This is a genomic window from Xenorhabdus sp. SGI246, assembly GCF_040838225.1.
Lineage (GTDB): Bacteria > Pseudomonadota > Gammaproteobacteria > Enterobacterales > Enterobacteriaceae > Xenorhabdus > Xenorhabdus indica.
In genome coordinates, this window is the sequence record NZ_JBFPEZ010000007.1 from 115,343 (window position 1) to 157,557 (window position 42,215).

The 42,215-nt window shown below is 40.3% G+C and carries 38 protein-coding genes and 2 pseudogenes (1 of these 40 cut by a window edge); 31 read left to right on the plus strand and 9 right to left on the minus strand.

Going from position 1 to position 42,215, the window contains the following annotated elements; translation table 11 throughout:
- On the plus strand, positions 1-764 hold the end of the coding sequence (locus ABLA85_RS02880) for an FdhF/YdeP family oxidoreductase (RefSeq protein WP_367961167.1). Its footprint begins 1,555 nt before the window's first position; the window shows 764 of its 2,319 coding nt (coding positions 1,556-2,319); its start codon lies beyond the left edge, outside the window; it ends in the stop codon at positions 762-764.
- A gap of 31 nt (positions 765-795) precedes the next feature.
- Here the strand turns inward: ABLA85_RS02880 and ABLA85_RS02885 are convergent, their stop codons facing one another.
- Positions 796-939 carry a hypothetical protein gene (locus ABLA85_RS02885; protein WP_367961169.1) on the minus strand — a complete coding sequence of 48 codons (144 nt, stop codon included), beginning with the start codon at positions 937-939 and terminating at the stop codon, positions 796-798.
- Between the two features lie 342 nt (positions 940-1,281).
- On the opposite strand from ABLA85_RS02885, the gene ABLA85_RS02890 reads away from it, so the two are divergent.
- The 22 genes and pseudogenes from ABLA85_RS02890 (at position 1,282) to ABLA85_RS02995 (ending at position 28,253) form a co-directional block, all read left to right on the plus strand.
- Entirely contained in the window at positions 1,282-1,731 is a 450-nt protein-coding gene (locus ABLA85_RS02890) for a phage tail protein (RefSeq protein WP_367961170.1), read from the plus strand.
- 41 nt (positions 1,732-1,772) lie between these two features.
- Positions 1,773-2,843, plus strand: a complete 1,071-nt coding sequence (locus tag ABLA85_RS02895) for a phage tail sheath family protein (RefSeq protein WP_367961171.1) — start codon at positions 1,773-1,775, stop codon at positions 2,841-2,843.
- 25 nt (positions 2,844-2,868) lie between these two features.
- Positions 2,869-4,317 carry a phage tail sheath family protein gene (locus ABLA85_RS02900; RefSeq protein WP_367961173.1) on the plus strand — a complete coding sequence of 483 codons (1,449 nt, stop codon included), beginning with the start codon at positions 2,869-2,871 and terminating at the stop codon, positions 4,315-4,317.
- Positions 4,318-4,383: 66 nt separating this feature from the next.
- The gene (locus tag ABLA85_RS02905; RefSeq protein WP_367961175.1) at positions 4,384-5,592 is read left to right on the plus strand and encodes a phage tail sheath family protein; all 1,209 of its coding nucleotides are present in this window, start codon (positions 4,384-4,386) and stop codon (positions 5,590-5,592) included.
- A gap of 15 nt (positions 5,593-5,607) precedes the next feature.
- Positions 5,608-6,066 (plus strand): phage tail protein, encoded by a 459-nt coding sequence (locus tag ABLA85_RS02910; protein ID WP_047684491.1) that lies wholly within the window; start codon positions 5,608-5,610, stop codon positions 6,064-6,066.
- Positions 6,063-6,251: a DUF5908 family protein gene (locus ABLA85_RS02915; RefSeq protein WP_367961177.1), complete on the plus strand. Its 189-nt coding sequence runs from the start codon at positions 6,063-6,065 to the stop codon at positions 6,249-6,251. The genes ABLA85_RS02910 and ABLA85_RS02915 overlap by 4 nt, the downstream gene beginning before the upstream one ends.
- On the plus strand, positions 6,248-6,934 hold the full coding sequence (locus ABLA85_RS02920; protein WP_367961179.1) for a hypothetical protein: 687 nt from the start codon (positions 6,248-6,250) through the stop codon (positions 6,932-6,934). The genes ABLA85_RS02915 and ABLA85_RS02920 overlap by 4 nt, the downstream gene beginning before the upstream one ends.
- Entirely contained in the window at positions 6,934-8,550 is a 1,617-nt protein-coding gene (locus ABLA85_RS02925; RefSeq protein ID WP_367961181.1) for a phage baseplate assembly protein V, read from the plus strand. Before ABLA85_RS02920 ends, ABLA85_RS02925 begins: the two co-directional genes overlap by 1 nt.
- A 10-nt stretch (positions 8,551-8,560) precedes the next feature.
- Positions 8,561-8,983, plus strand: coding sequence for a GPW/gp25 family protein (locus tag ABLA85_RS02930; RefSeq protein WP_367961183.1), 423 nt, complete (start codon positions 8,561-8,563; stop codon positions 8,981-8,983).
- A complete protein-coding gene (locus ABLA85_RS02935; RefSeq protein WP_367961185.1) occupies positions 8,980-9,411 on the plus strand; it encodes a hypothetical protein in 432 nt (143 codons plus the stop codon). The genes ABLA85_RS02930 and ABLA85_RS02935 overlap by 4 nt, the downstream gene beginning before the upstream one ends.
- A gap of 84 nt (positions 9,412-9,495) precedes the next feature.
- A complete protein-coding gene (locus ABLA85_RS02940; RefSeq protein WP_367961187.1) occupies positions 9,496-11,673 on the plus strand; it encodes a hypothetical protein in 2,178 nt (725 codons plus the stop codon).
- Between the two features lie 2 nt (positions 11,674-11,675).
- The gene (locus ABLA85_RS02945; protein WP_367961189.1) at positions 11,676-14,552 is read left to right on the plus strand and encodes a hypothetical protein; all 2,877 of its coding nucleotides are present in this window, start codon (positions 11,676-11,678) and stop codon (positions 14,550-14,552) included.
- A gap of 56 nt (positions 14,553-14,608) precedes the next feature.
- Positions 14,609-15,589 carry a hypothetical protein gene (locus ABLA85_RS02950; protein ID WP_367961191.1) on the plus strand — a complete coding sequence of 327 codons (981 nt, stop codon included), beginning with the start codon at positions 14,609-14,611 and terminating at the stop codon, positions 15,587-15,589.
- An 81-nt stretch (positions 15,590-15,670) separates the two neighbouring features.
- Entirely contained in the window at positions 15,671-17,239 is a 1,569-nt protein-coding gene (locus ABLA85_RS02955; protein ID WP_367961193.1) for a contractile injection system tape measure protein, read from the plus strand.
- A gap of 15 nt (positions 17,240-17,254) precedes the next feature.
- The gene (locus ABLA85_RS02960) at positions 17,255-19,351 is read left to right on the plus strand and encodes an ATP-binding protein (RefSeq protein ID WP_367961195.1); all 2,097 of its coding nucleotides are present in this window, start codon (positions 17,255-17,257) and stop codon (positions 19,349-19,351) included.
- A 75-nt stretch (positions 19,352-19,426) separates the two neighbouring features.
- The gene (locus ABLA85_RS02965) at positions 19,427-20,014 is read left to right on the plus strand and encodes a DUF4255 domain-containing protein (RefSeq protein WP_367961197.1); all 588 of its coding nucleotides are present in this window, start codon (positions 19,427-19,429) and stop codon (positions 20,012-20,014) included.
- A 116-nt stretch (positions 20,015-20,130) separates the two neighbouring features.
- Positions 20,131-20,985, plus strand: a complete 855-nt coding sequence (locus tag ABLA85_RS02970) for a hypothetical protein (RefSeq protein WP_367961199.1) — start codon at positions 20,131-20,133, stop codon at positions 20,983-20,985.
- A gap of 361 nt (positions 20,986-21,346) precedes the next feature.
- A complete protein-coding gene (locus ABLA85_RS02975; protein WP_367961201.1) occupies positions 21,347-21,655 on the plus strand; it encodes a LysR family transcriptional regulator in 309 nt (102 codons plus the stop codon).
- A 137-nt stretch (positions 21,656-21,792) separates the two neighbouring features.
- Complete coding sequence (locus ABLA85_RS02980; RefSeq protein WP_367961203.1) at positions 21,793-22,689, plus strand: YwqJ-related putative deaminase; 897 nt, start codon at positions 21,793-21,795, stop codon at positions 22,687-22,689.
- 237 nt (positions 22,690-22,926) lie between these two features.
- The gene (locus ABLA85_RS02985; protein WP_367961205.1) at positions 22,927-27,741 is read left to right on the plus strand and encodes a cytotoxic necrotizing factor Rho-activating domain-containing protein; all 4,815 of its coding nucleotides are present in this window, start codon (positions 22,927-22,929) and stop codon (positions 27,739-27,741) included.
- Positions 27,742-27,779: 38 nt separating this feature from the next.
- A pseudogene (locus ABLA85_RS02990) lies at positions 27,780-28,022 on the plus strand (PhzF family phenazine biosynthesis protein); the annotation flags it as partial.
- A gap of 69 nt (positions 28,023-28,091) precedes the next feature.
- A complete protein-coding gene (locus ABLA85_RS02995; RefSeq protein ID WP_367961207.1) occupies positions 28,092-28,253 on the plus strand; it encodes a PhzF family phenazine biosynthesis protein in 162 nt (53 codons plus the stop codon).
- Between the two features lie 489 nt (positions 28,254-28,742).
- Here ABLA85_RS02995 and pyrB read toward each other — a convergent pair whose 3' ends face one another.
- A complete protein-coding gene (gene pyrB / locus ABLA85_RS03000; protein ID WP_367961209.1) occupies positions 28,743-29,681 on the minus strand; it encodes an aspartate carbamoyltransferase in 939 nt (312 codons plus the stop codon).
- A 500-nt stretch (positions 29,682-30,181) separates the two neighbouring features.
- Here pyrB and ABLA85_RS03005 point away from each other — a divergent pair, with 500 nt between their 5' ends.
- On the plus strand, positions 30,182-30,412 hold the full coding sequence (locus ABLA85_RS03005; RefSeq protein ID WP_367961211.1) for a hypothetical protein: 231 nt from the start codon (positions 30,182-30,184) through the stop codon (positions 30,410-30,412).
- 193 nt (positions 30,413-30,605) lie between these two features.
- Here the strand turns inward: ABLA85_RS03005 and ABLA85_RS03010 are convergent, their stop codons facing one another.
- A complete protein-coding gene (locus ABLA85_RS03010) occupies positions 30,606-30,806 on the minus strand; it encodes a hypothetical protein (RefSeq protein WP_367961213.1) in 201 nt (66 codons plus the stop codon).
- A gap of 465 nt (positions 30,807-31,271) precedes the next feature.
- Between ABLA85_RS03010 and ABLA85_RS03015 the strand changes: the two are divergent.
- From ABLA85_RS03015 to ABLA85_RS03025, 3 genes and pseudogenes are all read left to right on the plus strand, one after another.
- Positions 31,272-31,547 (plus strand): annotated as a pseudogene (locus tag ABLA85_RS03015) (RtcB family protein); the annotation flags it as partial.
- Between the two features lie 95 nt (positions 31,548-31,642).
- A complete protein-coding gene (locus ABLA85_RS03020; RefSeq protein ID WP_367961248.1) occupies positions 31,643-32,401 on the plus strand; it encodes a nucleotidyltransferase domain-containing protein in 759 nt (252 codons plus the stop codon).
- Between the two features lie 491 nt (positions 32,402-32,892).
- Positions 32,893-33,513 carry a LysE family translocator gene (locus ABLA85_RS03025; RefSeq protein WP_367961215.1) on the plus strand — a complete coding sequence of 207 codons (621 nt, stop codon included), beginning with the start codon at positions 32,893-32,895 and terminating at the stop codon, positions 33,511-33,513.
- A 90-nt stretch (positions 33,514-33,603) separates the two neighbouring features.
- Here the strand turns inward: ABLA85_RS03025 and ABLA85_RS03030 are convergent, their stop codons facing one another.
- Both ABLA85_RS03030 and argF read right to left on the minus strand, forming a co-directional pair.
- Positions 33,604-34,731 (minus strand): alpha/beta fold hydrolase, encoded by a 1,128-nt coding sequence (locus ABLA85_RS03030; RefSeq protein ID WP_367961216.1) that lies wholly within the window; start codon positions 34,729-34,731, stop codon positions 33,604-33,606.
- 347 nt (positions 34,732-35,078) lie between these two features.
- Positions 35,079-36,092, minus strand: coding sequence for an ornithine carbamoyltransferase (gene argF / locus ABLA85_RS03035; RefSeq protein WP_367961217.1), 1,014 nt, complete (start codon positions 36,090-36,092; stop codon positions 35,079-35,081).
- 231 nt (positions 36,093-36,323) lie between these two features.
- On the opposite strand from argF, the gene rraB reads away from it, so the two are divergent.
- Positions 36,324-36,746: a ribonuclease E inhibitor RraB gene (gene rraB, locus ABLA85_RS03040; protein ID WP_047684598.1), complete on the plus strand. Its 423-nt coding sequence runs from the start codon at positions 36,324-36,326 to the stop codon at positions 36,744-36,746.
- Positions 36,747-36,831: 85 nt separating this feature from the next.
- Here the strand turns inward: rraB and ABLA85_RS03045 are convergent, their stop codons facing one another.
- From ABLA85_RS03045 to ABLA85_RS03060, 4 genes are all read right to left on the minus strand, one after another.
- Positions 36,832-37,335, minus strand: coding sequence for a GNAT family N-acetyltransferase (locus ABLA85_RS03045; RefSeq protein ID WP_367961219.1), 504 nt, complete (start codon positions 37,333-37,335; stop codon positions 36,832-36,834).
- A 243-nt stretch (positions 37,336-37,578) separates the two neighbouring features.
- Entirely contained in the window at positions 37,579-38,352 is a 774-nt protein-coding gene (locus ABLA85_RS03050; RefSeq protein ID WP_367961220.1) for an amino acid ABC transporter substrate-binding protein, read from the minus strand.
- Between the two features lie 79 nt (positions 38,353-38,431).
- Positions 38,432-39,196, minus strand: coding sequence for an amino acid ABC transporter ATP-binding protein (locus tag ABLA85_RS03055; protein WP_367961222.1), 765 nt, complete (start codon positions 39,194-39,196; stop codon positions 38,432-38,434).
- Positions 39,180-39,887 carry an amino acid ABC transporter permease gene (locus ABLA85_RS03060; RefSeq protein WP_367961224.1) on the minus strand — a complete coding sequence of 236 codons (708 nt, stop codon included), beginning with the start codon at positions 39,885-39,887 and terminating at the stop codon, positions 39,180-39,182. Before ABLA85_RS03060 ends, ABLA85_RS03055 begins: the two co-directional genes overlap by 17 nt.
- Positions 39,888-40,282: 395 nt before the next feature.
- Between ABLA85_RS03060 and ABLA85_RS03065 the strand changes: the two genes are divergently transcribed.
- The 3 genes from ABLA85_RS03065 to ABLA85_RS03075 all read left to right on the plus strand — a co-directional run bounded on the left by ABLA85_RS03065 (position 40,283) and on the right by ABLA85_RS03075 (position 42,189).
- On the plus strand, positions 40,283-40,441 hold the full coding sequence (locus tag ABLA85_RS03065; protein ID WP_367961226.1) for a transposase family protein: 159 nt from the start codon (positions 40,283-40,285) through the stop codon (positions 40,439-40,441).
- 613 nt (positions 40,442-41,054) lie between these two features.
- The gene (locus ABLA85_RS03070) at positions 41,055-41,366 is read left to right on the plus strand and encodes a hypothetical protein (RefSeq protein WP_367961228.1); all 312 of its coding nucleotides are present in this window, start codon (positions 41,055-41,057) and stop codon (positions 41,364-41,366) included.
- Positions 41,367-41,427: 61 nt separating this feature from the next.
- Entirely contained in the window at positions 41,428-42,189 is a 762-nt protein-coding gene (locus ABLA85_RS03075; RefSeq protein WP_367961230.1) for an enterotoxin A family protein, read from the plus strand.
- Positions 42,190-42,215: the final 26 nt, after the last annotated feature.

A 42,215-nucleotide genomic window follows, 5' to 3' on the forward strand; every position in this document is an offset into this window, starting at 1 on the left:
TCCAGCTCAGTGGTGCCCAGTTTGTGACGGTAGAAGACTCTTTCAGCATGGTGCATGCTTCCGAGGGAGTGAATAAACCCCTATTTGATACCCAACGTTCTGAAACTGCCATTATTGCAGGTATTGCCGATGCGGTTTTGGGCAACACCCCAACAATTAACTGGCTGGAATTAGCCGGAGATTACAACAAAATCCGTGATCATATTGCGGCAACTATTCCCGGATTTGCTGACTTTAATAAAAAATGTGGACAGCCGGGCGGTTTCTATCTTGGCAATGCTGCGGCAGAACTGCGTTTTCTGACACCGAGTAAAAAAGCCCAGTTTAGCCACGCACCATTACCAAAAACACTGTTTCCACAAATCGACGGAGCTGAAATTCCCTTTGCTTTGCAGACATTACGTTCGCATGATCAATACAACACGACTATTTATGGTTTGGATGATCGTTATCGTGGTGTTTATGGTCAGCGGGAAGTTTTGTTTATAAACCCAGAAGATATTGCTCAATTGGGGTATCAGGCAGGGGATCGGGTTGATATCGAGACAATATGGCATGACGGTATTGAGCGTAAAGTGTATGGTTTTAAACTTGTTCCTTATACCATTCCTCGCGGAAACCTTGCGGCCTATTACCCGGAAGCTAATCCGTTAGTGCCAATGGATAGTATTGGTAATGGTACGGGTACACCAACATCTAAATCTGTTCCGGTGAAATTATCGTTGACTGAACTGAATGAATCAGAACCTCAGCGCCTTATATAGCTTGTTTGTCATTTTATTTATGCAGTTCTGCTTAAGGAACTATTATTGAGATAATAGTTCTTTGAGCAGATATCAATTCAGGCCCAGCTTTTGAAATCACATCTGTATTTTCCATTTCATATAACCTCTTTCCTAATAACCCTAATAGCAGCTTTTCACTTAACTCTATTTTCATTTTTAATATCTTATATTTTATTTATTGAATTATTTTTTAACATATATTAAACATTATAAAGTAACAATTAACAAAAATATTTTTATCACAGGAATTAAATTGCATAAAAAGCAAATTGCATTATTGGCAATGTACTCATTATAGATTTTTCGGCACGATGAGCATTGATATAAATATCGATTTAGGTATCGATTGTAAATATCAATGTAAGCATGATATGGCCACAAAAAATTTTTAGAATGATATTCACTGTCATTTTGTGGCGGTAGCTTTCTCCAAATATATAGTTTTACATCCTATTTCAAAGAAATTCACCATACCATTTTTTTAAAAGAGGCTATTATGTCTATAAGCGCATCTCAAATTGCAGTTGAATATCCAATTCCCTCTTATCGTTTCATTGTTTCTGTTGGCGATGAAAAAATCCCATTTAACAGTGTCTCAGGGCTGGATATTAATTATGAAACCATTGAATACCGTGATGGCGTGGGGAATTGGTTCAAAATGCCGGGGCAGCGTCAACCTATTCATATTACTCTGCGTAAGGGGGTTTTTCCGGGCAAAACAGAATTATTTGACTGGATTAATTCTATCCAACTTAATCAGGTTGAGAAAAAAGATATTACTATTAGCTTAACCAATGATGCAGGCACTGAGTTATTAATGACCTGGAATGTTGCTAATGCTTTTCCTACCTCGCTGACGTCTCCTTCCTTTGATGCCACCAGCAATGACATCGCTGTTCAGGAAATTACTCTGACAGCCGATCGCGTAACTATGCAGGCTGTTTGAGGCATTGATAGAGTTAATCATTTCGTATAAAGGTATTTCTTATGACAACCAATACCAGTTATCCTGGCGTTTATATTGAAGAATTAAATAGTCTGGCGCTATCTGTATCTAATAGTGCCACCGCTGTTCCTGTTTTTGCAGTGAATGAAAAAAATAATATTATTGCCGAAAGCACTGCATTCCGAATTAATTCCTGGATGGAATACCTTAATAAGGTATCAAACAATTTTAATGCAAAAGATACATTGTCAGTTTCTCTGCGGGCTTATTTTACCAATGGCGGAGGTTACTGCTATCTCGTTAAGACCAGTAGCTTAGAAAAAGTGATTCCAACCTTAGATGATGTCACTTTACTGGTTGCTGCGGGTGAAGATATTAAAACAGCCGCAGCAACTTTATGCCAACCGGGGAAAGGGTTATTTGCCATTTTTGATGGCCCTGAAGAAGCGTTGACTATCGCGGATGCGGAGACAGTTAAGAACAAATATGACGCCACAGCGTTCGCCGCAGTTTACTACCCGTGGCTGAAAGCTGATTGGGCCAAGACTAACATTCCACCAAGTGCTGTTATAGCCGGAGTTTACGCCTCCGTCGATCTCTCTCGCGGAGTCTGGAAAGCGCCCGCCAATATCGCATTGAAAGGGGGGCTGGAGCCTGCATTTCTGATCACGGATGAAGTTCAGGGGGCATATAACTCTGGCCGTGCCATCAATATGATTCGAAATTTCAGCAATACCGGCGCTACCGTCTGGGGAGCAAGAACATTGCAAGACGATGACAACTGGCGCTATGTCCCTGTACGCCGCCTGTTTAATACCGTTGAGCGAGATGTTAAGCGTGCCATGAGCTTCGCCATGTTTGAACCTAACAACCAGCCGACTTGGGAACGTGTCAGAGCGGCAATCAGCAACTATCTTCATGGCTTATGGCAACAAGGGGGATTGGCTGGCAGTAAGGAAGAAGAAGCTTACTTCGTGCAGATTGGTAAGGGGATCACGATGACACCAGAACAGATTCAGCAAGGACAAATGATAGTAAAAATCGGTCTGGCTGCTGTTCGGCCTGCGGAATTTATCATCCTCCAGTTTACGCAAGATGTAGAACAGCATTAATCATATTGATTGATAAGGAATTATTATGCCAGCTAATTTAAAAGGGCCCGGTGTTTATATTGAAGAGGATGCATCCCTTGCATTGTCTGTTAGCAACAGCCCAACTGCCGTGCCTGTTTTTATCGGCAAATTTACCCCTAAAACTGCGGTGCCAACCCAAACCTGTATTCGTATCAGCAATTGGCTTGAATTTACTTCCTCTTTTTCTTTGGCGTCAGTGACAGAAATTGTCATCCGTTCTAGTCTTGAAGCCTCTTCTGATGGTGCAACAAAAGGCACAACAGAAAAAGAACAGGCCAATAAAGAAAAAATCGAGAATAAAGAGACTGAGACTGAAACCCAGGAAACTCCCAAAGTTCAAACTCTCTCGGCAGATGAAGAAGAACCCAAAAAATGGATTCACAATATTGAGGAAGTCAATCTATCTCAAGCCGTAGAAGCCTTGAGGCTCTATTTTCAAAATGGGGGTGGGGCTTGTTATATCTACCCACTAAACAATGTCAGTGACGATTTGGCTCTGGACTCCATTCCTAATGTGATAGAACAAAAAGGGGATATCACGCTGTTGGTTTGTCCAGAACAGGATCAGGGTTATAAAAGCAAAGTCTATCGTGCAGTCAGCACGCTGCTGAATGATAACAAAGTCGGCTATTTTCTGATTGCTGACAGCCATGATGGCAATCCAGTAAATGATGTGGCAAATAACACTAAGGCCGCCATCTATTATCCTGCGTTAGAAACGAACCTGAAATTTTCCCCTCCCCTCAACGAGGAAGAGATTCTTATCAGTGGATACAAAGATGCATCAGACAAGAATAAACCGAAAAATCTAAAGGAACTTAAAGAGATAAATAAAGAACTCGCACAGGAAATTGATGACAGATTGAAGCGGGAAAAACTGCGTACAGTTATCATTCCACCCAGTGCCGCTATCGCTGGAATTTATTGCAAAACAGATAACCAGCGTGGTGTCTGGAAAGCGCCAGCCAACGTTGCACTTACCGGTATCAAAGGATTGACGGATAAAGTCGATGACGAACGACAAGGCAGCATGAATAACAAAGGCATTAATGTCATTCGTTCATTTACTGATCGAGGCATAATGGTTTGGGGAGCCCGTACTTGTACCGACACCAACGATACCCACTGGCGCTACATTCCTGTCCGTCGCCTGTTCAATTCCGTCGAACGAGATATCCGTCAGGCACTGCGAGCCGTATTATTTGAAACCAATAATCAACCGACCTGGATGCGTGCCAAAGCTGCCGTTGACCAATACCTTTATACCCTCTGGCAAAAAAATGCCTTGATGGGGGATAAACCGGAAGAGGCTTATTTTGTCCATATTGGTCAGGGTATCACCATGTCTGATACCGAAATTAAAAACGGCAAAATGATCATGAAAGTCGGTCTGGCCGCCGTGCGACCGGCTGAATTTATCGTTCTGCAATTTACGCAGGATGTTGCTCAGTAATCTCCGAGATTAAACACCAGGCACTGTATTAGCAGTGCCTATCTCACCCAATGAAAGGAGATGATGATGGAAAGAATTCAACCGGGCGTAACTTTAACAGAAAGTATCATCACCACAGGTCAGCAAGAGATACCTAGCGCAGTGCCGGTATTTATCGGCTATACAGCCCACAATTCACAACAAGCAAAAACCGCAGTTCGTATCGACAATCTGGCGGAATATAGTCGGCTATTTGGCGACCATCATTTGATGGCATGGGCGGTCAGACACTATTTCGATAATGGCGGGCAACAGGCTTTTGTTTTGCCTCTGCAAGGCAATATGCCCTCAGCAAACATGACCCAAGCAGAAGCCGAAGTACTGATAACAGCATTAAGGTCTGATGCGGTGTCAGAAGCTATCGGTGGGGAATCACAGATTACCCTGATTTTGGCGCCGGATATTGCCCGATTGAATGACAGTATGATTGATGACCAACACACTTTGGTCGATTTGTGGTCTGAAAGCTGGATGACACTGCTGCAACTAAGCCAGATCCGCGCCAATCTATTTGTGCTGCTGGATGCGCCGGATGAGGTTGAACAGGCCCGGCAATGTCTGGAAGGTCTTTCACCAGAGCATCGCCAATGGGGAGCCGCTTATTGGCCTCGTCTGGAAACCACTTATCAGGATGTATCCAGCCTGCAAAATATCGTGCTTTCTCCCACCGCAGCCATTGCGGCAGTTATCCAGCACACAGATAGTGCAGTCGGCGTGTGGAAAGCACCAGCCAATATAGCCCTCTCTCAGGTTATTCGGCCGGTTAAGTCTTATCTGCAAGGGAGTGTGCTGTTTAACGCCAATGGTGCTTCACTCAATGTGATCCGCACTTTCCCCGGCAAAGGCATACGTGTGTGGGGATGCCGCACACTGGAAAACAGAGATAGCTCGCCGTGGCGTTACCTGCAAACACGACGTCTGGTTTCTTATGTCACTGTTCATTTGGCGCAATTGGCCCGTATGTATCTCTTTGAGCCTAATAACGAACTGACGTGGATGAAATGTAAGGGGCAAAGTTACAACTGGTTACGGCAACTGTGGTTACAGGGCGGCTTGTATGGTTCACGGGAAGATGAGGCATTTACTGTGCTGTTAGGCGTAAATGAAACGATGACTGAAGAGGATATCCGTGCCGGGAAAATGATCATGAAAGTCGCTTTGGCTGCCTTGTCTCCCGCTGAATTTATCGAAATCAGTTTGGTATTTGATACCCAAACGGGAGCGCTTTTGTCTTAAGAAGGAAAGAGCACAATGAACGATTATTACACCCCTGTGGTATCCCACCGCTTTATGGCGAGTTTTATTTTTAATGGCATTCCTGATCCGCTGGATATCCGTTTTCAACGTATTTCCGGCCTGAGTCGTGAACTTCAAGTCACTCAACACAGTCAAGGCGGCGAAAACGCCCGCAATAACTATCTGGCCGAGAAGATCCAACACGGCACATTAACGCTGGAGCGTGGTGTGATGACGGTTTCTCCTTTGACCTGGATGTTTGATCGGGTATTGCGTGGTGAGAAAATCGCCTATGCAGATGTGGTGATTATGCTGTTAAACGAAAATTCACTGCCTTTGTCCAGTTGGACGTTGAGCAATGCCTTACCGGTACGCTGGCAAACCAGTGACTTTGATGCGAACAGTAACGCCATCTTGGTGAATACCCTTGAACTGCGCTATCAGGATATGTGCTGGTTGGGAGTCAAAGTATGACAGTAGAAATCAGAGAATTAATTATTCAGGCAAAAGTAGTTTCATCCGCACCAACACAAACGACTGAATCCGCTCAACAAGGCCATTCTTTGATTCAGGAAAGTCTGGATGAAGCCATTTGGGTTGAAAAAATTAAACGCGAAGTGTTAGCGGCATTACGCGATGAGGAAGGGTGGCGTCCATGAGTTTAATAGAACGTGGTTTAGCGAAGCTGACCATTAACGCTTATAAAGACAGAGAAGGAAAAATACGGGCAGGCACCCTTCAGTCCCTATATAACCCCGATTCCCTGCAACTGGATTATCAAACGGATTACCAACAATCTCAGGCGATTAATAGCGAAAAACAGAGCAGCATTTATGTACAGGCCAAGCCCGCGGGGTTATCCCTTGAACTGATCTTTGACGCCACGATGCCGGGCAACAAAACTCCCGTTGAAGCTCAGTTAATGCAGCTTAAGCAATTGTGCAGCGTAGATGCCACCAGTAATGAAACGCGATTCCTGCAAATTAAATGGGGAAAAATGCGTTGGGAAAACCGCGGCTATTTTGCCGGCAGAGCGAAAGGCTTATCGGTCAATTACACCTTGTTTGATCGTGATGCTACCCCTTTGCGGGCACGGGTCAGCCTGACATTGGTGGCGGATGAAAGTCTGGTCTTACAGGAGACAGAACAAAACCTGAAATCACCGGCGAAAATCGCCTTACGGGTACAGGATGGTGTTTCACTGTCTCTGATGGCGGCCAGCACAGCCTCAACGTTGTCTGGTGGTGTCGATTACCTGACGCTGGCCTGGCAAAACGGTCTGGATAATCTTAACGGATTTGTACCAGGTGAAATATTGCAGGCCACCAGAGGAGACGCCTGATGAGCCATCAACTGAAAATCATTGCAGATGGCAAGACACTGTCACTGTTGGCCGCCGTTGATGCAGATACCTGCTACCGCGTTAACAGCATCCCTTGTGCAACGCTGAAACTCAGCTTACCGGACAGACCGCTTTCCGCTTTCAGCCAGGCAGATGTACAAGCAGAACTGGCGCATTGTCAGGTAGGGAAAAGCCTGCGGCTGGAAATGATTGATGGTGGCAGGAAATCGGTACTGTTCAATGGCCTGATTACCCGTAACACGTTGAAGATAAAAAATAAGCAATTATTGCTTACTTTGGTCGTCAGACATCGGTTGCAACTGATGGTTGATACTCAGCACTCACAACTGTTTAAGGCCAGTAACGAAAAAACCATTCTGAACACCTTGTTGAATCAGGCGGGTATCAAAGCCCATTTTGGACGGATTGCTGCATTAGATCAAAAACATGAGCAAATGGTGCAATTTCGTTGTTCAGACTGGCGTTTTCTGTTGTGTCGTCTATCGGCAACCGGTGTGTGGTTGTTGCCAACGACAGAAGGCGTTCAGCTTATCGAGCCTGACTCCCTGAAATCTAACCCAATTCATACCCTGAAAAGCCGTGGGGATGAGAAAAAAGATATCATCGTCAAAGATGCCAGTTGGCAGTTTGATAACCATCTTAATCCTGCTTCGCTGGAAGTCAGTGGTTGGGATATCAGTAAACAACAGGAATTATCGGGTGGTCGCCACGGCAGTATTGCCATGGGCAAAGCAGCCCTCTCCCCTGACAGGCTGGCCTCTTTAAATAAAGCAAGTTGGGACATTCGCTACAGCAGCCCGTTAACGACTCAGGAAAGTGGCTATTTGGCACAGGGGCTATTGTTGAATCAGCGTATCTCTGGTGTTACAGGCGAATTCTTGCTTAAAGGTCATGGACGTTATCAGTTAGGGGACAACATTCAATTGACCGGATTCGGTGCACAATTGGATGGAACGGCAAGCATTACTGCGGTACGCCATCGTTTTAATCGACGAATTGATTGGGAAACGACGTTGAGCATTGGCTTACAACAGGAATATCTGCCGATGTTGCCCGATGCCACTGAATTACATATTGCGATAGTCGCAAAGTATCAGCAAGACAAAGCCGCCCTGAACCGCATTCCGATTATTCTGCCGGTATTGAATCGTCCGAATGACTTCTTATGGGCCCGATTGGGGAAACCTTACGCCAGCCACGAAAGCGGTTTTTGTTTCTACCCGGAACCAGGGGATGAAGTGATTGTCGGCTTTTTTGAAAATGATCCACGTTATCCGGTCATTTTAGGGGCAATGCACAACCCGAAAAATAAAGCACCTTTAGAGCCTACCCAAGATAATCAAGAAAAAATGCTGGTGGTGAAAAAAGGAGAAACTCAACAACAAATCATGATTAATAGCAAAAAGAAAATAATCCAAATAAATGCGGGAGAAAATCAAATAGCACTCCAGCAGGATAAAGATATTTCTCTGTCAACGAAAAAAGAATTAACACTGAAAGCACAAACCATGAATGCCCAAATGGATAAATCGCTCAATCTGTCTGGCAAAAACAGTGTTGAGATCAAGGGTGGCAAAATTAATCTTACCCAGTGAAAGGTGAACAATGGAAAACCAAATATTGACACAACTCTATGGTCGTGGTTGGGCTTTTCCTCCCGCTTTTTCCCTTGAAAAGGGAGTGGAAATGGCGGAAGGAGCAGCAGATGTGCGCCAAAGTTTGCATATTCTGTTCAAAACTGAGCCGGGGGAACGCTTGATGCGTGAAAATTATGGCTGCGGATTAAATGATTTTGTGTTTGAAAATATCCGTAACGAACTGTTTGCTGAAATTGAGTCCCATATTCATGACAGTGTATTACGTTATGAATCACGGGCAGATATTACCGATATTCAGGTTCGTCAGTCACCAAAGAATAAGAGTACCTTACAAATTCAAGTTATGTATCGCCTGCGGGGCAGCGATATCAATCAGCAAATTCAAGGAACACTGCCGCTGAGTGAAGGCCGGGGAATGGAGGGGGTATGAGTGAACCTATTGTAGTTGACGGTGACACGTTACAGTTTGAGCCCCAATTTGGGAATCGAAAGGTGAACATTCCTGGTTTGATTAAAATCAATGGAACAGGTCATGCACAGGTAAACAGCAAAAAAGTTTGCATTTTGGGGGATGAGAAACGGGTTACTGTTTCTGCAACTTATACCACAACAACCCATATGACACCGGGAGCTGGCACCATTACTATCACAGCGTTAGACAGTAGTCAGCAAGCTCTTCACTGTACCAGTGGAGCCGCCTTAATTATCAAAGGACAAAAATTTACGGCCATGTTTACGCCTCAATCACCCGCCATAAATAATAATGTAAATCCACCTCAACCTGATCCAAGTTACCTAAGCCCCACATCAGGCAAAGGCAGTTTTATCACGCAACAAAACTTTGCCACCGTCAATTAAGGCATTGGCTGAATTAAATAGAAATTAAATGGTGTGAATAAGCATTTATTCACAGAGGAATCGCTGTGCCATACAGGTGATATTATGGAATTAACTGAGTTAAATAAACAATTGTCAGACTTGGTGCCGATGAGCGATTTTAAATTAGATAATCGAACCAGCTTGCAATTACTCCAATATATTGAGGAGTACACTAAAACAATTCCCTTTAATCAAACTGATAAGCATTGGAATGATTTTTTCTTTATGGAGAATAATACGCCGGAGAAACTTGCCGAATTATATCAGGGAAAAATCGAAGCCAATGGGGAATTATTACCTCATCAAGCTTTTCTGTTAGCGGTATTACGATTACTGGAAACCCCAATATCCTTATTGAATACCTTACCGGCGGCGCATCGCAATCTCTATTACCGGGAACTTTTAGGGTTATCTCCTCGTCCGGCACAACCGGATCAAGTTGCCTTATCTGTAGAACTGAATACCACAGTCACAGAACAGCTACTCACTAAAGGCACCTTATTTGAAGCAGGACAGGATGAACAAGGCAATGCCCTGCAATATGCGTTGGATGCCAGTTTACTGGCAAACCGTGGCTATATCAGTGACCTGTACTGGCTACGCAATAAAGATAAACAGCATTGGATTACTGCGACACCCTGGGATTCACAAGCACAGTTATCATTGCCATCTGATGGGATTCGGTTATTCAGTGAAACGGATACGGATAAATCTGTATTAGGTGGCGTATTAGTGACTTCTGCACAACTGGTGATGGAAGAAGGAAAAAGAAAGATAACGGTTACCTTTGATAAAGATATTAATAGCCAAAATCTGGTGGCACAAATCAGTAGTGGAAACCAGTGGCTAATCTTGACTGCTGAGGGAAAGGGGAAAGAGGTTACACTAACGCTTTCAGATAAAGAGCCAGCAACCAGTGCGCCAGAGGGTCTGGATAATTTTATTTTCAGTGAGCCAGTACTCAAGCTACAGGGCAAAGACAGCCAACCACTGCCTGCGGTGACAGCTCTCAAGGTGCAAGATAAAGATGTCGGTAAAACCTCGTTCAAGACATACCATCTAACTCCCTTTGGTTATGGCCCTGAAATTGAACCATTGGAAGAGAACCCCGCGTTATATCTTGGTGTCACTGACATCAAACCGGGACAAACCTTATCGCTGTATTGGAAATTAAAATCGCCACAGCAACCCGAAAATGTTTTCTGGTATTACCTGAATAATAAGAATCAATGGGTTGCATTAGATGCGTGGGTTAAAGATGAAACCAAGTCCCTGTATCAAGATGGCATCTGGCAAGTTGTATTACCTGTGGATGCTTCCGTTCAAGCCTCCCGAATGCCAACCGGGCGCTATTGGTTAAAGGCCGTCATGGTTATCCCCACACATGAAGGTTCATGGGGGAAGACGCCCTGGTTATGTGGCCTGATCTATAACGCCATGACAGCGACATTGACGAATGCCGATAGCATCAGCAACAGCCATTTCTTAACGCCATTACCGGCAGACACCATTCAGCGTCCCGTTGAACCCATTATGGTGGTGGCGTCGATTAATCAGCCCTGGGCATCATGGAACGGACGTGTACCAGAATCCAACAGTGCCTTTTTTGCACGGGGAGCTCAACACTTGTCCCATCGTAACCGGGCTTTAACTTGGGGCAATATGGCGACACTGTTAAAAGAGCATTATGTCAGTATCTTTGATGTTAAGTATCCCGGCCATGATGAACTCACGCGAGTCCCCGCTCTGGAAAAACAGCAACTGACGATTATTCCGGCCAATCGATATAACGACAGTGATGACCCTTTGCGTCCGGTGCTAAACCCGGCACGTCTGCAAGGAATGGCCGAATGGTTACAGCAAAAAGGCTCTCCCTGGGCTGAGATTGAGATCAGCAATCCTCAATACATTGATGTAAAAATCAATTATCAGGTGATTTTTAAACCAGACGTTAACGAAGATTTTGGCTATCGCCAGCTACGACAGCAACTCCGTGAGATATATATGCCCTGGAGTGTCGATGAGCGACGTCCTGTTATGTTGAATAACAGCATTAATTATTACCAGTTACTGGCAACCATTCAGCAACAGCCACTGGTTGAGCGAGTCACTTGTCTGACGCTGCATCGGTCAGAGGCGGCCAAAGACAGTGATATCACCGCATCCGTGGAAGCCAAAGACAATGAAGTGCTGATTTTAGTCTGGGAAGCCGAAGACAAGCTGCAATGCCGAGGAAATTAACTATGAGTGATAAAGATGTACTGTTTCACAAAGTGAAAAATGCTATTCACTTTGATACCTTGCTGGAACAGGCTCATCAGGTGGTTGAGCAACAGGCCGGAAAACTGTGGAGTGATACGGCGGAACACGATCCCGGCGTTACTTTTTTGGAAGGGCTTAGCTACGGTGTGTCAGATTTGTCTTACCGCCATACTCTTCCCTTAACAGACTTATTGACCCCGCTCCTCAATGAGCAGAAACAGCAAGACGGGATTTTTCCCGCTGAATTTGGCCCGCACAATACACTGACTTGCGGGCCAATCACCACTGATGATTACCGCAAGGCGTTGCTGGATCTGCATAGCCGTGACTGGACAAAATCACAACAGGAAGGGGATTTTCTGTTCCGTAACGTGCAATTAGTCCGCGAACCGACAACGCAACGTTATACCTATTGGTATGATGCCAGCAAAAGGGAATATAGCTTTGTCGAGCGTAAGGAGGCGAAAAAATTTACGTTGCGGGGAAATTACTGGCTCTATCTGGAACCGACCCGCTATAGTCAGGAGAATTTGGCGACTGCCACCCAACAATTAACCGATTTTTTGACCAAGAACCGCAATATTGGTGAATGGGTTAGTCAGATTATCTGGACAAATCCGGTTGATTTTCCGCTATTACTGGATATTGAACTGGATGATGATGTAAAGGTACAAGATATCCCAGTTATTTTTGCTGCCGTCTATACTACCGCAGAACAGTATCTGATGCCTGAGGCACAGCGTTTCAGTACCGAAACATTACAAGATGCGGGAATGAGTAATGATGAAATCTTTGAAGGGCCACGATTAGAACACGGCTGGATACCTGAATTGCCGGCAGCCCGTGATTATACCAAGCGGCTCACGCTCAATCTTAGCCGGCTGGTTAATAAACTGCTTGAGATTAAGGGGATTCAGAATGTCAATCGCCTTAGACTGAATGAAAATTTTGATAAGACCCTGATTGAACCGATTAAAGGGGATAGCTGGTCATGGTCAATAAAAGAAGGCTACTATCCTCGTTTGTGGGGTAAAGATCCGATTCATCAATTGGCGCAACATGATGGCCCACTGAGGGTGATTGCCAAAGGCGGGATCAGCGTTACGGTGAGTAAACAACAAATTCAGAGCAGTTTACCCAATCCCCTCTTGATTCAGAATAAACCCGTGCTATTACCTTATGGCCGGCCTCGCGATGTGGGGCGCTATTATCCCGTCAGCGATACGTTGCCTGCCTGCTATGAGTTACAACAACCCTTATCCGAAAGTGAGCACGCCCAACGCCTGTTGTCACTTCATCAATTTATGCTGCCCTTTGAACAATTGCTGGCTTGCGGCTGTCAGCAAATTGCCATGTTGCCAAAATTATTGGCTTTTAAGCGTGAAGGATACCAAGTTTGGGGCGATCAATGGCCATTTAAGCCAGGCTCTGTCAATGATGATGCTCATCAAAATTACGCTCACGAATTAAAGAAAGTACTAAAAGGGATTGCACACGACAACGATCACGAATTGGATATTGTCAATTATCTGCTCGGATACTTTGGCACTCAGCGAGCACCACGTACCTTTACCACCAACATCAGTGATTTTCGTGCCGTGCAACAAGGCTATCTGGCTCAACAACCGACATTAACTTATCACCGAGCCAATATTCGGATTGATCAAGTTTCGTCACTACAAAAGCGCATTGCTGCCCGTATGGGGTTAGGGGGTGAATTATTTAAACCAAAGCCTGACCTGAGCAAACTGCCTTTTTATCTGGTAGAACATCGGGCATTGCTGCCAGTCAAACCCAACAGCCAGTTTGATGAAGAGCAGAAGCCGGATTCGGTGCCAGAAGAAAGGGACAATCAAACTGATCAACATTATCTGGTGATTAAGCAAGCCGGTGTTGATGGAAAACTGATACAGGGACAGGTAATTGATTTAATTCTCTATGAAGGCGCACAGAACGAAAACCGATTTACCGTGCGTGGTCAAATGATCACCAAAACCGAAGGGGGGCAGTTTTGGCTGGACGTGGGCAACAGTACTCAACTGGAATACAATCTGGAACGAGTAATGACCGCCGCCAAAGGGGGAAAACTCGTCTGGCAAAATAGCCCGGTATGGATGGAAGATATGAACTATCGGCTGGCCTATGATAGTGATCAATCCTCATTGCCTGAAAACCAGCGGCGCCTGACCCGCACAGCACAAACCCCTTTCCCGGCTTTGATTGCTGTAGGTAATGAAATTACCCTGACCAAACAGTTGGGGGGAGTGGGTTTGGAGCAAGAATCTTCTGACGAATCAGAAAAATTGTATGCAAAAGTTATCAGCTTTGATCGTATCAAGGGAACTTTGGTTATTGAGCGTCAGAAACATTCTACATTGGCATTCCCTGCCGCAGAAGAAGCCTGGCGGTACAGTTGGCATTTTTCGGGTAAAGAATATGAAAATACGGATCGTTTCTCATTTGTGATTAGCGTTGTGGTAAATAGTGATTTAATTAAATCACGTGAGCTCAAAGTTGATCCATATCAATTGGAAGAGTGGGTTAAGGAAACTATTCTCACCGAATTCCCTGCCCATATTTCCATGATTATTCACTGGATGGATCGGGAGCCATTTTTAAACTTCGGCAATACGTATCAACGTTGGCAAAATAATGGCGCACCATTAGGGGATGCCGCTTATTCGATTCTGGAAAGTTTGACACTGGGTAAATTACCTTCCGCTTTCAAAGGAATTGGGTCAATGCGTATTGCCACACCACATCAGAGAGAGGAAGTTGTTGGTAAGAATGGTGAACAATGGAATACCAACAGAATAAAACAAAACGAATTATTCTATATTCCGAAAGAGAAAGAATAAAAAATAATTAGCGACTAACCAACATTTTAAATTAAAAATATTTTATGGAGTTAACCATGAAAGAAATTCGTTATTCTGCAAAAATACAAGAACAACAAACATTGTCTGACGCAAAAGGTGTTGGACCTGATATTGATAAATTAAAAGATAAGTTTAAAGAAGGCAGTATTCCCTTACAAACCGATTTCAATCAATTAATTGATATTGCCGATATTGGGCGTAAAGCTTGTGGTCAGGCTCCAGACCAAAATGGACCGGGAACAGGATTAAAACTGGGCGATGACGGTACGCTTAATTTAAAAATGGGCACCTCCTACAATCACCTCAGCTCCGAGGAGCGAGGGTGGTATACCCCATTAACACTAAAAGAGGATATTTTATCTGTCAGAGTGGGCTATGGTTTGTATAATAAAAGTGAGGATAATAGCATACGTGTTGGTGAGGGTGATGGTATTACAGTTACGTATAACCTTGTTAAAGTAAAACTAGCTGATAATAAAGGTCTGGTTGTTGATAGCAATGGTATCGCCATAAAACCTGGTAATGGGATGAAGTTTAGTTCAGATGGTGCATTACAGTTAAAATTAAATAAGAATTATGCCGATAGATTTTATAGCCCTTTAATATTGCGTAATGATGTATTGGCTGTAGGTATAGGCAATGGTTTGATAACTTATAAAGAATCAAATGAAATAGGTGTTAATCCAGGAAATGGTCTTAGGATAGATGGTGATAGTGTTGCAGTGAAACTAGCTGATAATAAAGGCTTGGTTGTTGATAGCAATGGTATCTCCATAAAACCAGGCAATGGAATTAAGGTAGATGCTGATGGTGTGGCTATCGATCCTAATGCTGTATTGCCAAAAGGCATGATTGCGATGTTTCCTCAGGATGGGATACCAGATGGTTGGACTCTTTGTGATGGTAATAATGGCACACCAAATCTTCTAAAACAGGCTATTCGTGTTGGGGACCCCAATGATTTTGACTCAGGCTTCTCCATTGGGAATAAGTTTTTTTTCTTTATGAAATTATAATTAATATTAAACATAGCAATGAGCGTTTTAAAAAACGCTCATTGACTAATGTTTGGCAAGATAAAATTTGATAGTACTATTATGGTGAACTCTGAAAAACGCGGTATCAATTTAATTGATAGAATCATTATTTCCCTTGATATGTTATATTTTAATGATGATAACATAATGGAGAATTGTTCATCTCTATTTAATAGAAAATTGAAAAACATTATCAATGGAAATATCAAAAATTTGACATTGAATGCAAATGGTAAATTATCTTTTGAACGGGTGATTTTGGACTTAGGGATTATTGAAATAGATTTATTTGAAAGAGAAATGACAAGAAGATTGGAAATAGAATTTAAAAAGCACTTAAGAAACTATTATGGTTACTCTCAATATATTTTAAATAAAGAGAGAATATATCCACACCAATCAGAAAAAGAAAATAGATTCTCATTAATCAAAGCAGTGGATCATTACTTACATAATGGAAACTGGTTATCTGATAACAACAATCATCACGTCACAAATATTGTGAATATTGATAAAAAATTATGGCAGCAAATTAACCACCAGCCACAACAATGGCTACCTATGTTAGCCAAACACTGCTTACAGCCTGCGGGGCTAAGTCGCTTAATTCAACTCTGCCAGCCAGACATTCTGGCTATGCTTTGTCAGTTATTCACTGAAACAACAACCTCTGAATTTATTAATTCGCAAGCGCAGGTAATTACAGATAAAAAAGTGACACCAGAAAAATTGAGTTTAGCGGCGGAATATTATCTGCAACATCAGAAGAAATATCCCCATGCCACACAACAAGCAATTACATTACAAACTAAAATCAAGCAAACACCCACGGTAAATGTTACCCAGAATGAGAGCAATCTATTAAAACAAACTCACAATAAAGCCGATATACAGGTAGATGCAATACCCCCATTTGCACTCCAGCACAGGCAAACACACCATCAGCCAGCAGCCACACAACAGCATTATGGTCTGATAAAGGAGACGGTAAAACAAAGTCATCCAACTTTACAAAATAGAGGGCAACACAGGGAACCACTAAAATCGGTTTTATCAGCGCAAATACCTTCCACGCAACCGAGTAATAGAATTCAAACGTCATTGGCACAATCCGTTTTACCTATCAGCAACGCCGGTTGCATAATTTTATGGCCGTTATTGCCCGCATTTTTCCGTGCCTTTGGTTTACTGGAAAAGAATCAATTTATCAGTCTTGAAGCACAAAGAGAGGCCGTCTGTTTACTTGACTGGCTGATTTGGGCGGAAGAGGAAATACCCGCATGGCGGTTGACGCTCAATAAGGTGCTTTGTGGATTACCCATTCATGATAACGCGCTATGGCATACCCCAAAACCAGAACAACAAATTGCCATCAATCAATGGCTGGAAAAAACCATCGTGCAACTTCCGGCCTGGAAAAAAATGGGCGCAAGTGATGTGCGGCATTTATTTCTGCAACGTTGCGGGGAATTAAGTGAATTAAACGGTATGACGAATATCCATATTAAACCCGAAGTTTATGATGCACTGATAAGCGAATGGCCGTGGCCAATGAATATAGCGAGCTTTAGTTGGTTGCAACACCCTATCACCATAACGTGGTTATCACCATCAAATACCGCCAATTAGTCTGAGCAAAAATTTATGAATACAGCGCCTGTTTTCCCTGATTTATTTCAACAACATAATGACCCTCATTTAGCATTCTTATATAGCCAACTGGAACGTATCGATCTTATTCTTCAATACCATTTCCATTGCATATCAGGCCAGAAAGGTGACCTCCTTGATGAGTTTCTGTTAAGCGAAGAAGATGTGATAAACAGGCTGGATAACCCACTGGGTAAACCGCACTGGCTCACCAATGATTGCCTGACAATACCGCACACCATCACTCCTGTCGCCTCCCGATTAACTGACCTGATGACACATTTTGAACTGACTGATTTTGAAAGAGATGTTTTGTTGTTAGGTTTACTGCCCCATTTCGATAACCGCTATTATCACCTGTTTGCGCTGGTTCAGGGAGAATCACAATCCCGGCTGCCCACTTTTGCGTTGGCTTTGGAACTGTTTTGCCAATCAATGCTGGAAAAACAGGCACAGCAGGCCAGTTTTTTACACCAGGCTCCCCTGATTGGCTGCCAACTGTTATCTATTGATAGCCGTCAAAAAACATTATCCTGGCTCCAGACACCCTTTATCACAGACAGCGGCGTCTATCATTTTTTACTTGGGCATCACTATATTGCACCTGCTCTGGAACATTATGTTGCGTGGATAACCCCCACAGAAATCAGCAATTATCCAGCAGGCTTAAAACAAGCATTGGCTAATGTACTGTTATCTGATCATGATGATAGCCGGCCCGTTATTTTACTGCGGGGCATGGCTGATAGTGCCAGATCCCATGCCGTTGCTAATATGATGGCATCGGAACAGCGGCAAACGCTGCTTGTGGATATCGCCAGATTGACGGATAACGATGGCAACGCCCTGCTTTGCCATATAAAAGCCATTTTGCGGGAAATTCGTATGCGTGGTGCCTGCTTATTGCTACGAAACTTTTGCTTATTTGCAGAACAGAATAAACACTTGCTGGAGCCTCTGTCAGCCTTGTTAAGCCAGCCTAAATTAAGAGTGATCTGCTTGGTCGAACCGTATTCACCGCTAGTGTGGTTGAAAAAGATATCGACATTGCTGATTGAAATGCCCGTTTTCACTTCGGTGGAAAAAGCGAGATTATTGACGGCTCATTTACCCAATCACTGTGCAAATGATATTGACGCAATAACCTTAAGCCAACGTTACGCATTTAATCCCGTAACCCTGCCATTCATTTTACAAGAGGCGAAACTTTACCAACAACAGCGAGATCCTTCAGGTATCTTGCAGCAATGTGATATTCGCAAGGCACTCAATTTACGCGCTCAACAGAATTTCGGCCAATTAGCGCAGCGCATTATCCCTAAACGTTCATTAAAAGACTTGTTAGTCTCCGACGACATTGCTCAACAGATACAAGAAATACTGACGGCAATTAAGCATCGGGAAAAAGTTCTGGCGGGTGGTTTTAAAGATAAGGTTGGTTATGGCACCGGTATCAGTGCCCTGTTTTATGGTGATTCCGGTACAGGGAAAACGATGGCGGCAGAAGTGATTGCCAATGACATTGGTGTTGACTTAATCAAAGTGGATTTATCTACCGTCGTAAATAAATATATTGGTGAAACAGAGAAAAATCTATCTCGTATTTTCGATTTGGCAGAACACGATACCGGTATTTTATTTTTTGATGAGGCAGATGCTCTGTTTGGCAAGCGCAGCGAAACTAAAGATGCACAAGACCGACATGCGAATATTGAAGTCTCTTATTTACTGCAACGTATGGAACATTTTCCGGGCTTAGTAATTTTATCGACGAATAACCGCAATCATTTAGATAATGCTTTTAATCGACGTTTTACTTTTATTACCCGCTTTACTTACCCGGATGAAACTATCCGTAAGAAAATGTGGCAGACAATTTGGCCTGAAAATATAAAAGTCGCCCAAGATGTGGATTTCGATAAATTAGCGCAAAAAACAAGTGTAACAGGGGCGAATATTCGCAATATTGCTTTATTGTCTTCACTTTTTGCCGCAGAGAATAACCATAACGAAGTCAATAATAAAAATATTGAAATCGCATTATCACGCGAATTAGCCAAAGTGGGGCGATTGAATTTCCAAAAATCATAGAAATAAAAATAGCTAAAAATGAAATACATTGATGGCTGAATAGTTATCACAATAATAAATTGAGGAAAAATTTTTATGTTAAAAACGCAAACCATTATCGATGTCAATAAGGCAATGAAGGCAATTCTGAAAAAATATCTGGATAAAGAAGTTGCGATCCGTTTTGATCTGCCTGAACTGGATACCTTGCAGTCTGATGCGATGGTGAGTGTTTTTCTTTATGATATCCATGAAGATCTACAACTTCGCTCAGCAGAATCCAGGGTGTTTAATGCCGAGTCAGGGAGGTTATTGCCGGGTTGGGTCAATATTAAATGTAATTACCTGATTACCTATTGGGAATCGACCCAACCTGCAACGGACCCTAACCATTCTGAGAGCCAACCTGACAATCAGGCAACACAAGTTATGTCACAAGTTTTAAATGCATTAATTAATAACCGCCAATTGGCGGGTATTCCTGGCGCTTACACTCAGGTTGTACCGCCGAAAGAAAGTTTAAACAGCTTAGGCAATTTTTGGCAGTCACTGGGGAATCGTCCGCGGCTTTCCCTGAATTATTCAGTGACAATACCGATTAGCCTCACCGATGAGCGAGATAATGTGACTCCAGTGAGCGATATTTCTTCTACGGTAGAACAAGTGACAAAAACTCAAATATGACCCGACATAACTATATTACCCAATAGAATTATCTGACAGATATTAATGAAATTTCGAAATTTATTTTTATTTTGATAAATCTTTAAAGAACCGTTTATTTAAATCGGAGTATTATTATGTATAGTTTAAAACAGAAAGAAGAAAAGAAAAATCAATCTCCCCGTCCTGGCCAAGACACTGTCAATGGTGAGAATGTCATAACATCAAAAATAGCGGAGCTGAGGAAAAACTTTCAGCAGACTGACACGCAAACTGTGCGTCCACGTATTGCCTCACGTCCTTTGAGAACAGTACCCTTTCAACAGGCGACAAAAACACCTGTAGCCTCTGAGGTGAACATCCCCGCCAGCACGACGACCAAAACATCTGTCAGTAATACACAAACACCAAAAGCGATACCAACATCAACCCCAGTGCCCGCAAACGGTGTAAAAAAACCATTTACACTATATCGTGCAGATAACCGGAGTTTTGCAGAGTTACAAAAAAGTAGCCCAGAAGGATTTAAGGCTTGGGTACATCTTGATAGTGAAAAAGCGAGAAAATTTGCTAGCGTATTCTTGGGTAGTGACAATGTAGAAAGTTTGCCTAAACATATTATCGATGAAATTAATAAATGGAAGAAAGCGGGAACACCTAAGTTGAGTGATCTTTCCACCTTTATAAAATATACCAAAGATCGCTCGACGGTTTGGGTTTCTACCGCAGTCAATACTGAAGCCGGTGGACAAAGTTCAGGAGCGCCACTTTATGAAATATCAATGGAACTCTATGAGTTCGGGGTTGATAAAGGAAAATTGGTTCCATTGCCAAATGGAAGAACGGGCAATATGAAACCCTCTATTCTTCTTGATACGCAAAATTTGGAAGATGCAACAGTCATTGCTCTGAATCATGGGCCAGTAAATGATGCTGAAATGTCATTTTTAACGACTATTCCAATGAGCAGTTTAAAACCTTATAAAAAATAATTTGTTAATCAATTAATAATTCACCTAATTTTAACATAATAATATTGTCTATAAGTCACACTTTTTGATGAGTGTGTTTAAATAAAACTTATGAATAATAAGGTTGTTCTATCATAGATAATGAACATTTCATTGATATTAAATAAGAATTTTTTATTTAAAATTTATATTGATAAATACAATAAATTGTATCGACAATTATTGACAAATATTAATGTATATATATGATTATTACATAATTAATGATTTTTATTGTGATAAGTGACTACATCAGCTTATTTAATTAAAATAACAATGTAACAATTTACTAATATTTTATAATGCCAGGAATAAACCCTATTGCATTTAAAAAGGAGTTCAGGTGTTTCTTTCAAAAGAATTAGCAAACTTTATTGTTGTAGCCAAAAATAAATCAATAAATAAGGCAACAAAGGAGCTTTTTATCACCCAGTCGCCAATTAGCCGAAGCTTAAAAAAACTGGAGTTCTCATTAGGTGTAAAACTTTTTGTCAGAAAAGGCCAGGGATTAGTTTTAACGGAAGAAGGAGAGTGTTTATACAATAAAGTGTTATCAATTTATGAACAACTTAAAAATATCGAAAATGATTATAAGGAACATAAATCATTTTATTATAATGTTTATAGGAACAAACATAATGATTTAATGTGATCATTATATATAAGCAATCTATTCTAATTAACTTTAGATAAACTGGTGAAAAAATAAAATAAAAATGAATAATTAATTCATGGTGGTTTTTTTTGTTTTAAATATCAACAAATTTTAATTAAGCATTGGAGGGAACAATGACATACAGTTATAACAATAAAATGATTTATAAAAAAAAGTCAGAATTAAATAGAACTTTGGAAGCTTTGCATCTTGATATACCCGATACAGAGGAAGTCTCTGCTGCCTATCAACGTGGTTTGTCTTCTGTCATGATAAGATTCCAGAACAAAACAGACTCAATTCTTGAAGAATCCAAACAACCCTCGCCGCCCAAGCAAAAACCATCAGAGAAAAAGAAATATACCAAAAAGGCATTACAAAACTTTGCTGCCCATGCCGGCTACTCACATAACAACAGCTATCGAGATGAGTTTGTTAACTTTAAAGATAACAATCAAAATCTAGCCCCCGGAAAATTGTTCCCTGGGGTGAAATTAATGCCTCAAAAAACGATCGCAATAAACAGACCGATAGGACCACGGAGAAATAAACTTGCCTATGATATTGAAGATATATTTAGAAATAATATGGCAAATGAATATCAGGTAACAAAGACTTCTGACTTTATTACAGGATTGAAGGATATGTATGAAAAAAATGGGCAAACGCTACACCCGATGACTCAACGTCTGGTTGAAGATCATATTGCACATAACGGGGGCATCTTGCCAACAATGGCGGGTATTGCCGGCCTGCATGCTGAAGTACAAGCATTGAACCAGATATTTATTGCAGCAGATCAGAATGAACCTCTCAATCCAGCCCGTTATGACAAGGCAATGCTTCAATCATCAATTTTCACCAAACGGTTAACTACAGCAAATGCTGGACAAGACTTCCCGGCTTGTCATAACTGTTCGGGTATTATCCAATCACCGGCTAATGTGATTACGGGAGTGGTTAGCAGTGCAGGCAGCAATTTTTCTAATCAGGTCGCAAAACGCCATCGTTCCCAGTCATTAAGTCATTAAATGATTTCTTTTGTGAATCTGGAAAATGTTTATTACCGAAAAGTGACCATTTTTCATCAAATGTTTTTTCTTCTACCGCCTTTCCTGAAAGTATGGTTTTGTGATTTCGCCATACCATTTTCGTCATAAGCCAGCAACTGAGTTGATGAAATCACCAGAGAATAAACTACTCATCATAAAATATAAAAATTAGTTAGTATCTACACTTTCATAATGAATTAAAAAGAGGAAGTTATTATGCCATTTCATGAATCTATTATTTTAAAACCGGGGAAAAAATCTCAATCAGCTAATCAGAATAATATCTCTGATAAAGGTGGAAATAATGTCTCGCGTTCGATCATATGGTGGACGAAAAATAAATGGAAGGGCTGTGAAATGATACAGCCTGGTGAAGGAAAGTTGCCTCCTATAACCCCTCCTGGTTTAAGTTTTACCTTTGAAAAAACGGATTATGGCAGGAAAATACATTATTTTATTTTAGTGAATGGACTTTACTGGCGTTTTAAGCCAATTAATGAAAATCTGACCAGTGGTTATATTTTAAATTCCAGAGGTGATAAACTACGTATTTCATACTTAAACAGTAAATATAAAAGGGGAGAGAAGTCTTGGAAGTTAAAAAATAAAATCGATATTAATAATTATATTGTAGAGTCGATATTCAAATATACTCAATACCCAGATAATATAGGAAAATTATTGAAGAAAGAATTACATAATATTCTTTCTGTAAGAACAAAGTTAAAATTTATTGATCTTGTGAGTAGACTTGATCATGCACTTACAATAAAATTTTTCCAGGCACATGAAGGTAATGATCTGGAAAAAGCACTGTATATATTACTGGCAAAGCAAGAAATATACAATAAGCGTAAACATAAACGTACAGATGAGCAAAAAATTTTAGATATTGTTCAACAACCGCTTAGTGAATCTCTTTTAGATACGTATCTTGTGGCATTTTCTTCTGGGGAAATAAAACAAGATCTGTATAAAAGCCTTCTCCAAACTGAGATCTCAGGAGATGACAATAATATAAAAGCGGAAAGAACCAGGTTAAATAGAAGTTTTGAAAATGCTAAAGAAGTTTTATCGAAAACTAAAAAGTCAAAAGAAAAATATTGTGAAAAAATTAAACATCTTAATTTTTTACTTGATGAGTATGATTTTTCTGTTATAGGGAAGAGTAAATCTGAGATTGAAAATATCCGTAATAATTTGGCTAACGATATTGAAAAGCTGAATATTAAACTTGATGGATTAAGAGAAAAAGAAAGAGTAGAGGAAAATGATTTAAAAACTAATGAGGAAAAACTGAAGGAATTTGAAAAAATATTAGATATATATAAAGCAGGCATTGATAAAACAAAAAAGATATTATCTTCCGTTGGTGCAAAAGATGAAAGAAATCATAAAAAATTTCCTGACCAGAGTAAACCAGAATTTGAATATCAAAAAGCTTTCCTGACTCTGGCACAGGAAGAAATAAAAATAAAAGACAGAGTACGTGAAAGATATAGTGATGAAGAACTCCGTAACTTGCAGATATTAAACATTGCTAAATACCATCTTTCTACATTGCGATATTTAAAAGGTGAATATGGCTATGAATCAAACTGGTATTATAAATCTGTTTCTCGTAATCAAGAATTAAATGACTTTATACTCATTGATTATTTTGAAGGATGGCGCCATAAAAATAATCTTATTTCAAAAATTGACATAGAAACTCCACTGGCAGTAGAAGGTAGTAGTATTCAAGTTCCAATTATGGAGTTATTAAAAGGAAATATACCAGAAAGTATTAAACAAAAGATCGTTTTTCCTGATGGAATTACAGATGAAATGAAACAGGACTTACTCGTTGATGATCTAAATAATAAAATAAGTGAGTTTAATTATACAGTTATTGAAAAAATTAAAAGGTTGTTTACCGCTGAGGAAACGGTTAGAAAGATTTTAGCACCTTATGAGTATATTCAATCTAGAGTTAACGCATTATCTGGTGGTCGGGTTAATTTAGAACAACAAGTTGAGCTGGAAATTGAAACCATTATACCTGATAAGTGTAAACTAAAAATAAATAGACACTTTGGAGCATGCCAAAATATTCCTGACACTATAATTAAAAAATTCTCGGTTTATGAATTAATTCTTAAAATAGATCAAAAAGAATTTAATAAGACAGAATATAGAAATAAAGATATAAAATATCTAATGAATAGTGATGTTGAGTATGTTGTAAAGGAATTAGATGATATTTCAGTGGATTATGAAAGATATATTAGCGGATTTAGAAATAATGAAGATGTAAAATATTACATCAATGAGGGTATTAATAAACTACCCGGTTCATCTGGAACAACATTAGACGAGTTTCTTAACAAATATACCAAGCACATGGATGAAATAAGTTATTCAAATAGTGAAATTATTTCTGATTATTTTCTTGTTGCCTTGAGGGATATTTTTGATGCGGGTTCCATGGTACTTCCTCTTAGTCCGATGGCAGGCTATGTAACCTCTATAACGGCTAATACGGTCATTCCTCTTATACAGTCTGCAATAGCGAATACCAGTGAGGAGAGTCAGGCATTGCAAAAAGAAGCTTTAATTAATTTTGCTGTTTCAACAGTCATGGATTCTGTTTTCAATAACAAGGAGATTTGTCGGAAGATAGTTCAAGGCGGAAAAATAATCAGAGATAACAGAGGGTATATCACTAATAGGTTTAAATTTAAGAGTATTAATTTAAACTATAGGGGGCATCCTCAAATAATCAAAACGAATATAAAAAATATTCCTGTTTCAGGGGCTAAACCGTGGTTATTAGAAAATATCATAAGAAGAGATAGATGGTTCTTAGATAGGAAGTACAGGTCAAAATATAATGAAAAGAAAAAAATAAATATTGTTCAATCCTATTTTCTGGATGATAAACTTACAAAAAGCACGCTTGGTCTTAAGAGGGAATGGCGGCAAATAGATGTATCATTGGATAACCTATCACCTGAAAATGGCATATATAAAATAAGGCCAGATAATGCACAAACAATGCAGGAGTTTAATTATTATATTAAACAGAACGACGATGTTTATCGGGTAAAATGGGATAATTGGGATAATACATGGCGAGTGATTGATCCTAAACATCCCGGTCAATTTAGTTATGCAACGCCAGTCAGATTGAATAGTAATAATTTATGGGAAACCCATGCAGATGTGGGGTTAAAAGGGGGTGGTCTCAGGTATCCATCTAAAAAAATAAATCATTTTTCCCATCTCACTGAGGAACAGGCACGAAAAATACGTTCACTTGTTTGGACAGCAAAAGATAAAGCAATTAATACATTAAGAAAAGCGAGACATCGAGTGAAAAGTACTAAGCCCGATGATGTACAAAAGGTGAATAAGGCTTTTGAGATTTTTATTGGCTCCTCTTCTGATGCTTTTAAAGCCAGGTACTTGGCTAATATCAAAAAGCAAAGTGAAGTTCTGGATAAGTTTAAAGCTTCCGCAGATATGGTCTATCAGGGAGGCTATAAAATGGAAAACCCTTTTGTCCTTTTTGAGACCCAATATGTTAATCATGTTGCTAATAACAGCCATACACAGACACCTATTACTGCGTTTATTGATGGTATTGTAGATGCTAATAATCGACTGAAATATCCAAAAGAAAAGTTTGAGGATTTTGTTTCTACGGCATTGATTCATGAAAGCTACCATATCATTAATAAGGACTCTCCTGATTTTAATTACCCAAGAATGCAGGGTGATTCTCTGGATATTTCCACTTTGGTTTCTCTAACTGATCCATTACTTAGAAATTCCAAAATTAGTGATATGGATATGATGCATAAAGTATTTGCACATGGTTGGGGGGCGGATGTTTTTAACAAATTACTAAATGCACCTGAGCTGAATAAAACCGCCATAAAACAGTTGGCTAAAGACAGGTTGGCGATTTCTAATGAGCGGGTATGGAAAAATCCTGATAATTCTTCTTATATGACAGTGTTAATCAGTTTAATTGATACTAATCCTGCCCTTTATCATGCATTTGTTAAGAAATACGATACCTGGAAACTTGAACCCAATAAACCATTATTATGGGACTTTAACGGCGGAAATGCTGGTAAAGCGATAGAACTTGAAAATACCGATATTGGGAAGTTAAGACATGGTGATATTAGCCCTTTAGAAGGAAGAGGGCTCGCAACCGGAAGCCGCACTGATAATATCAATCTTAAGTTTGACTATATCAGGAATGATAAAATCATTTCTATGCCAGCCAGTAAACTTTTCAGTATGGATGACATGATGAATGACAATGGCCAGTTACGTGGTGTGATGAATACATGGAAAGGCAGTGCCATAACGTCGAAAGCTACCGATGGTACAAGGTCTGGAATATGGGGAGATAAATTTACATTGAGTGATAACGTTAATTTTATCAATGTGATTAATGGCCACTCTGGTACGGTGGCCATTAAAATGCCACTAAGTGAAATAAAAGAAGGTAAGCCGTTGATTATTACAGCGGGTAGATTGTGTGGGTGTACAATGGCTTATGCCGTTGAGGGTGGCTACTTCTATGCTTATCATGCAGGGCAGCGTGTCGGGGATAAAGGCTGGTTAACGAGTCGTGATGGCGTATCAAATATATATGAAAATCATCTTAAATTAACTAATAAACCGTTACCTGACAATATGGAAAGAGGAGATATGTCTAATGATGATCTTGTTGATATATTTTCTCAATATGAAAAAAGTGTTATTACCTATTTTGGTAAAAGTATTTCAGCAGGTAAGACAACAAGGATCATGAAACAAAATCCCCATGTCAGTATGTTTGATTATAATCAGGCATTAGCTGATGCTGACAACCCAAGGATTGGTCTTTCCTATGCTTTATTAACTAAGGATGGCGGTAAAGTAAAAATTAAGGTATACAGTGAGGACTTATTAATCAATATAGGTGGAGGTACGAGTAAAAATGTGAAGTTTAAAAAACTATCCGGTGAGGAATTTATTCTGAAAGAATAGTTTTTTGATAAACTCATTTGCTTTTTTGTTCGTTTGCAACACAAATGCAGGCAATCGCCAATTGGACAAACCTTTCTGAAACGACGTTTGTCCTGCCGCCTGAAAGCAGTGAAGCCGATTACCGGGTACGAATATTCACACCAGAAAGTGAGCTTCCGTTTGCTGGTCATCCCACTATAGGCACGGCATATGCTTTGCTTGAAGCGGGTGTTATCCGGCACCGTGAAGGCCGCATTGTTCAAGAGTGCGGCACAGGTCTTGTTAATCTTTCAGTAACAGAAAAGGTGTCTAGTCATTTTTGATAGCAAGCTCGCCCTGATTATGCACGACTTCGGGAACATGATCGCGAAATGAATGTCACTGGGATCTGTCTCTATGGCGAACAGGATAGAAATAATAGCTTGCATATCGAAGTCCGGTCTTTCGCGCCAGTATGTGGTGTAAACGAAGATCCGGTATGTGGTGGTGGTAACGGCAGTGTAGCGGCATTTATACGCCATCACCTTGCCTGAAGATGGTTTGATTTGCTCCTCTCAAGGACAGGTACTCGGTCGTGATGGAAAACTTCAACTGACTGTCACTGACGAGAAAATTCTGGTCGGTGGTCATGCCGTCACATGAATCAGTGGCACTATCCGTTTTTGACGGACAGCAATTTTTGATGAACAGCCGTTTTTCATAAAAAGCTTGAACAACTTGTAGCCGGAAATTGGCGTGCGATTTTTTCCATTTTATCATTCAGGAATGATATGAGTAGGTTCATTGTTTAAGTCTCACTGTTGTTTTTACCTTTAATCGTTAATGCTGCGAAATTCGGAAACCATGAATAATATTCTTTCTGAAAAAGATATTATTATTACAGTGAGCGATAGTAATTTAGTTACATCAACAACAGAGAATGGAGTAAAGCATTTTTCAAAAAATCATATTATGACCAAAACATAATTCCCTTGGTCATAATATTAACGGCTGCTTATTTTTGTGAATAAGCTGTTGCATTATTACGCGATAACGGCATTCTCATTTAATACCAGTGACAGCAATGCCTGACGGGCATAAATACCATTACCTGCCTGTTGGAAATAGTAGGCATAAGGTGTTTTATCCACATCAACAGTAATTTCATCAATACGTGGCAATGGATGCAATACTTTCAGGTTATCTTTGACATTGACCAAATCCGCTGCACGCAGTACAAACTGAGCTTTAATATTGGCGTATTCAGAAGGATCAAGACGCTCTTTCTGTACACGGGTCATATAGAGAATATCCAGTTCTGGCAACACATCTTCAAAGTTATTGTGAATGCTGTAACTCACCTGTTTTTCAGCCAGCATATGCAGAATGTAATTCGGCATGGAAAGGGCATCCGGTGCGATAAAGCAGAAATGGTTACCTTCAAATTTTGCCAGCGCCTGTGTCAATGAATGTACGGTACGCCCGTATTTCAAATCGCCCACCATAGCGATTTTCAGGTTATCCAGCTTGTTTTGGGTTTCCTGAATGGTAAACAGGTCGAGCAAAGTTTGGGTTGGGTGCTGATTCGCACCATCACCAGCATTAATGACCGGTATATGACCGGAAAATTCAGAAGCAAGGCGAGCGGCCCCTTCCTGTGGGTGACGCATCACAATCGCATCAACATACTGGCTGATAATAGAAATAGTATCGGCCAGTGTTTCTCCTTTTTTGCCTAGAGATGTATTACTGCTGTCTGCGAAGCCGACTACAGACGCGCCAAGTCGTTGAATCGCTGTTTCAAAAGAGAGACGGGTGCGTGTAGAGGCTTCAAAAAAGCAGCTAGCGATAACCTTATGTTTCAGTAAATCAGTCTGTGGATTGGCTTTCAGTGCTGCTGCTGTCTGCAATACCAATTCAAGATCTGTGCGGCTCAAATCATTAATTGAAATGATATGCTTGCGATATAACGGGTTAGCCATGTTTACATTCCTCTATTTATGACTTTTAGCCTTTGACTGGGCAGACAAAAAAAAGCCCCTCAATTGAGGGGCTTTTTAAATGATCGGTTTAGCAATGGGAAAAACAATACGCTCAGGCTGCCAGTTGGCAGTGCTTTGTTGAATTGATATTTTGCAACGTTATCTGTGGCGCAGTATTTCATGTTTTCTCCCCGCAAATCGTCGCGCATTATACTCACGATTGTATTCATCGCAAGGTTTGTGGAAGAAATTTTTATTTCAGTCAGTAGCTCATGGACGGAACCAGGGAGGATATTATACCTTGCGTCTTTCAAGTTGACTCTTGTTGGCTATACTCACTCAGCCCGGTCACATAGTTATCCATGCTCCAGTTTGTCATTCCCTTGCCGCCGCGATGTAACTTGAAATCTATTGGGTATATATAAAACATGACATTTATTTTAATAATAGGGATTATAATGTGTTACTTTTTATTTTTTTCATCAAATAAGAGGGGGTATATGCCATTTTCTCCTCCTTTTAGAAATGAGTTTTTTGAGGGTGATCTGATATATGGTTTAACTGATGAAAGAGAGCGTTATATCAGTCATTTTGATAAATTTAAAATTGTTAAACATAATATTACTGAGTCTACTTCTGGACAAGAATTCTCTAAACCGGCAATGATTAATTATTATTTAATCCCGGTTGAAGAGAGAGAAATGTTGCTAGCAAAATACAATTTTGGTTGAATCAAGAACCTATTTATCCGCCTTGGGTTTCAGATGAAACATTATGGGAGAATTATTATCGGCGCAGTATACTTAACCACGATCTATCCGGGGAGTTTGCTAAGTTATTTAATACGATGTAATTAGCCGTTATACCCAATGGATTTACGGCCACGGGAAACACCATCCTGATTCAGTTTTGGGCCATATAATGTTAAAAGAGCTGTCGAGCCTCCCATTGATCGGCTGCACCGTAAGCGCGGCAAACCAAAGAGATGATCACCGTGTAAATGGGTGATAAAAACCTTTCTAGTTTGGGGATCGTCCACAATGCACTGTGGATCGTTTGTAAATCCAGAATAAAGCAGGTGGCATTGCGCTCTTTAGCGGGAATGCCTGTTCTGGACCCATGCATCTCAATTCTATGTCATTTTCTCCTATATGCTTTACTTGGCTTTATCTTGCGAGTGGTTCCTGTTGGCCCTATTGACAAAAACGGTGCGGAAGAGTGCAGGGCGACATGCTTAATCTGGTCTGCGTTTGTCTAATGTTGTAGCCAAAACGCCAATAGCAGCTCTGCATTTCATCCCTTTCCTTATCATTAGATTATCTTAATTTACAAATAACGATACAAAAAGATAAGAAAGTCAAATAGCAAAAACTATTGTCGAAAATAGATAAAAATAAAAACGATTATTTTTCAAAATAATAAAAAATGTTTTTATGTTTTTCCAAAGTTAGCACAGGATTGGTAATAACAAGATTGGCAATAACGATAAGTGTTAACGCACTGATGAAGTCGCATGGAGTTCTAAGCAATTAAAGGAGAGCAAAAATGAAAACATTTGAAATGAAAACAACTGAAATGAAAACAACTGAAATGAAAACCAACGGTTATAACTCATTGACGAAAGAGAATGGGGCCCTGGTAAACATGTGGACGAATGACGTCCCTGTTGATCCACAAGCTATTACTCAGTTGCGGAATACCGCCAAGATGCCTTCTGTATTTAAACACCTGGCGAGAATGTCGGATGTTCATGTCGGTAAAGGTTCTACCATCGGTAACGTGCTCCCGACTTGGGGTGCCATTATCCCGGCGGCGGTTAGGGTGGATATCGGCTATGGAATGATAGCAGTCCGTATTTCGCTGGTGGAAGTTGTACATACTTTGCGTCAGGTCGTTTGTGTAAAAGGATAGTAAATAGAAATAGGTAAGAAAAAATGGAAAGGGAAATAGTCAGTCTAGTAATGAAAAAGCGTATCAAGAGGGAACTGGATAAGATAGAGAAAAACTATGACGTGCACATATTGTACGCGTGTGAATCGGGTAGCCGTGGGTGGGGTTTTGCTTCACCCGATAGTGATTACGATGTGCGGTTTATTTATGTTCATCCTATGGATTGGTATTTGAGAGTAGAAGCAGGACGGGATGTTATTGAACAATCAATTAACGATAAGTTGGATATCAGCGGTTGGGAGCTACGCAAAACCTTAAAATTACTGAAACAGGCAAATCCAACATTAATGGAATGGTTGGATTCCCCCATCATCTACCAGGCTAATGCGGCAGCAACCAATGGATTGAAAACGCTGGTGCCACATTTCTTTTCGGACATTAAAGCGCGTTACCATTATCTTTCAATGGCGAAGAAAAATTTCCAAAGTTATCTGCAAGGTAAAGAAGTCCAGTTAAAAAAATATTTCTACGTATTGCGCCCGTTATTGGCTGCCCATTGGATTGAAATGGGCAAGGGTGTACCGCCGATAGATTTTGAAACGCTGGTGGAAGGAACAGTACATGATCCTCAATTAAAAGCAGAAATTGCCGATCTGCTGCGAATTAAACGATCTGCAAGTGAGGCAAAATATGGTTTGCGTAAGCCGAAAATTCACACATTTATTGAATCTGAACTTGATGAAACATTGGCGCGTTGTGAACTGAATGATAACTGTGAACATAATCAGGAATTACTTGATAACTATTTGAAATGTTGGGTAATGAGATGATGCTAAAACAAAAAAATAAATAAAAGAATGCCGATTATTGAGGGGAAATATGGATCAAATCGATATATGAGTGTGATTTAACTTCATTAGTAAATGTTGTCTTATCCTTTATCCTTAAGGATAAAAAATAATAGTTATGGACTCCCTGCTGGCGTTTATGGTTGCCTAATTCACGGGTATTAATCCTGATTGAGTGCCGCGTTGGGTTTGAAAACTTGTAACGGCAGAGGGAGACGCCTTTCAGCACTATTTTTTCAGCACTATTTGGAGTTAATATACTTGGAATTAATGCACCTGTAAGATATACGCTCCGATATATTCTCTGTCCCTTACTATATTCAAGCAGCTTTAGGACGGGGGAGGATATCAAATGTGTCAGCTTTCGGTTCGTAACGGAGTTTAGTTGACAAAAACTGTTCCTGTCGAATATATGAGTATGAAATAACATCATAATTAAGCATTCTTTCGTGCTCTTATTTTCGGAGATAAAAATGACAGTTTTGGATTCCTTTCTTGCCTTTACAGTTGCGGCTACACTGTTAACTCTAACCCCTGGTTTAGATACCGCTTTGATTTTAAGAACTGCCGCGGCAGAAGGCGGGAAAAAAGCTTTTCAGGCTGCACTTGGGATCGATACCGGATGTTTGATATGGGGAGCGATGGTGGCATTTGGTTTAGGGGCGTTAATTGCTGTATCTGAACTGGCATTTAACATTCTGAAATGGTGCGGTGCATTGTATTTATGCTGGTTAGGGCTCCAGATGATCTGGCGGCCAAACTCAGATCTTGGTGGAGAAAACCCTTCTTCTGTGAAAACGCCGAATTGGTTTGTCAAAGGAATGTTGGGAAATGTGTTGAATCCCAAAGTTGGTGTATTTTACGTCTCCTTCTTACCACAGTTTATTCCCCAGGGGCATTCACCCATTATCTGGACATTTGGATTAGTGGCAATTCACGTCATACTCGGCACGCTATGGTCATTGGCCCTGATTTATGCTACCCGGCCTCTTTCCCACATTTTACGTCGTGGGAATGTTATTAAATGGATGAATCGCACGACCGGCGGATTGTTTTTATTTTTCGCGTTTAATTTGGCGTTAAGTCGGCGCTAACCTTGTGTTCAGGGTAAATGGATGCAGTCAACAAAGCTGTAACTTGAAAAATGACAGCTATGTAGGGTGTATCCGTATTTTTAGTCATTATTAATTGATGAATTCAATATCGTTTAAGTTATTTTTGATTAAATCTTCCCCATTAAAAAATTGAATAAGGAGATCGGCCAGTACATCTGGGCGTTCCACCATTACGAGATGATCTGATTTTTTTATGGTGGTAAATAGTGAGTTTGGAAAAATAGAGGCGCAAATTTTAACATTTTCAGGTGGTGTGATGATATCGTATTCACCGGTTGTAAATAAAACGGGCTTGTCAAAATTGACTGCTCTCTCATATTTCTTTTGGTTCAAAAGACGCATTTGGAGATGCTTATATCTTTCTCCTTGATGTTGTGTTGATTCTAATAGTGTTTTTTTCAAAAGTTTATAGGTCGTTTCTTTTCCTAATATATCAATGCCTGGTTCGAGACAGAGAAGGCTTGAAATTATTTTCTCAACAGACTCCTCATATTTTCCCTCAACAAGTAATTGTAACGCTGCATTTAGTCTGTTTCGAATGTGAAGTGGCTGAGTAAGTGCTGTGCCAACTAATGCGGCTTTATTAATCCTGTCAGGCCATTGATATGCAAAAGCCAGGGCGATAGCCCCACCGTATGAAATACCAATGAGGTTTATTGTCTGCAAGGAAAGGACATCTAAAATATGTCGTGTACATTCGGCAAGAAACTCAAAGCTTTTGTTGTCTGGAATATTGTCCGCAGATCCTATTCCCGGTAAATCAACCATAATTAAAGGGCTGTCATCTTTGAGAAGATATTCAAGATGAGGTAAGGAGTACATATCCTGGAAACCGCCCGCGATAATTAATTTGGGGACTACTGTCGTGGTATTTATATCACCAATAACACGAAAAGCATATTTTACTCCATGCCATTCAATTTCCCTTCTGTCTTGAGGTCGAAGGCGGTAACTGGAATCAATAAAAGCAGCGAGGGATTCGACATTTCTGAATCTAAGTACGTCACTCCAATCTATTTTCTTTCCTAAATTTTCCTCAATAGAAATTTGTATTTCAACTAATGAGATGGAATCTGCCCCAAGACTGAAAAAATCATCTTTAATACTCATCGATTCTACGAGTAGCACTTCCTGGCATATTTTCAGTAATTCATTTTCAGTGCTATTTGGTTTGCGATTCGGTAATGATGTTGTCATATCGAACTCCTATCATCATTTAATTAATCTTATATATTGATTGTCGTTTTGTGAAATGGGTCACTTAAGATTAGATGATTTTTTGATGAGAGAAGGTCTCAGAATACAGATGATGAGCTACTTTGTTACTAAAAAATAACATAATGAGATTATAATTAAATGGTATTATCAGGTGGTATTGATAATGCTTGAGGATTGATAAAGCAGCCTTGTACGGTAAATTGAATTCAAAAATCATGGGGATAAACTATGGAAGTGTTATCCCCGTGGCTGCCTGATAATGTGGTTCAAAAACAGTGAAATGGTCATTTAAGTAGTGATGGATTGTTGATGATTGTCACATCAAATCATAAATCCAGCTCTTGTACCAACGTTGCTACCATGACAGCTTTAATAGTATGCATACGGTTTTCTGCCTGATCAAACACAATGCTGTGTTCTGATTCAAACAGTTCATTAGTGACTTCCAACCCACCATACAGGTTGAACTCTTCTGCTAATTGTTTACCAAGTATCGTTTCTTCATCGTGGAAAGCTGGCAGGCAATGCAGGAATTTCACATTCGGGTTTTCCGTCAATTTTACGACATCCATATTGACCTGATAAGGTTTTAATAAGTCAATCCGCTCTTGCCAGACGTTTTTAGGTTCTCCCATTGAAACCCAAACATCGGTATAGAGAAAATCTACATCCTTGACGCCCATTGTAATATCTTCTGTCAGTGTGATCTTACCCGCCGTTTTTTCGGCTTGTTGTTGGCATTCTGCCACCAGTTGAGGATCTGGCCAGCAGGCTTTCGGGGCGACTAAACGCAGATCCAACCCTGTCAATGCGGCCGCTTCTAACATTGTATTACCCATGTTATTACGTGCATCACCCAGATAGGCCAGTTTTATTTCTGTGAGTGGTTTTTGGCTATGTTCCTGCATGGTCATGAGATCTGCCAGCAGTTGAGTCGGATGAAATTCATTTGTCAGCCCATTCCAGACAGGAACACCAGCATACTGCGCTAATGTTTCGACAATATGCTGTCCATAGCCACGATACTGAATACCATCATACAAACGCCCAAGTACCCTTGCGGTATCTTTGATAGACTCTTTGTGACCGATCTGGCTGCCATTGGGGCCTAAGTAAGTGACATTTGCTCCCTGGTCATGGGCTGCAACTTCAAACGCACAGCGTGTACGAGTAGAATCTTTCTCAAAAATCAGGGCGATATTTTTTCCTGCCAGTAAGGGAGATTCTTTTCCTGATTTTTTATTCGCTTTTAATTTAACTGCCAGTGTTAAAAGTGTATCAATTTCTGAGGGATTATAATCAAGTAATCTCAGGAAGTGACGTTGGAAAAATGGATTCATACAGCATTTTCTCCATAGGCAAAATATTGAATTAATATTCACTATATATCGATAAAAAATCTAATTACAACCCTTATAATGTGAATCGGTAATTTGAGGATCATTAGGATAATTGAGATTCAGTCAACTACGACTTGTATTTTCTGTTTAACAAAATTGGATAGCTATATCCTTTGTAGGGAAAAGATGGGAGAATGCGAAACAGGATAGCCAACTGACAGGGGGATTGGCATGGCAGACCCACATGCATTAGAAGAACAGCGTGAAGAAACTCGCTTGATCATCGAAGAATTATTGGAAGATGGTAGTGATCCTGATGCGCTTTATATTATTGAACATCATTTTTCGGCAGAGGATTTTGATCGTCTGGAAAAAGCTGCTGTTGAAGCATTTAAACTGGGTTATGAAGTGACAGATGCGGAAGAGCTGGAAACAGAAGATAGCGTAGTTTTGATGTGTTGCGATGTGATCAGTGAAAGCCGTCTGGATGCTGAACTGATTAATGTACAGGTTGAGCAACTGTTGGATCTGGCTGAAAAAATCGGCGTGAATTACGATGGTTGGGGTACATATTTTGAAGATCCGAACGCGCCGGATGATGAAGATGATAATGGTGCTCTCTTCCCAGATGAAGATGAACCCAGACTTCACTAGCTTCTTTTCAAGAATTGGCTGACTAATCTATGCCCCGCGTAAACTGTGGGGCTTATTTATTGAAATCCATAAGCTATAGAGCTTGTTATAGTGTCTTGATCATTCTGACTTCGCAATCACTGTGCCCGGTATTGCCTAATGGTTCGTCAAGATAGCTGAAGCCCAGTTTTTTATATAGCGCAATGGCTGCTTTCAGCTCTGCCGTAGTTTCTAAATAACAGCGTGTAAAACCTTGTTCTGTGCCGAACGCCAGAGATTGTTGCACGATTTGTTTGGCAACGCCTTTTCCCCGCAACTCCGATGAAAGATACATTTTTTGTAGTTCACAGGTATCATTGTCACCGCCTGCCAGTGGCGCAATCCCTCCGCCTCCAACAACTTTCCCCTCCATTTCAACAACCCAGTAAGCACTACGTGGCTGGCTGTAAACTTCGTAGAGGGTATCCAGAATAGGATCGGCGACAGCAAAACCTTTGTCAGCGGTTAAACCATGTTCGGCAGATACCTCACGAATAACAGCCGCAATGTCTGCATTATCCTGTTGGGTGATAGGACGGATGATGTAGTCGTGTGTTGTGCTTTTGGTCATTTTTTTACTCTTTGTATTTTTATTTTCTGGTTAAGGATAATCCGAGACAGTAGGTGTGTTTCGGAAAATACGATAATAAAAAGCGTGGATATTGGAATCCTGCTTCAGATTATCATGATGTTGTTGAGGTATGACGATTAGCTTGATACTTATTGAAAAAATAAGTAAATAAAAGGAATTCACTAAAATGATAAAGAAGACGGCATCATAGCGATGCCGTAGTGTTACGAATTGAGTGATGAATTATTTCGAAATATCAGTGCCAAAATATTTCTCAGAAATGCGGGCATAGGTTCCGTCATCTTTCATGTCTTGCAGTACCTTATTGATAGCTTCTACCAATTCCGGATCACCTTTGCGCAATAAAACGGCAGATTTACTTGCATCAGTTTGCTGTGCAACAATTTTAACTGGTGCGTTAGGTCGATGTTTTTTGAAATCCAAAAATGACAGACGGTCATTTAAGGTGGCATCTGCTCGTCCGGTGACAACTAAATCAATGGATTGGTTAAAGCCATCCGTACTGACTAAATTAGCCCCATAAGATGTTGCTAACTGACCGTAGTTACTGGTCAGAGACTGAGCTGAGCGTTTTCCTTTGAGATCCGCGAATGATTTAATATTGTTGTTGTTATCCTTGATGATTAAGGCAACCTGAGATGTTGAGTAAGGAATCGAAAAGCTGTACTTGGTTTTCCGCTCTGGGGTGACGCCCACTTGGTTAATAACGGCATCAAAACGCTTGGCATCCAGCCCCGCAATCAGGCCATCCCATTTCACTTCCATAAACTCTGGTTTGACATTTAGGCGATGCGCAATTTCTCTGGCGATATCCACGTCAAATCCCATGAGTTTGTTAGTGGCATCATGGTAGGTAAAAGGAGGATATGTGCCTTCTGTTCCAATCTTAAAAACACCAGAAGATTTTATGGCATCAAAATCTTTACCGGCATAGCTGGTAGCAGAAATAGAAAGGGCAGCGGCACTAGCCAGTAATAATTTCAAGAATACTTTCATTGTCTTTCTCCGAAGCAATTTTTCTTCAAATCAACTTATTTAAACTAAATTTTTTTCAGACTAACGGTGGTACGGTGCTCTATATTTCCCAATCCGGTAAGGTTTCTGTCAGGGTTGAAATAAACTCGACGGTACGTTGTTGATTTGGGCGGGTAAACATGTGCTTGGCACTTCCTGATTCAATAATTTCACCGAATTCCAAAAAGACAACATCATGAGCCAGATTAGCCGCCAGACGCAGATCGTGTGTTGCCATTAACATGGTTGTTCCTTCGTCCGCAAGTTGTTTCAATACTGAAACGACTTCTTTCGATAACTCAGGATCAAGGGCTGAAGTGGGTTCATCACATAGTAATACTTTGGGAGATGGGGCCATCGCTCTGGCAATGGCAACACGCTGCTGCTGACCTCCTGATAATGTGGCTGGCCAGGCATCTGCCTTATGGGACATATCCACTTTTTCTAGTAATTCGATTGCTCGTTCTCTGGCACGTTCACGCGGCCATTTCTGTACCCAAATCAGCCCTTCCATGATGTTCTCAATCACAGTGAGATGAGGAAAAAGCTGGAAATTCTGAAATACCATACCCGTTTGCAGGCTAAAGCGCTGGATTTCTTTGTGAGGCAGTCGTTCTTTACCTGTAAATGTGATTTTTTCCTTGCCGATCATCAGTTGACCCGCTTGCGGAATTTCTAACAAATTAATGCAACGCAACAGAGTACTTTTTCCACTGCCGGAAGGCCCGATAAGCGCAGTCAGACTGCCTTCCTGAATAGTCAGGTTAATGTTTTTCAGCACTTTTTGTTCGTCGAAACTTTTTTCAATGTTAGAGAGCTGAATCATCTTTGACTTCCTTATTATTGCTATTTTGAGAGTATTGCCGGGAGAATTTCTTTTCCAGACGAACTTGCAGTGCCGATAGCAATGAACTCAGGATCAGATAAAGGATAGCGGCTTCGGTATACAGGATCATTGGTTGGTATGTCACGGCAGCGATGCGTTGTGCAGCCAGGAACATCTCTGGTACGGTAATGACAGAAGCTAATGAGGTATCTTTTACCAGTGAAATAAAGGTATTGGACAACGGAGGAATCGAAACTCTTGCCGCTTGTGGCAACACGATCCGACGTAAAGATTGCCACCAACTCATGCCAATGGAGTGGGAAGCCTCCCATTGTCCTTTAGGAACGGAATTCAGAGCTGCGCGGATCACTTCCGAGGTATAGGCACCAACATTCAGGGTAAAGCCAATCACGGCAGAGGTGAATGCTTCCAATGTAATGCCGATGCTAGGTAAGGCGTAAAATATCAGGAATAGCTGAACCAGTAAGGGGGTTCCACGGATCAACCAAACATAAAAACGTACAACTGCAACCAGTGGCTTAGGGCCGTAAAGCCTGATCAGGGCAACAATAAACCCCAGTGTAAGCCCAAGAGTAAATGTAATCAGGGTGAGGGGAATAGTGAATGTCAGGCCGGCGTAAATCATTGGCCAAAGGGAATCCAGCGCTAAGCTGAGCCAGGATGGAGTCATATATTGTTCCTATATTTTATACTTTTCGTCTTTCAAGTTATTTATCTCTTTGTTGAACGGGCAAATTCGTTCCTTTGCCGCTGCGATGCAATTTGAAATCCATTGGGTATATAGCCTAACTTCAAAAAGTATTTATTTTTTTATGTAATTGTTTTATTGATGATATGGCAATAAGAGATCATAGTTATATAAAATAAAGTTATATCTTAGAACTAATGGATAAGTTAGGAATATAAGGGAAATATGGCGTCACTTGATATGGAAAGATCAAGAGCCTGTTTCATCAGACCAGAGCAAATGGGCTAACTTGAACAATTGGATCAACAGTGTGCTTTCAGTACATAATCTCGCTGATCCACTGGCTTAACCGTACTAAATAGTATTCTTTTATCGACATGCTCACCATAGCGATTTGTTCGGTTATCTGTGGTTGTGAGAGTTTCAATGCCATTGAAGAATGCGGGAAACCTAAAGAGGATTGGTTCAGCCAATTTCTTCTGTCCAATGGAATTCCCAGCCATGCTCTTGTCTATGAGAATCTACTAATAAATTAAATTTCAATGTAATAATATTTTTATATATTTAAATGCACCATAATATATTGTTTATTATGAATTTAAAATATAATTTAAACTCAAATAAATAATAAATAATAAATAATAAATAATAAATAATAAATAATAAATAATAAATAATAAATAATAAATAATGTCATTTTTCATCAATGTAAATAACGGAGAGAGATTTTATTCACGGCTTGATTTTTATTAATTTCTGCTATAATTAAAAAATATATAAACATGTTGTTTTTCAATCTTTATATTTTCTAATGGTTAACTACTGCTGTCAGGTTATTTTTTAAAAATAGATTTTAATGAAGAGTGTAATAATATCTTTTCGGGCTGAATAAAAACAGCCTTAATGTAGTATTACTTCTTTTCCTAAGCGAACCCTTATTTTCAAACGGTAGGGATTTGCTTTGCAAATTGTTATCTTTCTTTTGGAGAAATAAAAATTATGAAAACATATAAGTTATTCATATCTATAATTATAGTGCTGAGTTGTTCGGCTTGCTCAAATGATATGAAAATAACAAAGGCAGTATATTCTCTAAAGCCTGACCCTGCTGCTCAGACACCGCTCTTCATGGTCGCCGGAGTCAACTATATGAAAGAATGTGGAAGAGGTTATGTTGTTGGGGTATGGTCAAATGCTAATAGCTGGAATGAGTGGGCGGTTTGGTTATCAGAAACAGGACGGAGTTGGAATAATAGGGATACCAAAATTTTTTGGGCTTACGGTAAGTTAAGCACTAATAAGGATAGTGGAAAGAGCGCTTATGCCACTATTCTGGCAGCCCAAGCCAGTGGACAGAAGGTGGCACTATTGGATGATGAATTTGGAGCTCGATGTAACACATGGGGTTCTGGCACATATGAAGGCGCACAATTCAATTCAGTACAAGCCTGGTTCCCATAATTGTGAATTGTTTTTCTGGTTTCTCTGAAGATTTAGAAAATTTCTAAGGGAGGCGCATTTAATGAGAATTTTAAAACTCTTTTCTTTATTATGTGTTTTATTTTTATATATATCGCAGTCCTATGCTCAGCAACAAGTTAATAAAGTTTATAGAATGGATACCCGCCCTCCAGAGAGAATCTTCCGCACAACAGGGGGCGGATTTTCTCCCTGGGGAACGAATAATAATATTGTGGAGCATGTTCAGGAGTACGGTGATATAGAGCATGCGGCTGCCGCTTCAGCATTTGTCTCAACAACTGCCAATGAAGAAGTCGCTATTGATTGGGGCGTCAATTTTGAGAATAGACAGACCTTCTACATTTATGACATAAGGCCAACCACTAATTTTTATAGTGTGATTTTATCATTACAGAACCTTTATGCTCAGACAGGAAATACAAATTATCTGAGACTGATTAATGTTTATGAAGATCAGGAAGAATATGTGGCAATCAGAGGTATTGCTGTTACACAAATTCGTGGAGCTCAGGAGTTTCTGTATGATTGGGTTAGCAATGCTTACGTTGAAGGTGATTATATATCTAACAGGGTGTATCAGGATCTTGAAACAACAGCAAATGTCGGCCCTTATATATCGAGCACTCAATTACCAAGAGAAGTAGTCACGACTGAAACTTATTGTGCTCTCAATTTGTCGACTTTTTCACGTCGTTATGATCGTCTGGCAGCCAGTACTCATACATATCCCTTTTTAAGAAAATGGAAGCAATGCCATGATGGCTTATCGATAACCGCTTTTTTAAGTGCCAGTTTTTTATAATAGTGTTTAGATAGTGTCGTCATGAA

Excerpts from the sequence above, each read along its gene's own strand:
- ABLA85_RS02885 (WP_367961169.1), bottom strand. The coding sequence starts at position 939 with ATGAAAATAGAGTTAAGTGAAAAGCTGCTATTAGGGTTATTAGGAAAG.
- ABLA85_RS02890 (WP_367961170.1), top strand. The coding sequence starts at position 1,282 with ATGTCTATAAGCGCATCTCAAATTGCAGTTGAATATCCAATTCCCTCT.
- ABLA85_RS02895 (WP_367961171.1), top strand. The coding sequence starts at position 1,773 with ATGACAACCAATACCAGTTATCCTGGCGTTTATATTGAAGAATTAAAT.
- ABLA85_RS02900 (WP_367961173.1), top strand. The coding sequence starts at position 2,869 with ATGCCAGCTAATTTAAAAGGGCCCGGTGTTTATATTGAAGAGGATGCA.
- ABLA85_RS02905 (WP_367961175.1), top strand. The coding sequence starts at position 4,384 with ATGGAAAGAATTCAACCGGGCGTAACTTTAACAGAAAGTATCATCACC.
- ABLA85_RS02910 (WP_047684491.1), top strand. The coding sequence starts at position 5,608 with ATGAACGATTATTACACCCCTGTGGTATCCCACCGCTTTATGGCGAGT.
- ABLA85_RS02915 (WP_367961177.1), top strand. The coding sequence starts at position 6,063 with ATGACAGTAGAAATCAGAGAATTAATTATTCAGGCAAAAGTAGTTTCA.
- ABLA85_RS02920 (WP_367961179.1), top strand. The coding sequence starts at position 6,248 with ATGAGTTTAATAGAACGTGGTTTAGCGAAGCTGACCATTAACGCTTAT.
- ABLA85_RS02925 (WP_367961181.1), top strand. The coding sequence starts at position 6,934 with ATGAGCCATCAACTGAAAATCATTGCAGATGGCAAGACACTGTCACTG.
- ABLA85_RS02930 (WP_367961183.1), top strand. The coding sequence starts at position 8,561 with ATGGAAAACCAAATATTGACACAACTCTATGGTCGTGGTTGGGCTTTT.
- ABLA85_RS02935 (WP_367961185.1), top strand. The coding sequence starts at position 8,980 with ATGAGTGAACCTATTGTAGTTGACGGTGACACGTTACAGTTTGAGCCC.
- ABLA85_RS02940 (WP_367961187.1), top strand. The coding sequence starts at position 9,496 with ATGGAATTAACTGAGTTAAATAAACAATTGTCAGACTTGGTGCCGATG.
- ABLA85_RS02945 (WP_367961189.1), top strand. The coding sequence starts at position 11,676 with ATGAGTGATAAAGATGTACTGTTTCACAAAGTGAAAAATGCTATTCAC.
- ABLA85_RS02950 (WP_367961191.1), top strand. The coding sequence starts at position 14,609 with ATGAAAGAAATTCGTTATTCTGCAAAAATACAAGAACAACAAACATTG.
- ABLA85_RS02955 (WP_367961193.1), top strand. The coding sequence starts at position 15,671 with ATGGTGAACTCTGAAAAACGCGGTATCAATTTAATTGATAGAATCATT.
- ABLA85_RS02960 (WP_367961195.1), top strand. The coding sequence starts at position 17,255 with ATGAATACAGCGCCTGTTTTCCCTGATTTATTTCAACAACATAATGAC.
- ABLA85_RS02965 (WP_367961197.1), top strand. The coding sequence starts at position 19,427 with ATGTTAAAAACGCAAACCATTATCGATGTCAATAAGGCAATGAAGGCA.
- ABLA85_RS02970 (WP_367961199.1), top strand. The coding sequence starts at position 20,131 with ATGTATAGTTTAAAACAGAAAGAAGAAAAGAAAAATCAATCTCCCCGT.
- ABLA85_RS02980 (WP_367961203.1), top strand. The coding sequence starts at position 21,793 with ATGACATACAGTTATAACAATAAAATGATTTATAAAAAAAAGTCAGAA.
- ABLA85_RS02985 (WP_367961205.1), top strand. The coding sequence starts at position 22,927 with ATGCCATTTCATGAATCTATTATTTTAAAACCGGGGAAAAAATCTCAA.
- ABLA85_RS02995 (WP_367961207.1), top strand. The coding sequence starts at position 28,092 with ATGAATGTCACTGGGATCTGTCTCTATGGCGAACAGGATAGAAATAAT.
- pyrB (WP_367961209.1), bottom strand. The coding sequence starts at position 29,681 with ATGGCTAACCCGTTATATCGCAAGCATATCATTTCAATTAATGATTTG.
- ABLA85_RS03005 (WP_367961211.1), top strand. The coding sequence starts at position 30,182 with ATGCCATTTTCTCCTCCTTTTAGAAATGAGTTTTTTGAGGGTGATCTG.
- ABLA85_RS03010 (WP_367961213.1), bottom strand. The coding sequence starts at position 30,806 with ATGCATGGGTCCAGAACAGGCATTCCCGCTAAAGAGCGCAATGCCACC.
- ABLA85_RS03020 (WP_367961248.1), top strand. The coding sequence starts at position 31,643 with ATGAAAAAGCGTATCAAGAGGGAACTGGATAAGATAGAGAAAAACTAT.
- ABLA85_RS03025 (WP_367961215.1), top strand. The coding sequence starts at position 32,893 with ATGACAGTTTTGGATTCCTTTCTTGCCTTTACAGTTGCGGCTACACTG.
- ABLA85_RS03030 (WP_367961216.1), bottom strand. The coding sequence starts at position 34,731 with ATGACAACATCATTACCGAATCGCAAACCAAATAGCACTGAAAATGAA.
- argF (WP_367961217.1), bottom strand. The coding sequence starts at position 36,092 with ATGAATCCATTTTTCCAACGTCACTTCCTGAGATTACTTGATTATAAT.
- rraB (WP_047684598.1), top strand. The coding sequence starts at position 36,324 with ATGGCAGACCCACATGCATTAGAAGAACAGCGTGAAGAAACTCGCTTG.
- ABLA85_RS03045 (WP_367961219.1), bottom strand. The coding sequence starts at position 37,335 with ATGACCAAAAGCACAACACACGACTACATCATCCGTCCTATCACCCAA.
- ABLA85_RS03050 (WP_367961220.1), bottom strand. The coding sequence starts at position 38,352 with ATGAAAGTATTCTTGAAATTATTACTGGCTAGTGCCGCTGCCCTTTCT.
- ABLA85_RS03055 (WP_367961222.1), bottom strand. The coding sequence starts at position 39,196 with ATGATTCAGCTCTCTAACATTGAAAAAAGTTTCGACGAACAAAAAGTG.
- ABLA85_RS03060 (WP_367961224.1), bottom strand. The coding sequence starts at position 39,887 with ATGACTCCATCCTGGCTCAGCTTAGCGCTGGATTCCCTTTGGCCAATG.
- ABLA85_RS03065 (WP_367961226.1), top strand. The coding sequence starts at position 40,283 with ATGCTCACCATAGCGATTTGTTCGGTTATCTGTGGTTGTGAGAGTTTC.
- ABLA85_RS03070 (WP_367961228.1), top strand. The coding sequence starts at position 41,055 with ATGAAAGAATGTGGAAGAGGTTATGTTGTTGGGGTATGGTCAAATGCT.
- ABLA85_RS03075 (WP_367961230.1), top strand. The coding sequence starts at position 41,428 with ATGAGAATTTTAAAACTCTTTTCTTTATTATGTGTTTTATTTTTATAT.